49 protein-coding genes, 1 pseudogene and 1 riboswitch (1 of these 51 running past the window's edge) are annotated in these 57671 nt (G+C 72.4%); of the genes and pseudogenes, 20 read left to right on the top strand and 30 right to left on the bottom strand.

The annotated features are described in order from the left end of the window. The 3 genes in view from VKA29_RS32920 to VKA29_RS32910 are tightly spaced (at most 30 nt apart) and all read right to left on the bottom strand, a layout consistent with a single transcriptional unit that may run on beyond the window. On the bottom strand, positions 1-634 hold the 5' portion of the coding sequence (locus VKA29_RS32920; protein ID WP_324789697.1) for a methionine synthase. Its footprint begins 374 nt before the window's first position; only the first 634 of its 1008 coding nucleotides appear in the window; its start codon is at positions 632-634; its stop codon lies off the left edge, out of view. 30 nt (positions 635-664) lie between these two features. Continuing rightward, entirely contained in the window at positions 665-1354 is a 690-nt protein-coding gene (locus VKA29_RS32915) for an SDR family oxidoreductase (RefSeq protein ID WP_324789696.1), read from the bottom strand. A gap of 7 nt (positions 1355-1361) precedes the next feature. After that, entirely contained in the window at positions 1362-1901 is a 540-nt protein-coding gene (locus tag VKA29_RS32910) for a TIGR00730 family Rossman fold protein (protein ID WP_324789695.1), read from the bottom strand. Between the two features lie 50 nt (positions 1902-1951). Here VKA29_RS32910 and VKA29_RS32905 point away from each other — a divergent pair, with 50 nt between their 5' ends. Together VKA29_RS32905 and VKA29_RS32900 are read left to right on the top strand one after the other, a co-directional pair. After that, the gene (locus VKA29_RS32905) at positions 1952-2275 is read left to right on the top strand and encodes a DUF427 domain-containing protein (RefSeq protein ID WP_324789694.1); all 324 of its coding nucleotides are present in this window, start codon (positions 1952-1954) and stop codon (positions 2273-2275) included. Between the two features lie 47 nt (positions 2276-2322). Continuing rightward, complete coding sequence (locus tag VKA29_RS32900; RefSeq protein WP_324789693.1) at positions 2323-3123, top strand: alpha/beta hydrolase; 801 nt, start codon at positions 2323-2325, stop codon at positions 3121-3123. A gap of 898 nt (positions 3124-4021) precedes the next feature. On the opposite strand, the gene VKA29_RS32895 is transcribed toward VKA29_RS32900, so the two are convergent. Continuing rightward, the gene (locus tag VKA29_RS32895; protein ID WP_324789692.1) at positions 4022-4387 is read right to left on the bottom strand and encodes a YybH family protein; all 366 of its coding nucleotides are present in this window, start codon (positions 4385-4387) and stop codon (positions 4022-4024) included. 98 nt (positions 4388-4485) lie between these two features. Here VKA29_RS32895 and VKA29_RS32890 point away from each other — a divergent pair, with 98 nt between their 5' ends. Further along, positions 4486-5370: a LysR family transcriptional regulator gene (locus tag VKA29_RS32890; RefSeq protein WP_324789691.1), complete on the top strand. Its 885-nt coding sequence runs from the start codon at positions 4486-4488 to the stop codon at positions 5368-5370. Between the two features lie 332 nt (positions 5371-5702). Further along, positions 5703-6059: pseudogene (locus VKA29_RS32885) on the top strand (methyltransferase type 11); the annotation flags it as partial. A 49-nt stretch (positions 6060-6108) separates the two neighbouring features. On the opposite strand, the gene mnmA reads toward VKA29_RS32885, so the two are convergent. After that, positions 6109-7233, bottom strand: coding sequence for a tRNA 2-thiouridine(34) synthase MnmA (gene mnmA / locus VKA29_RS32880; RefSeq protein WP_324789690.1), 1125 nt, complete (start codon positions 7231-7233; stop codon positions 6109-6111). 60 nt (positions 7234-7293) lie between these two features. On the opposite strand from mnmA, the gene VKA29_RS32875 reads away from it, so the two are divergent. Then, the gene (locus tag VKA29_RS32875; protein WP_324789689.1) at positions 7294-7956 is read left to right on the top strand and encodes an N-acetylmuramoyl-L-alanine amidase; all 663 of its coding nucleotides are present in this window, start codon (positions 7294-7296) and stop codon (positions 7954-7956) included. 93 nt (positions 7957-8049) lie between these two features. Here VKA29_RS32875 and VKA29_RS32870 read toward each other — a convergent pair whose 3' ends face one another. The 3 genes from VKA29_RS32870 to VKA29_RS32860 form a co-directional block, all read right to left on the bottom strand. Beyond that, a complete protein-coding gene (locus VKA29_RS32870; RefSeq protein WP_324789688.1) occupies positions 8050-9213 on the bottom strand; it encodes a cysteine desulfurase family protein in 1164 nt (387 codons plus the stop codon). A gap of 171 nt (positions 9214-9384) precedes the next feature. Beyond that, on the bottom strand, positions 9385-9666 hold the full coding sequence (locus VKA29_RS32865; RefSeq protein ID WP_324789687.1) for a DUF4190 domain-containing protein: 282 nt from the start codon (positions 9664-9666) through the stop codon (positions 9385-9387). A 65-nt stretch (positions 9667-9731) separates the two neighbouring features. Continuing rightward, a complete protein-coding gene (locus VKA29_RS32860) occupies positions 9732-9896 on the bottom strand; it encodes a hypothetical protein (RefSeq protein ID WP_324789686.1) in 165 nt (54 codons plus the stop codon). A 145-nt stretch (positions 9897-10041) separates the two neighbouring features. On the opposite strand from VKA29_RS32860, the gene VKA29_RS32855 reads away from it, so the two are divergent. Then, the gene (locus VKA29_RS32855) at positions 10042-10668 is read left to right on the top strand and encodes a TetR family transcriptional regulator (RefSeq protein WP_324789685.1); all 627 of its coding nucleotides are present in this window, start codon (positions 10042-10044) and stop codon (positions 10666-10668) included. A gap of 60 nt (positions 10669-10728) precedes the next feature. Here the strand turns inward: VKA29_RS32855 and VKA29_RS32850 are convergent, their stop codons facing one another. Next, positions 10729-11706 (bottom strand): YafY family protein, encoded by a 978-nt coding sequence (locus VKA29_RS32850; protein ID WP_324789684.1) that lies wholly within the window; start codon positions 11704-11706, stop codon positions 10729-10731. Positions 11707-11809: 103 nt separating this feature from the next. Here VKA29_RS32850 and VKA29_RS32845 point away from each other — a divergent pair, with 103 nt between their 5' ends. Next, positions 11810-12394, top strand: coding sequence for a TIGR03086 family metal-binding protein (locus VKA29_RS32845; RefSeq protein ID WP_324789683.1), 585 nt, complete (start codon positions 11810-11812; stop codon positions 12392-12394). Here VKA29_RS32845 and VKA29_RS32840 read toward each other — a convergent pair. From VKA29_RS32840 to VKA29_RS32795, 10 genes are all read right to left on the bottom strand, one after another. Continuing rightward, entirely contained in the window at positions 12381-13241 is an 861-nt protein-coding gene (locus VKA29_RS32840) for a thioesterase family protein (RefSeq protein ID WP_324789682.1), read from the bottom strand. The two genes, VKA29_RS32845 and VKA29_RS32840, sit on opposite strands and share 14 nt — an antisense overlap. A gap of 53 nt (positions 13242-13294) precedes the next feature. Then, positions 13295-13966: a trimeric intracellular cation channel family protein gene (locus tag VKA29_RS32835; protein ID WP_324789681.1), complete on the bottom strand. Its 672-nt coding sequence runs from the start codon at positions 13964-13966 to the stop codon at positions 13295-13297. 80 nt (positions 13967-14046) lie between these two features. Next, the gene (locus VKA29_RS32830) at positions 14047-15342 is read right to left on the bottom strand and encodes a dipeptide ABC transporter ATP-binding protein (protein WP_324789680.1); all 1296 of its coding nucleotides are present in this window, start codon (positions 15340-15342) and stop codon (positions 14047-14049) included. A gap of 14 nt (positions 15343-15356) precedes the next feature. Next, positions 15357-16454, bottom strand: a complete 1098-nt coding sequence (locus VKA29_RS32825; RefSeq protein WP_324789679.1) for an ABC transporter ATP-binding protein — start codon at positions 16452-16454, stop codon at positions 15357-15359. Continuing rightward, positions 16451-17449: an ABC transporter permease gene (locus VKA29_RS32820; RefSeq protein WP_324789678.1), complete on the bottom strand. Its 999-nt coding sequence runs from the start codon at positions 17447-17449 to the stop codon at positions 16451-16453. The genes VKA29_RS32825 and VKA29_RS32820 overlap by 4 nt, the downstream gene beginning before the upstream one ends. Positions 17450-17592: 143 nt before the next feature. Then, positions 17593-19395 carry an ABC transporter substrate-binding protein gene (locus VKA29_RS32815; protein WP_324789677.1) on the bottom strand — a complete coding sequence of 601 codons (1803 nt, stop codon included), beginning with the start codon at positions 19393-19395 and terminating at the stop codon, positions 17593-17595. Positions 19396-19465: 70 nt separating this feature from the next. Further along, positions 19466-20473, bottom strand: coding sequence for an ABC transporter permease (locus VKA29_RS32810; protein WP_324789676.1), 1008 nt, complete (start codon positions 20471-20473; stop codon positions 19466-19468). Positions 20474-20780: 307 nt separating this feature from the next. After that, positions 20781-21575 (bottom strand): enhanced serine sensitivity protein SseB C-terminal domain-containing protein, encoded by a 795-nt coding sequence (locus VKA29_RS32805; protein ID WP_324789675.1) that lies wholly within the window; start codon positions 21573-21575, stop codon positions 20781-20783. 153 nt (positions 21576-21728) lie between these two features. Beyond that, entirely contained in the window at positions 21729-22526 is a 798-nt protein-coding gene (locus VKA29_RS32800; RefSeq protein WP_324789674.1) for an enhanced serine sensitivity protein SseB, read from the bottom strand. A 751-nt stretch (positions 22527-23277) separates the two neighbouring features. Further along, positions 23278-23946: an AAA family ATPase gene (locus tag VKA29_RS32795; protein WP_324789673.1), complete on the bottom strand. Its 669-nt coding sequence runs from the start codon at positions 23944-23946 to the stop codon at positions 23278-23280. Positions 23947-24124: 178 nt separating this feature from the next. Continuing rightward, positions 24125-24258: riboswitch (glycine riboswitch) on the top strand. 150 nt (positions 24259-24408) lie between these two features. Between VKA29_RS32795 and gcvT the strand changes: the two genes are divergently transcribed. From gcvT to VKA29_RS32775, 4 genes are all read left to right on the top strand, one after another. After that, on the top strand, positions 24409-25527 hold the full coding sequence (gene gcvT / locus VKA29_RS32790; protein ID WP_324789672.1) for a glycine cleavage system aminomethyltransferase GcvT: 1119 nt from the start codon (positions 24409-24411) through the stop codon (positions 25525-25527). A 110-nt stretch (positions 25528-25637) separates the two neighbouring features. Further along, complete coding sequence (gcvH, locus tag VKA29_RS32785; protein ID WP_324789671.1) at positions 25638-26015, top strand: glycine cleavage system protein GcvH; 378 nt, start codon at positions 25638-25640, stop codon at positions 26013-26015. A 14-nt stretch (positions 26016-26029) separates the two neighbouring features. Beyond that, positions 26030-27295 (top strand): serine hydroxymethyltransferase, encoded by a 1266-nt coding sequence (glyA, locus tag VKA29_RS32780; RefSeq protein WP_324789670.1) that lies wholly within the window; start codon positions 26030-26032, stop codon positions 27293-27295. Between the two features lie 164 nt (positions 27296-27459). Then, positions 27460-28827: an L-serine ammonia-lyase gene (locus tag VKA29_RS32775; RefSeq protein ID WP_324789669.1), complete on the top strand. Its 1368-nt coding sequence runs from the start codon at positions 27460-27462 to the stop codon at positions 28825-28827. Between the two features lie 98 nt (positions 28828-28925). Here the strand turns inward: VKA29_RS32775 and VKA29_RS32770 are convergent, their stop codons facing one another. Together VKA29_RS32770 and VKA29_RS32765 are read right to left on the bottom strand one after the other, a co-directional pair. Then, positions 28926-32888: a tetratricopeptide repeat protein gene (locus tag VKA29_RS32770; protein WP_324789668.1), complete on the bottom strand. Its 3963-nt coding sequence runs from the start codon at positions 32886-32888 to the stop codon at positions 28926-28928. 85 nt (positions 32889-32973) lie between these two features. Continuing rightward, positions 32974-33330 carry a hypothetical protein gene (locus VKA29_RS32765; protein WP_324789667.1) on the bottom strand — a complete coding sequence of 119 codons (357 nt, stop codon included), beginning with the start codon at positions 33328-33330 and terminating at the stop codon, positions 32974-32976. 257 nt (positions 33331-33587) lie between these two features. Here VKA29_RS32765 and VKA29_RS32760 point away from each other — a divergent pair, with 257 nt between their 5' ends. Then, positions 33588-34145: a glycoside hydrolase family 25 protein gene (locus VKA29_RS32760; protein WP_324789666.1), complete on the top strand. Its 558-nt coding sequence runs from the start codon at positions 33588-33590 to the stop codon at positions 34143-34145. 90 nt (positions 34146-34235) lie between these two features. Further along, positions 34236-34778, top strand: coding sequence for an MOSC domain-containing protein (locus tag VKA29_RS32755; protein ID WP_324789665.1), 543 nt, complete (start codon positions 34236-34238; stop codon positions 34776-34778). Positions 34779-34809: 31 nt separating this feature from the next. Here VKA29_RS32755 and VKA29_RS32750 read toward each other — a convergent pair whose 3' ends face one another. Both VKA29_RS32750 and VKA29_RS32745 read right to left on the bottom strand, forming a co-directional pair. Continuing rightward, positions 34810-35544: an NADPH-dependent F420 reductase gene (locus VKA29_RS32750; RefSeq protein WP_324789664.1), complete on the bottom strand. Its 735-nt coding sequence runs from the start codon at positions 35542-35544 to the stop codon at positions 34810-34812. Between the two features lie 122 nt (positions 35545-35666). Further along, a complete protein-coding gene (locus tag VKA29_RS32745; protein ID WP_324789663.1) occupies positions 35667-35879 on the bottom strand; it encodes an EF-hand domain-containing protein in 213 nt (70 codons plus the stop codon). A gap of 126 nt (positions 35880-36005) precedes the next feature. On the opposite strand from VKA29_RS32745, the gene VKA29_RS32740 reads away from it, so the two are divergent. Further along, complete coding sequence (locus tag VKA29_RS32740; RefSeq protein WP_324789662.1) at positions 36006-36638, top strand: GNAT family N-acetyltransferase; 633 nt, start codon at positions 36006-36008, stop codon at positions 36636-36638. A gap of 111 nt (positions 36639-36749) precedes the next feature. Here VKA29_RS32740 and VKA29_RS32735 read toward each other — a convergent pair whose 3' ends face one another. From VKA29_RS32735 to VKA29_RS32715, 5 genes are all read right to left on the bottom strand, one after another. Continuing rightward, the gene (locus tag VKA29_RS32735; RefSeq protein ID WP_324789661.1) at positions 36750-37934 is read right to left on the bottom strand and encodes a hypothetical protein; all 1185 of its coding nucleotides are present in this window, start codon (positions 37932-37934) and stop codon (positions 36750-36752) included. Next, positions 37934-38713 (bottom strand): polysaccharide deacetylase family protein, encoded by a 780-nt coding sequence (locus tag VKA29_RS32730; RefSeq protein WP_324789660.1) that lies wholly within the window; start codon positions 38711-38713, stop codon positions 37934-37936. Before VKA29_RS32730 ends, VKA29_RS32735 begins: the two co-directional genes overlap by 1 nt. A gap of 76 nt (positions 38714-38789) precedes the next feature. Further along, positions 38790-39293, bottom strand: coding sequence for an ATP-binding protein (locus tag VKA29_RS32725; protein WP_324789659.1), 504 nt, complete (start codon positions 39291-39293; stop codon positions 38790-38792). Between the two features lie 315 nt (positions 39294-39608). Further along, positions 39609-40376 carry an enoyl-CoA hydratase/isomerase family protein gene (locus VKA29_RS32720; RefSeq protein WP_324789658.1) on the bottom strand — a complete coding sequence of 256 codons (768 nt, stop codon included), beginning with the start codon at positions 40374-40376 and terminating at the stop codon, positions 39609-39611. A 240-nt stretch (positions 40377-40616) separates the two neighbouring features. Then, positions 40617-41867, bottom strand: a complete 1251-nt coding sequence (locus tag VKA29_RS32715) for a L,D-transpeptidase (protein WP_324789657.1) — start codon at positions 41865-41867, stop codon at positions 40617-40619. A 434-nt stretch (positions 41868-42301) separates the two neighbouring features. Here VKA29_RS32715 and glgX point away from each other — a divergent pair, with 434 nt between their 5' ends. From glgX to VKA29_RS32700, 3 genes are all read left to right on the top strand, one after another. After that, the gene (gene glgX, locus VKA29_RS32710; RefSeq protein WP_324789656.1) at positions 42302-44545 is read left to right on the top strand and encodes a glycogen debranching protein GlgX; all 2244 of its coding nucleotides are present in this window, start codon (positions 42302-42304) and stop codon (positions 44543-44545) included. Positions 44546-44665: 120 nt separating this feature from the next. After that, positions 44666-46462, top strand: a complete 1797-nt coding sequence (locus VKA29_RS32705; RefSeq protein ID WP_324789655.1) for an ABC transporter ATP-binding protein — start codon at positions 44666-44668, stop codon at positions 46460-46462. After that, positions 46459-48321, top strand: coding sequence for an ABC transporter ATP-binding protein (locus VKA29_RS32700; RefSeq protein ID WP_324789654.1), 1863 nt, complete (start codon positions 46459-46461; stop codon positions 48319-48321). The genes VKA29_RS32705 and VKA29_RS32700 overlap by 4 nt, the downstream gene beginning before the upstream one ends. A gap of 54 nt (positions 48322-48375) precedes the next feature. Here the strand turns inward: VKA29_RS32700 and VKA29_RS32695 are convergent, their stop codons facing one another. After that, a complete protein-coding gene (locus VKA29_RS32695) occupies positions 48376-51258 on the bottom strand; it encodes a SpoIIE family protein phosphatase (RefSeq protein ID WP_324789740.1) in 2883 nt (960 codons plus the stop codon). Positions 51259-51796: 538 nt separating this feature from the next. Between VKA29_RS32695 and VKA29_RS32690 the strand changes: the two genes are divergently transcribed. Both VKA29_RS32690 and VKA29_RS32685 read left to right on the top strand, forming a co-directional pair. After that, positions 51797-53458, top strand: a complete 1662-nt coding sequence (locus VKA29_RS32690; protein ID WP_324789653.1) for a M4 family metallopeptidase — start codon at positions 51797-51799, stop codon at positions 53456-53458. Between the two features lie 78 nt (positions 53459-53536). Further along, complete coding sequence (locus tag VKA29_RS32685) at positions 53537-54058, top strand: DUF1990 domain-containing protein (RefSeq protein WP_324789652.1); 522 nt, start codon at positions 53537-53539, stop codon at positions 54056-54058. Positions 54059-54101: 43 nt separating this feature from the next. On the opposite strand, the gene VKA29_RS32680 is transcribed toward VKA29_RS32685, so the two are convergent. Then, positions 54102-56720, bottom strand: a complete 2619-nt coding sequence (locus VKA29_RS32680) for a glycosyltransferase family 1 protein (RefSeq protein ID WP_324789651.1) — start codon at positions 56718-56720, stop codon at positions 54102-54104. Positions 56721-57011: 291 nt separating this feature from the next. Here VKA29_RS32680 and VKA29_RS32675 point away from each other — a divergent pair. Continuing rightward, a partial coding sequence (locus VKA29_RS32675) for a maltotransferase domain-containing protein (RefSeq protein WP_324789650.1) occupies positions 57012-57671 on the top strand: 660 nt, incomplete at its 3' end.

Genomic DNA, 57671 nt, shown 5'->3' with positions numbered 1-57671 from the left:
GGCCGCCGCCGTGCACCCCCACCAGGTCCCGGAGCGTGGCCTCGACGATCTGCCGGTCGACGGCCCGGTGGGTGCGGTACCCGCTGGCGGTCCTGACCTGCCCGCGCAGCACGGCGGTCAGGGACGGCTCGTCGAGCTGGAGCACGAGGTGCGCGCCGGGCACCCGGCGCCGTACCTCCTGGAGGTGCAGCCGCAGGCCCTCGGCCAGGGATGCGGCCAGGTCGCGGCAGGCGCCCGGGTCGGAGAGCGCGGCCTCGCCGTTCCTCAGCTCCAGCGCGGCGGCCAGCGTCCAGGGGCCGACGGCCTGCACCTTCAGCGGCCCCTGGTAGCCCTGGGTGAACTCCTCCAGCGCGTCGAGGTCCTCGCCGAGCCAGGACCGGGCCCGTTTGGTGTCCCGGCCGGGCCGGTCGCCGATGCGCCACCCGCTGGGCTCCACGCGCGCGTACAACTCGACGAGCATTCCGGCGGTCCGGCCGATCATGTCGGCACCGGGGCCCCGGGCGGGCAGTTCGGGCAGGAACGGGAAGTCCTCGAACGTCCCGGTCGCGGTCTTGGCGGCCTCACGGGCGTCCCCGCCCGGCATGGAGCCGACGCCGGTGGCCGCGCCGAATGTGACCTGGCTGTTTTCACTCACCCGGGAAGCCTACGGAACATCCCCGCCGGTTCACCGCCCCGGGCGCACCGTCAGGTCGTTGACCTCGGCGTCCCGGGGCAGGTCGAGGGCCATCAGGATCGCCGTCGCGACCGACTCCGGGTCGATCCACTTCGAGGGGTCGTACTCCTTGCCCTCCTGCTGGTGGACCTTGGCCTGCATGGGGCTGGCGGTGCGGCCGGGGTAGACCGAGGTGACGCGGACGCCGTTCGCGTGCTCCTCGTGGCGCAGCGCGTCGGCGAGCGCCTTCAGGCCGTGCTTGGAGGCGGCGTACGCGGACCAGTCGGCGTGGGCGGTCAGGCCCGCGCCGGAGTTGACGAAGACGACGTGGCCGCGGGCGGCGCGGAGCTGGGGGAGGAAATGGCGGGTCAGCTCGGCGGGGGCGATCAGGTTGACGTCGAGCTGGTGGCGCCACGCCTTGGGGGTCAGCTCGCCGACCGGGCCGAGGTCGACGACGCCCGCGATGTGCAGCAGGCCGTCCACACGGTCCGGGAGCGACTGGTGGGAGAAGGCCCAGGACAGCCGGTCCGGGTCGGCCAGGTCCCCGACGAGCGTCCGCGCGCCGGGGAAGAGCTGCGCCAGTTCCTTCGCGCGGCCCGCGTCGCGGGCGTGCAGCACGAGGTCGTCCCCGCGCGCGTGCAGGCGGCGGGCGACGGCCGCGCCGATGCCGGAGCCCGCCCCGGTGATCACATGTGTAGCCATGCCCACATCATCGCAGCCCGCCGCTCTCCTCCAGCCAGGCCAGCGCGCGGGCCGGCTCCTCGGCGAAGAACACCAGGTCGGCCAGTGGGCGCGGCAGGAATCCCTCGTCCTCCATGCGCCGGAACTGCTCCTTCAGACCGTCGTAGAAGCCGGCCGTGTTGAGCAGGACGACCGGCTTGTCGGTGTGCCCGTGCTTCTTCAGCTCCAGGATCTCGGTGGCCTCGTCGAGGGTCCCGGTGCCGCCGACCATGATCACCACGGCGTCCGACTTCTCCAGCAGCAGCCGCTTGCGTTCGGCCAGGTCCCGGGCGATGACCATCTCGTCGGCGCCGGTGCGCGCCTTCGCCGCCAGGAAGCCCACCGAGACCCCGCACAGCCTGCCGCCCGCCTCCTGCACGCCGTCGGCGACCACCTTCATCAGCCCGACGTCCGAACCGCCCCACACCAGGGTGTGCCCGCCCTTGCCCAGCAGGGTGGCGAACTCGCGGGCGGGGCGCGTGTAGCGGTCGTGGAGGTCGGCGGCGGAGAGAAAGACGCAGATTCGCATGCGGTCACCGTACGCGGGAAGAACCGGGCGTCCGCGAGCGCTTTTCCGGTATGGCCGAAGGACACAAGATCACCATCGAGCAAGCCGACCTGCACCTGCGCGCGGTGCACGGCGACCAGGTCCTCGCGGAGACCTCACGAGCCCTGGTCCTGAGCGAGACGGGCTGTCCGCCGCGGTACTACATCCCCGCCGAGGACGTCCGCCTCGACCTGCTGACCCCGTCCGACACCCACACCCACTGCCCGTTCAAGGGAACGGCCTCCTACTGGTCGCTGCCCGGCGCGGCGGACCTGGCGTGGGCCTATCCGGACCCCAAGCCGGAGGTGAGCGAGATCAAGGACCACCTCTGCTTCTACGAAGTGGAGGTGTCGTGAGCGGTTGACCGCGATGAATCGCCCGCGGTGCGGCAGTCTCGTCAGTCATGGACAAGAAGACGTTTTCCGGAGACGGCACCCCCATCGCGTACCGGCGGACCGGACGGGGACCCGCGGTGATCCTGGTGAGCGGCGCGATGTCGACGGGCGCCACCGTGGCGCCCCTCGCCCCGTTCCTGGAGGACCGCTTCAGCGTGGTCGTCTACGACCGCCGGGGCCGCGGCGAGAGCGGTGACACGCGGCCCTACGCGGTGGCCCGGGAGCTGGAGGACCTCGCCGCGCTGATCGAGGCGGTCGGCGGGCAGGCCGCGCTGTACGGCATCTCCTCGGGCGGCGCCCTGGTCCTGCGGGCGGCGGCGAGCGGGCTGCCGGTGCGCGCGGCGGCGGTGTACGAGGTGCCGTTCGCCGTGTACGAGGGCGGGGCCGAGGAGCGCGCCGAGTACAACGAACGCCTCACCGAGGCGTTGGCGGAGGGCCGCCGCGGGGACGCGGTCGAGCTGTTCCTCAGGGCCACCGGCCTGGCCGAGGCCATGATCCAGGGCGCCCGCCGCTCCCCCATGTGGCCGGGCATGGAGACACTCGCCCCCAGCCTGGCCTACGACGACGCGGTGATGGGCGACGGGCTGGTCCCCGAGGAACTGCTGGCCTCCATCCCGGTCCCGGTGCTCTCCATCGCGGGCGACGCGAGCCCGGACTGGATGCGCCGGGCCGCCCGTGCGGTCACCGACAACGTGCCGCAGGGCGTGTACCGCGAACTGGCGGGCCAGACCCACATGGTGGACCCGCACGAACTGGGCCCGGTCCTGGCGGAGTTCTTCTCCACGGCCGCACCCGCCGACGGGGATTAGCGCGAGCCTCCGGCCCTTCCGCGCACCGGCCGGCGCGCGCGTCCGGCACCGGCACGGGACACCCGGCTCCGGCAGGGTGTCCCGTGCCGGTGCCGTCAGGCCGGCTGCGGCGGAGGACCGATCGAGGCGGCTGCCGGCTGCGGCCGGTCCGACACCGCGGGACCGCCCGCACGGTCCCGGCCACCGGCGCCGAGACCGCGAGCACCGGCAGGTCGGGCGGCTCCGGCGCGCTGCGGCCGCAAGGGCCTGTCAGGGGGCCACACAGGGCGGAGTCGCCCATCAAGGCCTGCCCGGGTGACGGGCGAGCCGGTGGCCACCGGCCGGTCGGACGGATCTCTTCGGGGAAGGGGAACTGTCCGGCGCCGCGGCGCCATCGGTCGCGGCGGAGCCGCCTCGCACGCGCTCGCGCGCTACTACCGGCAAAAGTACCTTTCCCACCGGCTCGCCGAGACCCGCGGCTGGGGGCGCAGCATCCGCTTCGCCGTCAACCGCGGCCTGGCCCTCGTCCTCACCGGCTACGTCGAGGGCGATGTCATCCGGCACCCGGTGATCTTCGCCCGGCTGCGGGCCCTGGACCTGCCGGTCGGCCACACCGTCACGGTCCTGGAGGCCACCAGCGACACGACCAACTCGTCGCTCCGCGCTCCCTGTTCGCCTGGGCCAAGCGGAACGGGCCGATCTTCCGCAACCCGACCAGCCGGATCAAGGTCGGGCAGTACGAGTACGCCGTGCTGCAACCGCTCGTCCCCGGGCAGGTCGACCGCTCCGTCGCGGCAGCCACCGCCCCGGCGACGCGGCCCGTCCTCGCCCTCGCGGCGGTCCACCGGCACTGAGGGCACCGACCCCTCGGGGCCACGCCCAACAGCCTTCGGTTCCGCGAACTCACGGAGGCGAGGGGTCAGCGGGTGGGTGGGACGAACTCGGGCTGGTCGAGCAGGCGCAGCCAGCTTCCATCAGGCTGGCGCCGGACGACCTGCGCCCGGGCACCGGCCCCGTCCTTCGGCGGGGTCGAGGTGAGGGCGATGTCGCCGCTGATCAGCGTCGGCAGCGGCTGTTCCGGCTCGAAACGGGGACGGTTGGCCAGCACCTTCTCCCACAGCGCACGAATCGCCTCCCGGCCCACCGTCTGGTCGCCGGGCGGGTAGGCCATCACTGCCTCCTCTTCGTAAAGTGCGGCGACCCCGGCCGCGTCACCGGCGTTGGATCGTTCGACGAACAAGCGGGTGATGTCCTCGGGCCGCATGGCCTTCTCGTACTCCGGCATGAATTCCTCCTGACGTCGGGTTTCGACGCTTCCCAGCGTGGCCGCCCACCCACTAGAAGTCCAACGGATGGATTTGCTGGAAGCTAGAATCCACAGTCATGGAACTCAGGCAGCTGGAATACTTCGTCGCGGTCGCCGAGGAGCAGAACTTCACCCGGGCAGCCGAGCGGGTGCACATCAGCCAGTCCGGCGTCAGCGCCCAGATCCGCCAGCTGGAACGGGAACTCGGTGCCGAGCTGTTCGACCGGTCGACCCGCACCGTCACCCTCACCGTCGCGGGAAAGGCCGCGCTCGAACACGCCCGCGCCGCACTTGCCGCCGCTGGGGCGGTCGGCCAGGCGGTGGGTGAGGTGACCGACCTGATCCGGGGGCGGCTCACCGTCGGGATGGTCATCGGCTGCACCCTCACCCCGCTGTTCGACGCCCTCGCCGCGTTCCACCGGGCGTATCCAGGCGTGGAGATCTCGCTGCTGGAGGACAGCTCCGACCGGCTCGTCGAGGGGGTGCGCACCGGCACCGTCGACCTGGCACTCATCGGGGCCGCAACCGCCACCCCCGACGGGCTGGACGCGCTGACCATCATCAGCGAGCGGCTCGTCGCGGCGGTCCCGGCCGGGCACCCCTTGACGAAACAGCGGCGGGTCACCCTGCGCGACCTGATCGCCCACCCGATCGTGTGCATGCCGCCCGGCACCGGCCTGCGCACGGTATTCGACCAGGCCTGCGCCGCACAGAGCCTCCAACCCGCGATCACTCTGCAGGCCAGCGCCGCGGATGCCATTGCCGGCCTCGCCGCGCGCGGGCTCGCCGTCGCCGTCCTCAGCGACTCCATGGCCGCGCGCTACCGCGACCTCACCGTCCGCACCATCGATGATGTCGATACACCCGCATTGCTCGCCCTGATCTGGAAGAACACGCACAGCCCGGGGATGCGTGAGCTGCTCGTGCACAGCCGGAAGGCATTCACCAAGCCCCACCCCTGACATCAGGGCGAGAGACCTGGCGCGAGATCAAGAAGATCGCCAAGTCCAAACCGGCCGAGCACGGCCTGCCGTTTTCGACCTGAGCCTGGCCCGGTACTCACGCAGATCGCTTACTACGGCCAGAGCCGACCCACGCCTCCACGACTTCAGCAGACGCAAGGAGCCCCGACAGGGGTGAGGCCTGCGCACTACGGCGAGGTTGGGTCAGAACGGGCTTCGGTCACCCGGACGAGGTGCCAGGTCCAGGTCCTGTCACTCTCAGTGGTGCCAGGACCTGGGGGACGAACGCGGAACTCGGGGACCATTGCTCACCCGATTCCGGCAGTCCGGCACTGTTCGCCCCGCGCAATCCGGCCGAGTTCCACCGCGCGCTGCGCCCGACCGGGCGGCTGATCCTGGTCCGTCCTACCGGGCGGCACCTGGCCGAGCTGCGCGGCCGGTTGCCTGCGATGGTCGCGATCGACCCGGCCAAGGCCCAGCGCCTGCACCAGGCGCTGGGCCTCTTCTTCGATGCCGTCGTCACCGAACAGGTGGAGTACCCCGCGGCCCTGTCCAGGCTGGATGTGCTGGACCTGGTGGCGATGACGCCGAGCGCACGCCACGTGCGTCGTGCGGACCTGAACGATGCCGGCCCCCTGCCCTATCAGGTCACCGTCTCCGTGCCGGCTACCGCCTATCAGCCTCGGTGACCACGAGCGGGCGCATGCGCCTGTTCCCGGCCTGGCCGGGACGGCGCGGCTAACCGACAGATGCCGTCCGGCGGGTGGTGGCGGCGATGGTCGCGGAGCCGACCACGCGGGTGCCGGCGTAGAGGACGATCGCCTGGCCCGGGGCCACGCCGCGGACCGGGTCGGTGAAGGTGACCTCCAGGCGGCCGTCGACCGGCTCCGCCCGCACCTCGGTCTCGCCGCCGTGGGCGCGCAGTTGGGCGGTGTAGGTGCCGGGGCCGGTGGGGGCCGCTCCGCACCAGCGGGGCCGGATCGCGGTGAGCGCGGAGACGTCCAGGGCCTCGGCCGGGCCGACGGTGACGGTGTTGTTCACGGGCGAGATGTCGAGCACGTAGCGCGGCTTGCCGTCGGGCGCCGGGGTGCCGATGCGCAGGCCCTTGCGCTGGCCGATGGTGAAGCCGTACGCCCCCTCGTGCGTGCCGAGCTTCGCGCCGGACTCGTCGACGATGTCGCCCTCGGCCCTGCCCAGCCGCCGGGCCAGGAAGCCCTGGGTGTCGCCGTCGGCGATGAAGCAGATGTCGTGCGAGTCGGGCTTCTTGGCGACGGCGAGGCCGCGGCGCTCGGCCTCGGCGCGGATCTCGTCCTTGGTGGTGACCGTGTCGCCGAGCGGGAACATCGCGTGGGCGAGCTGCCGGTCGTCGAGCACGCCGAGGACGTACGACTGGTCCTTGGCCAGGTCGGAGGCGCGGTGCAGCTCGCGCGTGCCGTCCTCGTTGAGGATCACCTTGGCGTAGTGGCCGGTGCACACCGCGTCGAAGCCCAGCGCCAGCGCCTTGTCGAGCAGGGCGGCGAACTTGATCTTCTCGTTGCAGCGCAGGCACGGGTTGGGGGTGCGGCCGGCCTCGTACTCGGCGACGAAGTCCTCGACCACGTCCTCGCGGAAGCGGTCGGCGAGGTCCCAGACGTAGAACGGGATGCCGATGACGTCGGCGGCGCGGCGGGCGTCGCGCGAGTCCTCGATGGTGCAGCAGCCCCGCGCGCCGGTGCGGAACGACTGCGGGTTCGCGGAGAGGGCGAGGTGGACGCCCGTCACGTCGTGGCCGGCCTCCGCGGCGCGGGCGGCGGCGACGGCGGAGTCCACTCCGCCGGACATGGCGGCGAGGACGCGGAGGGGGCGCTGCGGGGTGTCAGTCATAGCCCCTCAAGGGTACGGGCCCGCGGGAACCGGAGCCCACGAGTATCCGTTGTGGATCACATGGGGGCAGAGGCGGGGACGGGGAAGAGCGACGGGGACCGGCGGATCGGGCGGCGGGCCCTGCTCGTGGGCGGGGCGGCGGCCGCCGTGGGCACGGTCGCGCTGGCGCGCGAGGAGCTGGCGCACCTGTGGTGGCGGCTGCCGGGAGTGCGCAGGCCGCGGGTCGAGGGCGCGGTGGACTTCCGGGGCGCGCGCTGGGTGGCGGCCTCCCCGGCGAACTTCCGGTGGGCGGACCGGCCGGACGACTACCGCATCGACCGCGTGGTCATCCATGTCACCCAGGGCAGCTACGGCAGCGCGGTGAAGGTGTTCCAGGACCCCGGCCACCAGGCCGCGGCCCACTACATCGTGCGCCGGGACGGCCGGATCACGCAGCTGATCCGCGAACTGGACGTGGCGTTCCACGCGGGCAACCGGGCGTACAACGAACGCAGCGTCGGCATCGAGCACGAGGGCTTCGTGGACCGACCGGAGGACTTCACCGACGCGGTGTACGCCGCCTCGGCCCGCCTGACGGCGGGGGTATGCGGGCGGTACGGCATACCGGTGGACCGGCAGCACGTCATCGGGCATGTGGAGGTGCCCGGCACGGACCACACCGACCCGGGCCCGCACTGGGACTGGGAGCGCTACATGCGCCTCGTGCGGCGCGCGCGGGCCTGATCCGGGGTCACCGTGCCCGGAGCCGCGCGACCGGCCACGAAACGGCGCCGCGGACGGCCGCTGCACAACCACCCGGCACCCGCAGCGGAGCGTTCAGGTCAGGCCCGCCGCGCGGGCGCGTTCCACCGCGGGGCCGATCGCCTTCGCGACCGCCTCGACGTCGGCCTCCGTGGAGGTGTGGCCGAGGGAGAAGCGCAGGGTGCTGCGGGCCAGGGCCGGTTCGGCTCCGGTGGCCAGCAGGACGTGGCTGGGCTGGGCGACGCCCGCGGTGCAGGCGGAGCCCGTGGAGCACTCGATGCCCTGGGCGTCCAGGAGCAGCAGCAGGGAGTCGCCCTCGCAGCCCGGGAAGGTGAAGTGGGCGTTCGCCGGGAGCCGGTCGACCGGGTCGCCGCCGAGGATGGCGTCCGGGACGGCGCCGCGGACGGCTTCGATCAGGCTGTCGCGCAGGGCGCCGATCTCGCGTTCGAACCACTCGCGCCGCTCGGCGGCCAGCCGTCCGGCGACCGCGAAGGAGGCGATCGCGGGGACGTCCAGGGTGCCGGAGCGCACGTGCCGCTCCTGGCCGCCGCCGTGCAGGACGGGCACGGGGCTGTGCTCGCGGCCGAGGAGCAGCGCGCCGATACCGTACGGGCCGCCGATCTTGTGGCCGGAGACCGTCATCGCGGCGAGCCCCGAGGCGGCGAAGTCGACCGGTACCTGGCCGACGGCCTGGACCGCGTCGGCGTGCAGCGGGATGCGGAACTCGCGGGCGACCTCGGCGAGTTCACGGACCGGCAGGACCGTGCCGATCTCGTTGTTCGCCCACATGACGGTGGCCAGGGCCACGTCGGCCGGATCGCGGGCGATCGCCTCGCGCAGGGCCTCGGGGTGGACCCGGCCGTAGGAGTCGACCGGCAGGTACTCGACCTTGGCGCCCTCGTGCTCGCCGAGCCAGTGGACGGCGTCCAGGACGGCGTGGTGCTCGACGGGGCTGCTCAGGATGCGGGTGCGGGCCGGGTCGGCGGCGCGGCGCGACCAGTACAGGCCCTTGACGGCGAGATTGTCGGCCTCGGTGCCGCCGGAGGTGAAGACGACCTCGCTGGGGCGGGCGCCGAGCGCTTCCGCGAGGGTCTCGCGAGCCTCCTCGACCGTGCGGCGGGCCCTGCGGCCGGAGGCGTGCAGGGAGGAGGCGTTGCCCGTGACGCTCAGGTGCGCGGCGAGTGCCTCGACCGCCTCGGGCAGCATCGGGGTGGTCGCGGCGTGGTCGAGGTAAGCCATGATGCCCCGATTCTACGGGGCCCTCCTCACGGGCCGTCGGGCGCGGCAGGCGTGGCGGCGCGGCAGGCGTGGCGGGGCGGCAGGCGTGGCGGGGCGGCAGGGCGGTGCCTTCGGCTGTGCCCCGTCGTCCTCGGGGCGTGCGCCGTGGGCCGTGGCCGGGTCGACCCGGGGTCACAGGCTCCAGGAGACGGTGTTGGAGATCTCCATGGCGATCAGCAGGACGGCCAGGTCGGCCACGCCGAGGGTCAGGCCCAGGTACGCGCGGCCGCGGCGGGTGGTGCCGCGCCAGAGGGCGACGGCCGCGAGCACGATGGCGACGGGGCCGAGGAAGACGTTCAGTACGAGCAGGCCGAGCAGGCCGAGGATGAAGGACGCGACGGCCATGCCGTCGGCGTCGCGGACGGGCGAGCGGGGCTCGGTGCGGCGTGCGGTGGCCGGGGCGGTGAGGTGCATGGTGCTCAGCTCCCTGTGGGTCGGTGCGGACGGGTCGTCGGTGCGGACGGTCGTCGGTGCGGACGTCAGTGGGCCGAGGTCCGGCGCCGGTTGTGGCGCTCACGGACGGCGAAGACGCCGAGCCAGACGGCGATGCCGACGGCCGCGGCGGCGCTGACGGTCAGCGGCGCGTGGGCGACGGTGCCCAGCACGACGCCGAGCAGCATGAACGCGGCGACGAGGAACAGCATGAGATTCGATCCCCCTCCGGGCGTCCCGGGGACGCCACTCGATGACATCTCGGTGAACGGTTGTAGTAACACTTGTTCACTGACTACCGAGTCTAGCGTGTTCCATGCCTTTCAAATTCCGGAGAACAGTTGTTAACTGCATGGCATGAGTCACACCCTCGGCGTCCGGCAGGCCCAGAAGCAGAAGACCCGGCAGGCACTCCTGGACGCGGCGCTCGCCCTGTTGGAGGAGCAGAGCCTGAGCAGCCTGGGCCTGCGTGAGGTCACGCGCGCCGTCGGCGTCGCCCCGACGGCCTTCTACCGCCACTTCCGCTCGACGGCCGATCTGGGCGTGGCCCTGGTCGAGGAGGCGCTGGGCAGCCTGCACCCGATGATCCGGGCGACGGTGTCCGCGGCCGACGACATCGACCAGCGCATCACGCGCGCCGTCGAGTTGATCGCCCGTCATGTCGACACCTACCCCGCGCACGTCCGGTTCATCGCCCGCGAGCGGCACGGCGGGGTCCAGCCGGTGCGGGAGGCGATCCGCGAGCAACTGGAGCGGTTCGCCGAGGAGGTGAAGGCCGAACTGGCCAAGGACCCGCAGTCCGCGGGGTGGAGCGACGACGACCTGCTCATGCTGGCCCATCTGTACGTGGACCAGATGCTGATCACGGCCTCGCTGTTCCTCCAGGCGCTGGAGGCCCCGCCGGAGGAGCGCGAACGGGTGACCCGGCGCGCCACCCGGCAGCTGCGGCTGATCACCGTCGGCCGGGACCACTGGCTGGACTGAGCCCGCCCGGCCTGCCGACCGGGCGAAGCGGCCCCCACGGCGCGCCGCCCACCGGCCCTTTCACGATCCGTCCTCGGCCGCCGGCCGGTACAGCCTCGTGACGGAGGCGGCCGCGGCCGCCAGGTCGTCGCGCACCTCGGGTGGCGAGAGGACCTCCACCTCGTCGCCGTACGGCAGCAGTTGCCGGGCCTCGCGGACGACTCCGTAGGACAGGCGCACGGTGACCCACTCGCCGGTGCCGTCGTCGTCGGGGAGTTCGGCCAGGTGCCCGGTGTTCAGGCGCAGGAACATGTCCAGCCGCTCGCGCCGGACCCGGACGGTGACGTCGAGCCCGCCCGTCCGCTCCTCGACCTGGCGGCGCAACGCCTCCCAGGCGTCGGTGAGTTCGACGCCGGGCCGTCGCCTGACGGGATCGTCGAGGACGGTCGCCGACCGCACCCGGTCGGCCCGGAACAGCCGCGGGCGCGCCCGCCGGTCGGCGACCAGGTACCAGACGCCGGCCTTGGAGACGAGGCCGTAGGGGTCGACGGTGTACGTCCGCGTCTCCCGCTCGCCGCTGTGCCGGTAGCGCAGCCGGAGCCTGCGGTCGGCGAAGACCGCGTCCTGCAGCACCTGGAGGTCGACGGCCCGTCGCGGGCCGCCCTTCCAGCGGGTGGCGTCGACCAGGATGCGGCGGCTGGTCTCCTCCGCGGCCGGGCGGTACGGCGCGGGCAGGGCGGCCATCACCTTGCGCAGCGCCGAGCCGAGGGCCTGGTCCAGGCCGAGCGCCGCGTGCGCGCCCTGCGCGGCCAGGATGAACAGCGCCCGGGACTCGTCGGCGGTCAGTCCCGTGACGTCCGTGCGGAAGCCGGCCAGCAGCTCGATGCCGCCGTGCCGCCCGCGTTCGGCGTAGACGGGTACGCCGGCGGCCGACAGGGCCTCGACGTCGCGGTAGACGGTCCGCACCGACACCTCGAGCCGGTCGGCGAGCTCGCGGGCGGGGACACGGCCGCGGGTCTGCAGGAGCAGCAGGATCGACAGCAGACGGCCGGACTTCACCGGGTCAGGATCCCTCCGCCGGAGATCCCAGGCAAATGTTGACGGAAGATGTCAGGTTATCGGGCGAACCTGGGGTCAGGACCGCAGAACGGAAAGGCCGGCCATGAACGCCATCGACCCCCGCCCCGTCTACACCCGCGCCACCGAGCAGGCCGCGGAGCTGATCAGGACCGTCCGGCCGGAGCAGCTGGCCGCTCCCACACCGTGCGCCGAGTACGACGTGCGGGCCCTGCTCGGTCACGTCGTCGGCGGCACCCTGCGCATGGCGGTGGCCGGCGAGGGCGGCGACGGACTCGCCGTGCACCCGTCCGCCGACGTCGCCGACGACGGCTGGGCGGACGCCTTCGAGGAGGTCCGCGCCCGCGCGCTGCGGGCCTGGGCGGACGACGCCCGGATGCAGGCGCCGGTGCGGGTTCCGTGGGGCGAGGTACCGGGCGCCGCGGCCCTGTCGGGTTACACGATGGAGCTGGTGACGCACATCTGGGACCTGTCCGAGGCGCTCGGCCGCCCGCTCCCGCTGGACCCGGAGCCGGGCGCGTTCGCGCTCTCCGTCGCCCGCCGCGTCCTGGCCGACCCCCGGCGCGACGCGGACGGGCCGTTCGGCTCGGCGCGGCCGGCCCCCGAAGGGGCCGACGCCTACGGCGAACTGGCGGCCTGGCTGGGCCGGACGCCGCTCAGCCGAGTCTGACCCGGGCGAGCTGGCGGGACTGGGCGACCAGCCGGTCCGCGCTGTCCCAGACCTCGGCGTCCTCCTCCAGGAAGCCGCCGGCGAGGTTGCGGGTGGTGATCGCCACGCGCACCGGCCCGGGGGCGGGACGGCAGCGGACGTGGACCGTCAGCTCGACCGTGGGCACCCAGCCGGACAGACCGAGCTCGAACGCGGTGGGCGGCAACGCGTCCACCGCGAGGAGCAGCGAGAGGGGGTCGGGGTCGCGGCCGTCGGCGAGGCCGAACCAGGCCCGCATCTCGCCCTTGCCGGAGGGGGCGCCGAGCGCCCAGCCCAGGGTGGACGGGTCCAGCTTGAGCATCAGGCGGTCGGCGATGGCCGAGCTGCCGGAGACGGGCGCCGGGCCGTCCTCCGGACCGAAGCACTGCTCCATCGGCGGCATCGCGGGCGGCCGGGCGGTCGTGCGGACGTCGTCGGGGAGGGTGCCCAGGTCGCCGTAGGAGGCCAGGACACGGATGCGCTCGACCTCGGCGCCCCCTTCGTCGTACTGCAGCAGCGACGCCTGGCCGGTCGACAGCGTCCGGCCGGTGCGCACCACCTCCGTGCGCACCACCGCCGGGCCCGGCTGGGAGGCGGTCAGGTAGTGCGCGGAGATGGTGAACGGGTCGGAGTGCGGCAGGGCGTCCGCGAGCGCGCGGCCCAGGACGGCCAGCAGGTAGCCGCCGTTCACGGCGTTGATGATCGTCCAGCCGGCGGAGAGGTCGATGTCGTAGACGCCGGGGGCGCGACGGGTCAGCGCGGTGTCCCGGTCGAACTCGCTGTCCCCGATGGTGGCCCGCGCGGCAGGTGCGGAGGCTGCTTCTGGCATGGGTGAACAGTACAACAAGCGGATACTAAGCGGTAGCTTTTCTTCGCGCGGTATCACTGCGCGGCCGGCTCCTCCTCCCGTACCGTCGAGCGCCGGTTCCAGGCACGCGGGGCCCGCCAGTGGAAACGCATCGCGAGCAGCCGCAGCACGAAGGCGGTCACCACCGCCAGCCCGGTGGTGACCGGGGTGACGGCGTCGTAGCGGATGCACAGGGCGACCATGGCCGCGCCGACGATCGCCGGGACCGCGTACAGGTCGCGGTCCCAGCGCAGCAGCGAGGGCACCTCGTTGGCGAGCACGTCCCGCAGCACTCCGCCGCCGACGGCGGTGGCCAGGCCCAGGGCGGCCGAGGAGGTGAGGCCGAGCCCGTAGTCGTACGCCTTCGTCGTCCCGGCGACGCAGAACAGGCCGAGGCCTGCCGCGTCGAAGACGTTGACCGCGAACTGGATGCGCTCCACCTGCGGGTGCAGGAAGAACACCAGGAGGGCCGCGACCAGCGGGGTGATGAAGTACCCGAGGTCGGTGAAGGCGGCCGGCGGCACCGCCCCGATGACCAGGTCCCGGAACAGCCCGCCGCCCAGCGCGGTGACCTCGGCGAGGACGGCGATGCCGAAGACGTCGAAGTTCTTGCGCACGGCCAGCAGCGCGCCGGAGATGGCGAACACGAAGATGCCGACGACGTCGAGCGTGTGCTGGACGGAGGGGCTGAACAGTTGCTGAAGCACCCTTCCATTCTCACCCAGAGACGAACCCCCGCCTTGCAATGCAAGGCGGGGGTTCGTTGAGGGTATGGCTGCCTCGGAGGCTACTTCTTGAGCGGGTCCTGTCCGTCGGTGCCCTCCGCGGCGGCGCCGGAGCCCGCCTCGGTCTCCGCACCGGTCTCCGCGCCGGCCTCCGCACCGGTCTCCGCGCCGGTCTCGGCCTCGGCCGCGGCCTCGGTCTCCGCGACCTCCGCGGCCACCGCGGCCGACGTCGCCGCCGACTCCGCCAGCACCTCGTCGGACACCAGCTCCGCCGCCTCCTTCGCGGCGGTCAGCAGCACGGTGTCCTGCGGGGCCTGGTCCTCGAAGTTCTCCGGGTGGTGGCAGGCCACCTGCTGACCGGGCCTCAGCTCCAGCAGCGGCGGCTCGGTCGTCCGGCAGATCTCCGTCGCCTTCCAGCACCGGGTGTGGAAGCGGCAGCCGCTCGGCGGGGAGATCGGCGACGGCACGTCGCCGCGGAGCAGGATGCGCTCGCTCTTGGAGTTCCTGCGCCTCGGGTCCGGGATCGGCACCGCCGACATCAGCGCCTTGGTGTACGGGTGCATCGGCGCCCGGTACAGCGCGTCCCGGTCGGCCAGCTCGACGATCTTGCCGAGGTACATCACCGCGATCCGGTCCGAGACGTGCCGGACGACCGACAGGTCGTGCGCGATGATCACGTACGTCAGGCCCAGTTCCTCCTGGAGGTCGTCGAGCAGGTTGACGACCTGGGCCTGGATCGACACGTCGAGCGCGGAGACCGGCTCGTCGGCCACGACCAGCTTCGGCTTCAGCGCGAGCGCGCGGGCGATGCCGATGCGCTGGCGCTGACCGCCGGAGAACTCGTGCGGGTAGCGGTTGTAGTGCTCGGGGTTGAGACCGACCACCGACAGCAGCCGCTGGACCTCCTTCTTGATGCCGCCCTCGGGCGTGACGCCCTGGAGCTTGAAGGGGGCGCCGATGATGGTGCCGATGGTGTGGCGCGGGTTCAGCGACGAGTACGGGTCCTGGAAGATCATCTGCACGTCGCGGCGCATCGGGCGCATGCCGCTCACCCCGAGGTGCGTGATGTCCCGGCCCTCGAACTCGATCCGGCCGCCGGTCGGTTCCAGCAGCCGGGTGATCAGCCGGCCCATGGTCGACTTGCCGCAGCCGGACTCGCCCACGACACCGAGCGTCTCGCCGGACTTGACCTCGAAGTCCAGGCCGTCGACCGCGTGCACGGCGCCGACCTGCCGCTGGAGCAGACCCTTCTTGATCGGGAAGTGCTTCTGCAGCCCGGTCACCTTCAGCAGGGTCTCGCCGGGGGCGGCGTTCTCCGCGGTGGCCACGGCGCCTTCGCTCTGCGCAGGGATGCTCACTGCTTTGTCCTCGCTCACAGCTTCGGCGCAATCTCTTCGATCCAGATACGCTCCCGCTGCTCCTTGGTCATGTGGCAGGCGGCCCAGTGCTGGCTGCCGACCTCGGTCAGCTCGGGGCGGACCGTGCGGGTGGTGTTGTCCTTCGGTACGTCCGCGTACGGGCAGCGCGGATGGAAGGCGCAGCCGGACGGCAGGTTGATCAGGGAGGGCGGTGCCCCCTTGACCGGGACCAGCCGGTCCTGCTGCTCACGGTCCAGACGCGGCATCGAGCCGAGCAGGCCCCAGGTGTAGGGGTGGCGGGGCTCGTAGAAGACCTTGTCCGCCGGGCCGCGCTCGACGCAGCGGCCGCCGTACATCACCAGGATGTCGTCGGCCAGTTCGGCGACGACGCCCAGGTCGTGGGTGATGATGATGACCGCGGAGCCGAACTCCTTCTGCAGGTCGCGGATCAGGTCGAGGATCTGCGCCTGGACGGTCACGTCCAGGGCGGTCGTCGGCTCGTCCGCGATCAGCAGCTCGGGGTTGTTGACCAGCGCCATCGCGATCATCGCGCGCTGGCGCATGCCGCCGGAGAACTCGTGCGGGTAGCTGTCCACCCGCTTGTCCGGCTGCGGGATGCCGACCCGGTCGAGCATCTCGATCGCACGGCGCCGGGCGGTCTTCTTGTCGACGTCGTGGTGGATGCGGTACCCCTCCACGATCTGCTGCCCGATCGTGTAGTACGGGTGCAGCGCCGACAGCGGATCCTGGAAGATCATCGCCATCTCGCGGCCGCGCAGCTTGCGCACGTAGTCGGGATCGGCGGACAGCAGTTCGGTGCCGTCCAGCCAGATCTCGCCCGAGATCTGCGCCTTGCGCCTGCCGTACTGGCCGGCGGTGTGCAGGCCCATGATGCCGAGCGAGGTCACCGACTTGCCGGAGCCGGACTCGCCCACGATGCCGAGGGTCTTGCCCTTCTCCAGGTGGAAGCTGAGCCCGTCGACGGACTTGACCAGGCCGTCGTCCGTCGGGAAGTGCACCTTGAGGTCGCGCACCTCCAGGAAGGACGTCGGGGCCGGCGAGGCGGAGGTGGGCTCGCCCACGGCTGCTCCGGTCTTGCTGAGTTCGGTCATGCGAGCCTCACTCGGGGGTCGATCACGGCGTAGAGGATGTCCACCACGAGGTTGGCGATCAGCACCGCGAGGGAAGTGATCAGGGTGACGCCCAGGATGATGGGCAGGTCCTGGTTCTTGATGGCGTCGAGCACCGCACGGCCGAGACCGGGCAGGTTGAACGTCGACTCCGTCAGGATGGCGCCGCCGATGAGGGCGCCGAGGTCCATGCCGAGCATCGTCAGGATCGGCGTCATCGTCGAGCGCATGGCGTGCTTGCGGATGACGACCTGCTCCTTGAGCCCCTTCGCGCGGGCGGTGCGGATGTAGTCCTCGCCGAGGATCTCCAGCATCGTGGCGCGGGTGATCCGGGCGTACATCGCCGCGTACAGGAACGCGAGGGTGATCCAGGGCAGGATCATGCCGCCGAACCAGCCGCCGATGTTCTCGTCGAGCGGCACGTACTGCGCGTCGATCCAGTTCAGGCCGTAGGCGAAGATCGCCAGCGAGAGCATGCCGGTGAAGTAGATGGGCAGGGAGACACCCGACAGCGCGATGACCATCGCGCCGCGGTCCCAGATGGTGCCCCGCTTCAGGGCGGAGAGCACACCCGCCGCGACACCGAAGACCAGCCACAGCACGGCGGCACCGAGCGCGAGACCCAGGGTCACCGGGAAGCGGTCGGTGAGCACCGGCCAGACGGCCTGCTCGCTGCGGAAGGAGTAGCCGAAGCACGGCGCGGCGCACTGGGTCACGTCGCCGCCGCCCGAGTAGGTGCGGCCGACGAAGATGCCCTTGAAGAACTCCCAGACCTGGGAGTAGATGGGATCGCCCAGTCCGAGCTTCTGCCGCACCGCTTCGACGGCGGCCGGGTCGGCCTGCTTGCCCACGAAGCTCGAGGCGATGTCCACGCCCGCCCACTTGGGGACGAGGAAGAAGATGCCGAAGACCACCATGATGATGACCACGAGCATCACTGCGGCGGCGAACAGCCGCCTGATGAGGTAAGCGAGCACAGCTAACGGCCCGCCGCGGACCGCGGGTCACCTGCGGTCTCCCCCACCGCCTTATGAGCGTGGGAGGTGCCCCCAGGTGACCCGCGGTCACGCCGCGCCGGCCTTCACCTGCCTTTCGTGCCGTACGGCGGGTGTGCCGGGGTTTACTTCGCGGACTTCAGGCCGAGGTTGACGAAGTCGTACTGGCCGCTGTAGTTGTCGGACGTGTAGACGTTCGCCAGGTTGTCCGAGCGCCAGTTGATGAACTTCTCGAAGACGAAGGGCAGGTAGTAACCGCCCTCCATGACCTTGTGGTTGATGTCCGAGGAGATCTTGGTCTTGCCGGCGTCGTCCAGCGTGGTGACGTACTGGTCGAACAGGCCGTCGATCGTCTTGTCCTTGATCAGGGCGTAGTTGTTGTTACCGCTCTGCAGGATGTACTTGCTGTCCCACAGCGGCAGACCGAAGCCCTGGACGGTCGGGAAGTCCGGGCCCCAACCCATGATGATGATGCCGTAGTTCTTCTTCTTGACGTTCGACGGGCTGCCGATGATGCCGGCGGTCTGCGAGCCGTCGTACTGGTCGATCTGGGCGTTGATGCCGACCTTCTTCAGCGACGCCTGCAGCGACTGGGCCGTGGCCACCTCGACCGGCTTGTTGTTGCGGACCGCGATGGTGGTGGAGAAGCCGCTCGGCTTGCCGCAGGCCTTCAGCTCTTCCTTGGCCTTGGCGGCGTTGCCGTTCTTGTTGGCGCCGGCGAGCTCGTACGGGTCGTACTTCTGGCCCTCGGCACCCGGGACGGACGGCGGCAGCATGTTGGTGCCGATGTCGCCACCGGCGACCGGGCCACCACGGGCGGTCTGCAGCGACACGTGGTCGGCGCCGTAGATCACGGCCTTGCGGCAGTGGATGTTGTCGAACGGCTTCACGCTCTGCGGGAAGACCGCGTAACGGATGTAGCCGGAGACCGGGTTGTCCAGGTTGGCCTTGTGCTGCTTCAGGGCGGTGGTGCGGCCCTGCGGCGACATGCCGGTCTGGTTGATGTCCAGGTCCAGGTCACCGTTGAGCAGGCGCTGGTCGAGCTGGTTGGCGTCCGAGAAGAACTTGACCGTGATCTTGTCCGGGTACGCCTTGCGGATCGGGTCCGAGGCCTGCTTCCAGTTCTCGTTGCGCACCAGGGTCAGGTCCTTGCCCGGGCTGTACGACGCGAACTTGTACGGGCCGGAGGCGAACGGGCGCAGGCCGTACTTGGACTTGGTGTCCTTGTCCTGGCGGACCGGGGACGCCGACACCAGGCCGAGCACCTCCTCGAAGTCCGAGTTGGCCTTCGGCAGGTGGAAGACGATCGTCTTGTCGTCGGGCGTCTCGATCGCCTTCAGACCCAGCTTGTCCTTGGACGTGTCCTTGTACGGGCCCTTGTACGTGCCCTTCGGGTCCAGGAAGTCCTTCAGGTAGGTCGGACCGCCGGACAGCACGTCCTGCGCCCACACGCGCTCTATGCCGTACTTGACGTCCTTGGACGTGATCGGCTTGCCGTCCTCCCACGTGACGCCGTCACGCAGGTGGTACGTGTAGGTCTTGCCGTCGTCGGTGACCTTGGCGAGGCCGTCCGCGAGGTCCGGGGTCAGCTCGGCGCCGGCCTTGCCCGGCTCCGTCTTGCCCGTGACGAGCTGACGGCTGTAGTAGCGGGCGAAGTTCCACATGAAGCCGTAGTAGCCGCGCGTGGTGTCCCACGAGTCGGCGTCCTGGGCGCCACCGAACTTCAGCGTGCCACCCTTCTTGGCGAGCGACGCCTGGGCGACCTTGTTGTTGGCGGCGTCGAAGCCGGCCGCACCGGTCTCCGACCCACCACCGTTGTTGTTGCTGTCGTCGCCGCCGCCGCACGCTGCCGTGGTCAGCAGCGCGGCGACCGCGGCAGCAGCGGCCAAAGCCTGCTTACGCCGCCCTGAGGTGCGTTGGGTAGTCACGATCTCGGATCCTCCGGATTTGATGAGAGACCCCGTGCAGGTGCCACGGGACGCTTTGCGGTACGGCGGTTCAGCGGGAGCCCTTCGGGTCCAGCGCGTCGCGCACGCCGTCGCCGAAGAGGTTGAAGGCGAGGACGGTGATGAAGATCGCCACGCCCGGGACCACCATGTACATGGGGTCCGACTCGTAGTAGTCGATCGCGCTGGAGAGCATCTGCCCCCACGAGGACGTGGGCGGCTTGACGCCGACGCCCAGGAAGCTGAGGGCCGCCTCGGTGAGGATGTTCGTGGGGATCATCATCGTCGTGTACACGATGATCGGGGCGACCAGGTTGGGCAGCAGCTCCTTGAACAGGATGTAGAACCGCCCCGCGCCCAGCGATCGGGCGGCCTCGACGTACTCGCGCTCGCGCATCGAGAGCGTCTGGCCGCGCACCACGCGTCCGATGTAGGGCCAGCCGAAGAAGCCGATGACCAGGATCATCACGAAGACTCGCACGCTGGAACCGGTCAGGCCCAGCATGTTGCCCGGCATGACGGAGACCAGGGCGATGGTGAACAGCAGCTGCGGGAAGGCCAGCAGGCCGTCCATCACGCGGCTGATCACGGAGTCGACCCAGCCACCGAAGAAGCCGGCCAGGATGCCCAGCACGGTGCCGAGGACGACGGCGACCACCGCGGACAGGAAGCCGACCAGGAGCGAGACCCGGGCGCCGTAGAGGATGCGGGCGAGGATGTCGCGGCCGTTGACCGGCTCGACGCCCAGCAGGTGCTCGCCGCTCATGCCGCCCAGCGAGCCCTTGGGGGTGCCGTAGAGCGGGTCGATCAGGCTCTCGTGGTAGGCGTCCGGGTCCTGACCGAGCAGGCTGGTGATCACCGGTGCGAGCAGGGCGAGCGCGATGAGGACGAGCACGACGACGCCGCCCGTGAGGGCGAGCTTGTCCCGCTTCAGGCGCTCCCAGGCGATCCGGCCCAGGGAGCGCCCCTGTACGGCCTTCGCTCCGGCGCTGGCAACCGCCGCTTCCTCGGCCGCGCTCGGGGCCGCTTCCGCGGTCGGCTCGTGCAATGGTGCCGTCATCTGGCAGGGACCCCTCTCAACCGGCGGTAGCCGGCCCGCACTTGCCGCTGTAGCGGCGTCATCAGTCCGTCGTACACAGGGGCGAAAGCCCCTGGAGCGGGAGTCTTCAACGCTTTGGCGATCTGTTGCCAGACTTGACGGGGAAAGGATGCGTAAACGTGATGCGGGCTGGAGGGTTCCGTTATCCGGACAGTGGGTAGCGAGGGCCGGACAGGGACGGGTGTGGCTATATGGGACACGGGAGGATCTTACGCCGCCATCTACGCGCGAAGAACAGCACCCCCTGCGGGAGGGCTGTGAGGTCGTCTCAGTATGCGCCGTGAGCCGGCGGATAACCGTATCCGGCTGCCGGAGCCTGCGCGGGGGCCACGTGCGCCTCTCGGTCGTAGAAGGGGCGGGCGTTCGCCCGCAGCCACATCGCGACCGGGTCGTGGCCGTCGGACATCGCCACGGTCGACACCGGCAGGCCGTCCGGCACCGCCCCGATGGACTGCTGCATCATCGCCCGCACCGAGTCCACCGCGGGCGGCGAGGTGTCGTACACGTCCAGGCCGATGGCGAGGTACGGCGCCCCGAGCGCGGGCTGCACCCAGGCGCGGCGCAGCGAGCGGACGGCCGGGGTACGGTGGGCGTTCTGCGCGAGCAGCGCGTAGAACTGCGGGATCTCGATCCCGGGCTCGGACAGGCGCAGCGGGCCCGCCGGCTGGCGGTCGAGTCCGGTGGCGATGCGGCGCAGGTCGAGCCAGGGGATGCCGACGCCGCCGCCGGGGGCGTGCGGGTTGAGCCAGAGGCCGTAGTGGTCGGGGTACAGGGTGCGGGCCACGTCGAGCCCGTCGACGACCTCGTAGGATCGGTTCCAGCCACTGGCCGACAGCTCCTGCGCGGAGGTCACGCAGGGGGCGTAGCTGAAGCCGTCGACCTCCATGTTCCCGTACTGGGCGTCGGGGGACCCGGCCTGGCCGTGCCAGAGCAGCATCCAGACCTGGCCGGAGGACGGGGTCGCGAGCGCCCTGAGCAGCGCCTCGTAGGCGTCGTAGCGCCCGGGCGTCACCTGGCGCAGCATGTGCTCGACCTGGCCGGTCGTGGTGCCGCTGGCGCTCACCTGTACCGCCCCTCCTGAAAGTTGCTGCGGATATGAAACCAGCTTAAGCGCCCGGGGGGTCGGGGCTCCGCGACCGGCGGCGAGTACGTGTCCGCCGGGGCCGGCCGCGGGGTGTTCCCCGTCCCTGCGGGCGGGCTGCCCGTGCGGCGGCGGTTACAGGTGATCCCTCGAGTAGAACGGCCGGACCTGGTCGCGCATCCAGACCGCCACCGGGTCGTCGGTCACGTCCAGCAGGACCAGGTTCACCGGCCACCGGGTGGGGACCTTGGCCAGCGCCCGGCCGAGGGCCTCCAGGGGCAGCGCCCTGAAGTCCCCCTCCCACTGGGACAGCTCCACGCCCACGAACATCGCCGGGTCCGCGGTCTCGATCGCGGCCAGGCACCGGCGGGCCGTGGTGACGACGCCGGTGTCGGCGAACTCCGCGGCGGCCGCGGCGAGGAAGTCGACCGGGTCGTCCTGCCAGTCCGGTTCGAAGAGGCGGACCCGGCCGCCGGCACCGGGGCCGTCCAGCGGGGTGCGGCCGGCGCGGCACAGCTCGGCCACCGCGGCCGGCGGGAGCGGGACGCCGACCACGCCGTCCGGGTTCACGGCGATGCCGACCTGCGGCGGCAGGCCGCGGGCGAACTCGACGGCCGGCGCGATGGTGTACGACATGTGGTTGCCGACGACCTGGCGGAACTGCTCCTCCGAGCTGAAGACCGGCACGTACGCCTGCCCGTCGATCTCGAGGGTGGGCAGGTCGAGGGGGCCGCTGTCCGGGCCGCCGCCGTTGGGCAGCGGCACCCATACGAAGCTGCGCCCCAGCACCTCGACGATCCGCCCGCCGGCGGTGGGCACGCCGAGGGAGGCGGAGAGCACCTCCTCCAGCTCGTTGCCGGGCCATCCGCCGTGCGGATGGGGGTGCGCCTGTGCCGGAATGTCCGCGGGGAAGCCCGCCGCCGGGAAGTCCATCTGCCTACCGCCTGCTTGGAACCTGCTGTGGCTGAAAAGGCTAACGGGTAACGCCCGCCCGGCGGTCGGCCCATGAGCCGACGCCGGCTGCGGGCTGTACGACCGGCGTGCCGACGCGGGCCCGCGAGGGCCGGCGGTCCGCTGCCGACGGGTGGTGCGGTGCCAGTGCCAGTGCCGGCCGGTGCCGGTGCCGGCCGGTGCCGGTGCCGGCCGGTGCCGGTGCCGGCCGGTGCCGGTGCCGGTGGGTGCCGGTGCCGGCCGCCCGGGAACCCAAACCGCGCTCGCGCCCCGGCCGGCCGGGGACGGACGGCCCGGCGCCGGCCGGACGCAGGTCGGCATGCCGACGACGGCCGGAGGCCGACCGCCACGCCGACCGCCATGCCGGCGGAGGCCGGACCGGTCGCCTTGCCGGCGAGGCCGGACCCGTCGCCATGCCGGCGGAGGCCGGACCGGCCGGCCACAGCGCCCCGGGGAGGCCGTCGGCCACAGCGCCCGAGCCCGCCCGCAGGACTGCGGGGAGCCGGTGCCGGGCCGGTGGCGGCCAGCGGGGTGCCGCTGCCGACGGCCGGTTCACCGAAGGCTCCGGTGCGGCGATGCCGCCGGGCGGGCCGGGGCGTGACGCCGGGCGGGCGCACGGCAACGCGCGGTGCGGTGGGCGTGCGCACCGCGCCGCGGCGGGTGGCGTCCGGCGGCGGACGCACGCGCCGCGACGGGTGGCCGCGGGCAGTGGGCAACGCGCAATGAGCAATGGTCAGCCGGTGAAGGCGATTCTGCGGAGGACTCCGGAGGCGGGGCGGTCCAGGAGGATCGCCGAGCCGCAGCCGTCGGGCAGATCGCCGCGCTCCACCGCCCGGAGCAGGCGGGCCACGGCCGCGCGGTGCCGGGCGAAGGCGTAGCGGGAGACGCCGCGGCCCCGCTCCCGCTGCCCTTCCAGCGCGGCCTCGGGCGCGACGTCGAGCAGGAGCAGGTGCAGGGTGCCGCCGCGGCGGCGGGCCTCCCGGGAGAGCCAGCCGCGCACCCACGCCTGCGTGCCGCAGTCGTGCACGACGACGCCCTCGCCGGAGCGCAGGGCGCGGCGCAGCCCCGCGTAGTGGGCGAGGCGGACCAGGGGGCGGTAGACGGCGTAGGGCAGGAAGCGCGGCACGCGGCGCTCCCAGCGGTCGCGGGCGTCCTGGGAGTCGATGCGGACGCCCACCACCGCCCGCTCCATCAGAGTGGACTTGCCGCTGCCGGGCAGTCCGGTGACCACGACGACGTCGCGGGAACCGAACAGCAGGGCGTGCGGGCTGCGGCCGGATCGCTCGCGCAGGTCGCGGACGACCGGCGCCGGCCGGGCCGCGTACCGCTCGCGGGCCGGAGCCGCGGGCTGGTCGGGCAGCGCGAGAGCCGAGGTCGTCGCATACGCCGTGGGCCTTGTCACCGTGATCGTCCTCCCTGCGGGGTTCAGAGAGCTTCTCCCCACCGAATGTAAAAAGAAGGTAATCCACACTGTCTCCCGGTTCGGTGCGTTTACGGCCACAGGCCTGTCACAAGTAGCCGCCCGCCCACCATCCGGCGAAGCGTGCGATGATGTGCCCGCCAACTGCATACCGGCCGTTTGAATCCGCGCGGGAGAGTTCCCGGCAGCACGTACGCGTCGCCACGTTTCGCGTCGCCACGTGCGCCTCACCGGGACGCCGAAGGAGCAAGTCCCTCCCTTGAATCTCTCAGGCCCCGTTACCGCGCGGGCGAGGCACATCTGAAAAGCGGGCCGCTGTCGACCAGCGGCTCCACCCAAGGTGCAAGCCGTGATCCCGTCCCTGGTCATGGCGAACCTCTCAGGTTCCGATGACAGATGGGGAGGAACGACCTCGCTGTCATGCCCTGGGGAGACGACCGACCGATGAGCAGTACCGAAATCCGTCACACCGCCCTCGACGCCCTGCATCGCTCGCTCGGCGCGACGATGACCGACTTCGCCGGCTGGGACATGCCGCTTCGCTACGGCTCCGAGCGCGACGAGCACAACGCCGTACGCACCCGGGCGGGCCTGTTCGACCTCTCCCACATGGGCGAGATCGCCGTCACCGGCCCGCAGGCCGCCGCCCTGCTCGACCACGCCCTGGTGGGCGACATCGGCGGCGTGCGGACGGGCCGCGCCCGCTACACCATGATCTGCCGCGAGGACGGCGGCATCCTCGACGACCTGATCGTCTACCGGCTGGCCGAGACCGACTACCTGGTCGTGGCCAACGCCTCCAACGCCCAGGTCGTGCTGGACGCCCTCGTCGAACGCTCCGCCGGCTTCGACGCCGAGGTGCGCGACGACCGGGACGCCTACGCGCTGATCGCCGTCCAGGGCCCCGAGTCCCCCGGCATTCTGAAGTCCCTCACGGACGCCGACCTCGACGGCCTGAAGTACTACGCGGGCCTGCCCGGCACGGTCGCGGGCGTGCCGGCCCTGATCGCCCGCACCGGCTACACCGGTGAGGACGGCTTCGAACTGTTCGTCGCCCCGTCCGACGCGGAGAAGCTGTGGCAGGCGCTGACCGAGGCGGGCGCGCCCGCCGGACTGGTCCCCTGCGGCCTGTCCTGCCGCGACACGCTGCGCCTGGAGGCGGGCATGCCGCTGTACGGGCACGAGCTGAGCACGTCGGTGACGCCGTTCGACGCCGGGCTCGGCCGGGTCGTGAAGTTCGGCAAGGAGGGCGACTTCGTGGGTCGCGCGGCCCTGCGGGAGGCCGCCGACCGGGCCGCCGCCGAGCCGCCGCGCGTCCTCGTCGGCCTGGTCGCCGAGGGCCGCCGCGTCCCGCGCGCCGGGTACCCGGTCGTCGCCGGCGGCGAGGTGATCGGCGAGGTCACCTCCGGCGCCCCCTCCCCCACGCTGGGCAAGCCGATCGCCATGGCGTACGTGGACGCCGCGCACGCGGCGCCGGGCACCCCCGGGGTCGGTGTGGACATCCGGGGCACCCACGAACCGTACGAGGTCGTGGCGCTGCCCTTCTACAAGCGGCAGAAGTGACACCGTCGTAGCCGCGCGCGCGTGACACAGCGCACATCGCGCCTGGTCACGCACGTTCCTCGCAGTCCCCCACTCATCAGCAGTCCCCCGCGTACAGGAGAATTCAGGCCATGAGCAACCCGCAGCAGCTGCGTTACAGCAAGGAGCACGAGTGGCTGTCGGCCGCCGAGGACGGCGTCGCGACGGTCGGCATCACCGAGTTCGCGGCCAACGCGCTCGGCGACGTCGTCTACGCCCAGCTCCCCGAGGTCGGCTCCACGGTGACCGCGGGCGAGTCCTGCGGCGAGCTGGAGTCGACCAAGTCCGTGTCCGACCTGTACTCCCCCGTCACCGGTGAGATCACCGAGGTCAACGAGGACGTCGTCAACGACCCGTCGCTGGTGAACTCGGCCCCCTTCGAGGGCGGCTGGCTGTTCAAGGTGCGTGTCGCCGAGGAGCCGTCCGACCTGCTCTCCGCCGACGAGTACGCCGCCCACACCGCCGGCTGAGGAGTCGTCCCTTCATGTCCGTACTGAACACGCCCCTGCACGAGCTCGACCCGGAGGTCGCCGCCGCGGTCGACGCCGAGCTGCGCCGCCAGCAGTCCACGCTCGAGATGATCGCCTCGGAGAACTTCGCCCCGCTCGCGGTCATGGAGGCGCAGGGCTCGGTCCTCACCAACAAGTACGCCGAGGGCTACCCCGGCCGCCGCTACTACGGCGGCTGCGAGCACGTCGACGTCACCGAGCAGATCGCCATCGACCGGGTCAAGGACCTGTTCGGCGCCGAGTACGCCAACGTCCAGCCGCACTCGGGCGCCTCCGCCAACCAGGCCGCCCTGTTCGCGCTGGCCCAGCCCGGGGACACCATCCTCGGCCTGGACCTCGCGCACGGCGGCCACCTGACCCACGGGATGCGGCTGAACTTCTCCGGCAAGCAGTTCAATGTGGTGGCCTACCACGTGGACCCCGCGACCGGACTGGTCGACATGGCCGAGGTCGAGCGGCTGGCCAAGGAGCACCGGCCCAAGGTGATCATCGCGGGCTGGTCGGCGTACCCGCGGCAGCTGGACTTCGCCGAGTTCCGCCGGATCGCGGACGAGGCCGGCGCGTACCTGTGGGTCGACATGGCCCACTTCGCCGGTCTGGTCGCCGCCGGTCTGCACCCGAACCCGGTGGAGCACGCCGACGTCGTCACCTCCACCACGCACAAGACGCTGGGCGGACCGCGCGGCGGCATCATCCTCGCGAAGAAGGACTTCGCGAAGAAGCTCAACTCCTCCGTCTTCCCGGGCTTCCAGGGCGGTCCCCTGGAGCACGTGATCGCGGCCAAGGCGGTGTCCTTCAAGGTCGCGGCGAGCGAGGAGTTCAAGGAGCGCCAGCGCCGTACGGTGGAGGGCGCGCGGATCCTCGCCGAGCGCCTGACGGCGGCGGACGCCCGCGAGGCCGGGGTGAACGTGCTGTCCGGCGGTACGGACGTGCACCTGATCCTGGTCGACCTGCGCGAGTCCGAGCTGGACGGGCAGCAGGCCGAGGACCGGCTCCACGAGGTCGGCATCACGGTCAACCGCAACGCCGTCCCGAACGACCCGCGCCCGCCGATGGTCACCTCGGGCCTGCGCATCGGCACGCCCGCCCTGGCCACCCGCGGTTTCGGGGCCGAGGACTTCGCCGAGGTGGCGGACGTCATCGCGCAGGCGCTGAAGCCGTCCTACGACGCGGAGGCGCTGAAGGCCCGGGTGACGGCGCTGGCGGACAAGCACCCGCTGTACCCCGGTCTGAACAAGTAGGTCCTTCCGGACGCCTTCCGGGCCCGTCCTTCCGGGCACCCGTCCGGAAGGGTGTCCGGACCCGTGGTTCCGTTCCGCGCGGTGCCCCGCACACTCGTAGCCGAGTGGGGCACCGCGCGAACACCCTCCCGCACCTCCCACAGCCCCGTTCCCGAGGAGTCACCGTGGCCGTCTCGGTCTTCGACCTGTTCTCGATCGGCATCGGCCCGTCCAGCTCCCACACGGTCGGCCCGATGCGCGCAGCCCGCATGTTCGCCCGCCGGCTGCGCAACGAGGGCCTGCTGGAGGCCGTCGCGTCCGTGCGCGGCGAGCTGTACGGCTCCCTGGGCGCGACCGGCCACGGCCACGGCACCCCGAAGGCGGTGCTGCTGGGGCTGGAGGGGGAATCCCCGCGCACGGTGGAGGTGGAGACGGCGGACCAGCGGGTGGCGGACATCAGGGAGTCGGGCCGGCTGCGCCTGCTCGGCGAGCACGAGATCCCGTTCTCCTTCGACAAGGACCTGGTGCTGCACCGCCGCAAGGCGCTGCCGTACCACGCCAACGGCATGATCCTGCGGGCCCGCGACGCCTCCGGCGCCGAACTGCTGTCGAAGACGTACTACTCGGTGGGCGGCGGCTTCGTCGTCGACGAGGACGCGGTGGGCGCGGACCGCATCAAGCTGGACGACACGGTCCTGAAGTACCCCTTCCGCACGGGCGACGAACTGCTGCGCCTGACCGGGGAGACGGGCCTGTCGATCTCCGCGCTGATGCTGGAGAACGAGCGGGCCTGGCGCACGGAGGAGGAGATCCGGACCGGGCTGCTGGAGATCTGGCGGGTGATGCGGGAGTGCGTGTCGCGGGGCATGTCCCGCGAGGGCATCCTGCCGGGCGGCCTGAAGGTGCGCCGCCGCGCCGCCGTCTCGGCCCGCCAACTGCGCGCCGAGGGTGACCCGCTGGCGCACGCGATGGAGTGGATCACGCTCTACGCGATGGCGGTGAACGAGGAGAACGCGGCCGGCGGGCGGGTCGTCACCGCCCCCACCAACGGCGCGGCGGGCATCATCCCCGCGGTCCTGCACTACTACATGAACTTCGTGCCCGGCGCCGACGAGGACGGCGTGGTCCGCTTCCTGCTCGCGGCCGGCGCGATCGGCATGCTCTTCAAGGAGAACGCCTCCATCTCCGGCGCCGAGGTCGGCTGCCAGGGCGAGGTCGGCTCCGCCTGCTCGATGGCGGCGGGCGCGCTGGCGGAGGTGCTCGGCGGATCGCCCGAACAGGTCGAGAACGCCGCGGAGATCGGCATGGAGCACAACCTCGGCCTCACCTGCGACCCGGTCGGCGGCCTGGTCCAGATCCCCTGCATCGAACGCAACGGCATGGCCGCGGTCAAGGCGGTCACGGCCGCCCGGATGGCGATGCGCGGCGACGGCTCGCACAAGGTGTCCCTGGACAAGGTCATCAAGACGATGAAGGACACCGGCGCCGACATGTCGGTGAAGTACAAGGAGACGGCGCGCGGCGGCCTCGCGGTGAACATCATCGAGTGCTAGGGAGGCAGTCCCCGGCCTGCGCGTCCGCTTCTTCCAGCGCTGCCGCGGCCTTCCCCGCCGAGGTGTGGGGTGAGCGGCCCCCGCGTCGCGGCAACCCGTCAAGTCCGCCCGTCGCCATCGCGCTCCGTGCGGAGCGGGTGGCGCAGCTGGGCGGCTTCCCGGTGCCGGCCGGCGTGGTCGAGGAGGTCGGCCTTCACAAGGGTGGCCACCCTGCGCAGGTCGTCCTGGACATCCTCGGACGCGGAAGCGTGCCGGGTGAAAGTGGTGATCGCCTCGTCGACGGCCGTGGTCGCCCGCTCGATGTCGGTGCCGGCGGCGGCGCGGACCGCCGCGAACACGCATTGGGCGCGGGCGTGAGGCATGACGTCTCCGCCACGCGCGGCGAGTGCGCCCAGGGTCGTGACGGCTTCCTCGCTGTGCGCCAACGCGTCGTCGGTGCGGTCCAGCGCCTGTTCCAGGGGCGCCAGGCCGACGAGGATCACCGCCCGCCGGCGGAGCATGCTGTGGAGCATGGTGGGACCGAGGGACGGAAGGCTTCCGTCCCGGGTCGCGGCCAGGAGACGCTCCTGGGCGGTCGCCTCGTCCTGGTAGAGGGCGACGGCCTCCTCGAGCCGGTCCGTCTCGACCAGGGCCGCCACCCTCCGGTTGAGCAGCTCGGTCGCGAGATCCACACTCTGCTCGGGCAGCAGGGCCAGGGCCGGCATGCCGCGTTCGCGGGCGGCGCGCGGCAGAGGATGGTCAGGTTCCGGCTCGGGTGGGGACGGCGGCTTCCGGGCCGGTTCCCCCCGGGCGTCGCTGATGCGCCACCAGCGCTGGGCGTCGGTGACCCGGCCGTGCCGCATCCGGTGGTCGGCCAGGGACCGCATGGCCTCGGCGTGCCCCGCCTCGGCGGCTCGCGCGAAGGAGTTCTCCGCCTCGGCGGGCCGGTCCTGCTCCGCCAGCAACAGGCCCAGCCGGTGGTCGCCGTCGGGATCGCCGGCCTGTGCGGCGGTACGGAACCAGTGCTCGGCCGCCGTGAGGTCCCCGTCGTCCCACAGGGCCGCGCCCAGTGACACCATGGCGTTCGTCGCGCCCGCCTCGGCGCCCCGGCGGAACCAGCGCCGTGCCGTGTCCCGATCCTCCAGTTTCCAGTGCAGGACGCCCAGGTCGTGGCAGCCGGCTGTGACACCGGCGGCGACGGCCCGGGTCCACCAGGACTTCGCGTCCGCCGTCCGCCCGAGTTCCCGGTACAGATGACCGAGGTTGTACATCGCCTCGGGCAGGCCCGCCTCGGCCGCGCGGCGGCAGGGCTCCTCCGCCTCCGCCCTCCGGCCGGCCTTCACCAGCCGCACGGCCTCGTTGAAAGCGTTCACCACCTCGGCGTCGGACTTGGCCGGGGCGGGAGGACGGCCGGCGGCGCCGAGGGCCCGGAGGTTGTGCCTGACCACGTCCAAGGGCGACTCGTACCCGTCGTCGACGAGCACCAGCCGTTCGTAGAGCTCGACGGCCTCGTTCAGGGATGCCACCGCTTCGTCCCGGTCCACCTGCGCGAGTACCGCTCCGTGACTCGCCAGCGCGTGCGCCAGGATGCCCGCGTGCGCGACGCGGTCGGCCCGGAACAGCCTCCTGGCCCGGTTCACGGCCTCCTCGGCCACGGTGACCGCTTCCTCGTCCCGGCCGACGTCGGACAGCCGGCCCGCGTGGTTCAGCAGGGACAGGGCGAGGTCGGCGGTGTGGGCCTGTGGGTTCAGGGCGACCAGGTCGCGGCGGATCCTCACCGCCTGTTCGGCGAAGTGCAGCGCCTCGACGCCGTGCCGGAGCCGGAAGTGCGCGGTGCCGAGATTGGTCAGCGCCCGTGCCAGACCGGGCAGGTGCGCCTGTGGGGCGGCGTCCGTCAACTCCCTGTAAATCGCCACGCTGTCGCTGAGGTTCTTCAGCGCGGCCCGGTCCTGGCCGACCGCCAGCAGGCGGGTGCCGAGCCCGTTGAGCGCGAACGCGAGCCGCGGCGGATCGGCCAAGTCGGTTCCCGCCAGCCCCCGGTAGATCTGAACGGCCTCCCGGGCGGCCGCCAGGGCCTCGGTGCGCCGCCCGGTGTTCTGCAACTGGTTGCCGTAGTTGGCCCAGGCCAGGGCCAGATGGGGGAGGCACTCCCGCTGCCCGTCGTCCACGGCCGCGCGCAGCAGTTCGGTCGCTCGTCGGGTGAAACCGACGGCTTCTCCGTGCCGTCCCAGGTCCGACAGGTAGCCGCCGATGTCCATCGTGCACAGCGCGACCTCGCTCCCGTAGGTCTGCGGGTCGAGTTCGTCGAGCCGGTGCAGGGCGGCCAGAGCCTGGTGGTTGGCGCGGATCGCCTCCTCCTTGCGCCCGGAGTACGCCAGGCGCACACCGAGCCGGGAGTACCAGGACGCGGCGTCCTGCAGTCGGCTCGTGTCGTCCACACGCTCCCGGACCAGCCGGTCGGTCACCGCCGCCGCGCCCACGTCCAGCTCGACCTGGCGTCCCTCGGGCAACCGCATCTCGATGTCGAGCAGCACGTCGGTGTCGACGTATGCGGCCTCGCTGAGCGCGACCAGCGCCGCGCTGCCCGCCCGGACGGCGATGTCCGGTCGTTCTCGGAGCAGCGCGCCCAGCTCCGCGCCCACATGCGGCCAGCGGTCCGCGGCCGATGCGAGCACCACGACCGCGCGGCCGACGCAAGGCGGAACAGGCGCGTCCGGCTCGTCGATGCCGAGCAGGGCGCGCGGCACCGTGGTGGCCCAGGGGTCCGGGTCATAGCCGGAGACCTCGTGGCCGGGCAGCAGCAGGGCGACGAAGTCCTCGGCCAGCCGGTCGGGAAGGAGCGGCTCCAGCACCTGGGCGCGATTCAGCGGCGGATAGCAGAACCGGTGGTCCGTGAGAACCCGGTCGACCGGCGCCAGTCCGAGACGGTCGAGCCGGGCGACCCCACCGTCGTACGAGACCGCACCGCCGAGGACCGCGGCGAACACCGCGCGTGCCATCACCGTCGGCGAGGTGTCGAACTCCTCTCCCTGGAGCCGCGATCCGTACAGCCGACGCCACCCCATGCGCTCACGGTCCAGCAGGTACGCGGCGATGCCCTCGACACTGTCCGGCATCGGGCCGCCGGGATACCTGGCGGTGAGCGCCGCGACGAGGGCGGCCATGTGCAGCGTCAGCACCTGGCCGTAGGCGGGGCCGTCAAGTCCACGCACGGTCTCGGTGACCGGGCCGGTCACCCCCAGCACGGCACCGAACCGGTCGCGGGCGGTTGCGAACGCCCGCGACCGGTCCGGCATGCTGTCGGCGAACCGGCCCAGCGGCAGGTCCGTCACCGCGGCGCCGACCGACCGCAGTTCTCCCCGTAGCGCCGCCCACCACTGCACGGTCCGGCCGATCAGCAGCACCCGCACGGCCGGACCGTCCAGCAGCGGATCACGCAGCAGCTCCACCAGCTCCGGGTGTGCCCAGCGGTCGGCGTAGTCGACGATCACCAGCAGTCCGTGGGCCCCGGCCCGGCCCGGTTCCTCTCCCGGGCGCTCGGCAGTGGCGTGGTGCCGGGCCTGCACCACCTCCCACCCGGCCGCGGCCGACAACTCGGCGAACCGCGCCGCCAGCCGCGTCTTCCCTTCACCGCCGGGGCCGTGGAGCAGGAGAGCGGACAGCGCAGCGGTGCCGGCGTCGCGCCAGTCGGCCAGCGTGGCCAGCTCCTCCTCCCGGCCGCTGAACGGGACGATCCGACTGCGCGCGTCGAGCAGCCGGCTCGGCTGGTCGGCGAACTGACCGGCGTCCACCACCGGTGCGAAGGAGAACCGCTCAAGCCGGTGCGCCGGCGCTGCTCCGGAGACGAAGTCACCTATGAACACACCGGAGTTGGCGAAGCCGCCGTTGGCGGCGTATGCGGCCGCCGTCCGGGCCACCCGCACAGAACCGCCGGGGGCGCCGTCGATGCCTGGTGCGGGCCCCTGGTACCCGGTCACCGCCGTGCCCTCGGACCCGGCCGTGGGCTTCCCGGTGTCGCGCACGGAGGTTTCCGCGCCGCCCTTGGCTCTCCGGCCCCACCAGCGCCTGCCCGGTGCGGTCACGCGGCCCCCATCTTCTTCGCCTTCTCCTTCGACGCCGCGGCCGTCCGGGCCGCCCCTGTCGTCGGTACTCCGACCGCTCGGGAAGTCAGTCGCTGTAGTCGATACCGCTGACGGCTCTGCTGCCGGCTCCGTCCGCCGTCGCCGACCCCGTCCTCACCGCCCTGGCCGACCCGCTGCCTCTTCCCCCCGGACGCCGGATACCCGAGACAGCGATTCCCCCACGCCTCGCGCGCGGCTGCCCCGTCCTCACCGACGTGTCGTCCGTACGGCGGTCCGGAGACTGGAACAGCGCCCACACCAGGGCGACCACGCCGACAGCGGCCTGAACCGTCGCCCCGGCCAGCTGCCCGGCGTCGGGGCCGTTCAACAGCCAGATCAACGGCGTCGAGAGGACGACGACCGCCGCAAGCACGATGACCGTGATCTTCCACCCCTGCGTCATGGCCCCTCCCCCACCCCGGCCACCCCGACCGCCCCGGCACGCACGCAGGGGCGCCACATCCGTTCACACGATGCTATGGCCCGTCATGGCACGCATCAACGCGGTACCGCCGGTTCCGGCCCACCGTGACCTGCCTCGGTGGGGCACTGGATCCTCCGGAGCCGGTTCACCGCGGCCGACACACGGGGCGGGTGGTTGACGGTTCAGCTACGGGGTACAACTCCTGTCCCGCCGACGGAAATTGTGGGAGTCCCCCGATGCTGCGCGGTATCGACGTGAGTGCGTATCAGTCCTCGTCCTTCGACACGGAGGGTCTCGCCTTCGCCTTCGTCAAGGCGACGGAGGGCCGTTCCTACGTCAACCCGAGACTCGCCGCCCAGACGAAGCGGGCCCGGGACGCCGGGCTGGTCGTCGGCTTCTACCACTTCCTGTGGCCCGGCAACCTGCAGGCGCAGGCCGAGTACTTCGTCAGGCACGCCCCCGAGAAGGCGGGCGACATCCTCGCCGTCGACTGGGAGACCACGGGCGACGGCACGCACGCGTCCAACGCGCAGAAGGACTCCTTCATACGCAGGGTGAAGGCGCTGCGGCCGCGTCACCGGGTCCTGCTCTACTGCAACCGGGACTTCTGGCTGAACATCGACACCACGTCGTACGCGGGCGACGGCCTGTGGATCGCCGACTACGTCACCGCGGGCGAGCCGCGCATCAAGGCCAGGTGGCGCTTCCACCAGTACTCCGGCACACCGCACGACAAGGACGTCGCCGCCTTCGCCACGAAGGCCGCCCTGCGGGCGTGGGCGGGCGGCGCGTGACGGGCACCCGGCCCCGCGGGAGCGCACCGGCCCGGCGAGTAGGGTCGTGACCTGCGGCGGACGGCCGCCGCGGGACGGAGGGGAGCCGGCGTGGACGGAACGGTGGGGGCGGTCGGCCGGAACGGGGTGTACTCGTTCACCAAGCCGAACCGGGAGAGCATCACGCTGCTCACCGGGCTCGGGGTCGAAGGGGACGTGCACGCCGGGGAGACGGTCAGGCACCGGTCCCGGATGCGGAAGGACCCATCGCAGCCGAACCTGCGGCAGGTGCACCTGATGCAGGAGGAACTGTTCGACGAGGTCCGCGCGGCCGGGTTCGAGGTTTCGGCCGGGCAGCTCGGGGAGAACGTCACCACCCGCGGGATCGATCTGCTGGGGCTTCCCGCGGGCACCCGGCTGCGCCTCGGGGAGGACGCCGTCGTGGAGGTGACCGGGCTGCGCAATCCGTGCGCGCAGATCGACGGCTTCCAGCGGGGCCTGCTGAAGCAGGTCGTCGAGCGGGGTGCGGACGGGAGCGTCCGGTTCAAGGCCGGGATCATGGGCGTCGTGGCCGCCGGGGGCGTGGTGCGGCCCGGAGACCCGATCACCGTCGAGCTGCCGGACGGGCCGCACCGGCCCCTCCACATCGTGTGAGCCGCGACGGCCCGCCCGGCGGGGCCGTGCCCTACGCGCGGAAGTCGGCCGGGCGTTCCGGGGACGCCTCCGCCAGGCCCTTGGTGACCTCCTCGACGCCGGCCCGCAGGCCGTACACCGGCGTGCCGGGCTGCTGGCGCCAGGAGTCGTCCAGGCCGCCCGCGTCGACGGTGTCGAAGCCGAGTTCGTCGATCAGCGCCCTGACCTTCCGCTTGGCCGCCTCGTCGTCGCCCGCGACCGGGAGCGCCATGCGGTCCGGGTCGCCGGCCGGGCGGGGCCGGTCGAGGATGTCCTGGGCGTACGTGCCGTTGAACGCCTTGATCACCGGGTGTCCGAGGTGGCGTTCCGTCCAGCGGCTCTCGGTGACGCCGTCGTCCACGATCTCCGCGATCCTGCCGTCGCGCTGCGGGTAGTAGTTGCCGGTGTCGATCACGGCGACGCCGTCCGCGGCCTCCTCGAACAGGCCGGACGGCAGGTCCGGGACCGCCTTGAGGGGGATCGTCACGACGACGATCCCGGCTCCGCGCGCCGCCTCCTCGACGCGGACGGGCGTCGCGCCGGTCTCCTCGGCCAGCGCGGCGAGCGTGTGGGGTCCGCGGGAGTTGGCGACGGTGACGTCGTGCCCGAGTGCGGTGAGCCGCCGGGTGAGGTTGCCGCCGATGTTGCCCGCGCCGATGATGCCGATCTTCATACCGGTCGCCCTTCCGGGGGTGATGTGGTGCCCGTGAGCACCACCAACCCTCCCGGAGCGACGGCTATTCCGCACGCGGGGCCGGACCGGCGGCCGGAGGGGCGGCCGGTCGGCGGGCGGCCGCACCGGCGGGTACGACGAAGGGGCCGGTCGACCGCAGCGGCGGCGAGCCGGCCCCTTCCGCGTCCGTGCTCACGTCACTTGTTCAGGTAAGTCCAGAACTCGTCGAACGACAGGACCTTGTCGCCGTTGAGGTCACGGGTCTTGATGATCGCCTCGGCGACCGACTCGGTGACGTTCCAGTCGCCCCCCTGGGCGAGCGCGGTCTTCAGCTCGGCGGCGGTGATGAACCCGTCGCCGTCGGTGTCGATCCGCTGGAACTCCTTGCGCGCCTCTTCGATGTCCGCCACCGATCCACCCCTCTTGTTACGTTTCTCGTGTCTTACCGGCGTTCTGCCGCAGGTCAGACTAACGGGCGCGGTGAGCGCCGGGCGCGGCGACCACCCGGGAGCGGGCGGGGACTGGAGGAGCGGTCGATGGCGGAGACGTTGCGGGACGTGCTGGAGGCGGCGGCGCGGGGTGTCTTCCCGCCGGCGGACGGCCGGACGACGGTCCTGCCGCAGCCCTCGCCCCGCGACGCCGGAGTCATCGCCTTCACCGCGCACTCCGTGGTCTTCACCGACGAGGACCCGCGGTGGGTGCGCCGGGCCCTGCGGGAGACCGACTGCGACGCGCTCGCCGCGACGATGAACGCCCGCTTCCTGACCGCGTTCATGGACCGCACGGGCCGCACGACGGACACCGTCGACGTGCTGACGGTGGGCTCCGCCCTGCCGGGCGGGCCGCCGCTCGCGCTCACCGAGATCGCCGACCCGGACCATCCGCGGGTGGCGGCCTCCCGCCGCCGGCGCGACGACGTCCGGGTGTGGGCGGCGGACGGGGGCGTGCTCGTGCTGGGCCGGGGGGTCGCGGGGCGGCTGGAGGCAGCGGTGGAGGTGGACGAGGGCGTACGGCACCGGGGGCTGGGGCGTGCCCTGGCGACGGCGGCCCGGCATCTGGGCGGGGGCGAGCCGGTGTGGGCGCAGATCGCGGCGGGGAACGCCCGCTCGCTGCGGGCGTTCCAGGCGGCCGGTTACCGTCCCGTGGGCTCGGAGGCGCTGCTGCGGTGACCGCGGCGGTGCTCCGCGGCGGAGTACCGCAGCGCTGATCCACGGCCGTGATCCGCAGCCGGATCAGTGGCCGGATCAGTGGCCGGGTCAGTGGCCGGGTCAGTGGCCGGGTCAGCGGAAGATGCCGGTGTGACCGAGCGAGTAGCGGCCCGGCTGCGGGTACACGGCGAGGCCGTGCGGGCCGCTGCCGACCTTGACGCGGGCCAGCAGGGCGCCGGTGCGGGTGTCGATGGCGTACACCTCGGAGTGGTAGCGGCCGGACAGCCACAGGACCTTGCCGTCGGCGGAGACACCGCCCATGTCGGGGCTGCCGCCGTTCGGCAGGTGCCACTTCCTGGTGACCCGCCGCTGCCGGAAGTCGAAGACGGAGACGGAGCCCTCGCCGCGGTTGGAGACGTACATCTCGCGCGAGTCGCGGCTGACGTACAGGCCGTGGCAGCCCTTGCCGGTGGGCAGGAAGCCGGGCGTCGTGAACTTGTCGCCGTCGAGGACCCACATGCCGTCGGTGGTCATGTCGGCGATGTAGAACTTCCTGCCGTCGGGCGAGACCTTGACGTCCTGCGGCATCGCGCCGTGGTGCGGGAGCCGCTGCTGCCCGACCACCTTCATCTTCGCCGTGTCGACCTTGAGCAGTTCGCCGCTGAACTCGCAGGAGACGATGAAGTAGCGGCCGTCGAGGGAGAAGTCGGCGTGGTTGACGCCGTAGCAGCTGACCGGGACGGTCTTGACGCGTTTCATGGTGTGCGCGTCGCGGAAGACCAGTTCGCGGTCGAGGGAGGCCATGACGACGGCGTAGCGGCCGTCGGGGGTGAAGTAGAGGTTGTACGGGTCGTGCACGTCGACCGTGCGGCCGGCCTTGCCGGTCCTGGGGTCGATCGGGGTGAGGGTGTTGCCCTTGTCGTTGTTGACCCACAGCGTCTTCAGGTCCCAGGACGGCACGACGTGCTGGGGCTGGGCGCCGACGTGGATCGTCTCGATCACCCGGTAGGTCTTCGGGTCGATGACGGAGACGGTGTCGGAGTTGGTGTTGGGGACGTAGACGCGGGACGGGAAGTCCCGGACCGCCGGGGAGAGCCGGTTCGGGCGGTCGGCCGCGTACACGTCGTGCGGGTCGAGGACGGGCGGCATGCCGGGCAGGCCCTGGACCGTCGCCGCCTTCGGCGGGGCGGGCCGGACGGCGGCGCTGCTGCGGGCGGCGGCCTCCTCGGCACGGGGGCGGGCGGGGCCGCCGCAGGCGGCGAGGGCGGCGAGCGCGGCGGCGGCGAGGAGGGCGCGCCGGGCGAGGGTGCGGTGCATCAGCTGAACAGCTCCGTGGTGGTCACCGCGGCCAGACCGCGGCGGTCGAGTTCGTCCAGTAGGGCGGGGAGCGCGGCGACGGTGTCCGGGTGGCCGAAGTGCAGGCTCACCACCGATCCGTTGCGGATCTCGCCGAGGACCTTGCGGGTGACGGCGTCGGGTCCGGGCCGGGTGTAGTCCAGGGAGTCGACGTCGTACGACAGCACGTGCGGGTAGCCCGCCTCGCGGGCCAGGCGCAGGACGAGCGGGGAGGCGCGGGGCGCGCGCGAGGGACGGAACCAGGTGCCGATGGAGCCGGTGAGTCGCCTCAGCCGGTCGGCGCAGGCGGTGATCTCGGCACGGGCGTCGGCCTGCGCCATGGTGTTGACGGCCAGGTGGCGCTGGGTGTGGTTGCCGAGGTCGTGGCCGCCGTCGAGGACGCGGCGGGCGAGGGAGGGGTGCTCGTCGAGCCAGCTGCCGACGGCGAGGACGGTGACGCGGGCGCCGTGCCGCTCGGCCTCGGTGAGCAGGGCGCGGGCGAGGGCGGGGTCGCCCTGGCCGTGGAAGGTGAGGGCGACGCGGGGTCGGGTGCGGGGGCCGTGGGTGAGCTGGGCGGGCCGGCCCGGGTAGTGACGCGGGCCGGGGGCCGGGGGGCGGGTGGAGCGGCGGGCGGTGGGGGCGGCGGCGGTGGGGGCGGGATGGGCGGCTGCGCCGGCGGCGGAGCATCCGGCGGCGAGCACGCCACCGGCGACGAGCCCGGCGCCGGTCCGCAGCGCGGTGCGACGATCGGTCGTGGTCACCGCACCATTTAAGGCGGATCGGACACGAAAAACGCTGATTAGTCCGATTGGCGTCCGGCGCGGGTCGCACCGGGGATCACCGGTCCGCCACCCTCATCTCGAACCACGTCGTCTTGCCCCGCGGCAGCAGGTCGACCCCCCAGCGGTCGGAGAGTTCGTCGACGAGGAACAGGCCCCGGCCGCTGATGTCCATCTCCTGGACGGGCAGCAGACAGGGCAGGCCGCGGGACGGGTCGCGGACCTCGATGCGGATCCAGCCCCGGCGGCGGCGCATCCGCAGACCGAAGACGCGGGCGCCGGTGTGACGCACGGCGTTGCCGACGAGTTCGGAGACGAGCAGGACGACGTCCTCCGCCATCCGGGGGGTGAGGCCCCAGTGGCGCAGGACCACGACCTGGGCGAGGCGGCGGGCGGTCGCCGCGGACTCCGGGCGGGACGGCAGCGGGACGTCCGCGTCGGTCGGATCGCCGTACAGCTCCAGCGCCTCGAGTCCCTGTTCGTCCTCCACCGCGGGCGACCACCGCCCTGCGGTCGCACGGCCTTGTCCCCGCGGCTGTCCGATGCCCTCCAGCCCCGCCATGGCCCCATGATGGCCGTCCGCAACGGCCCCCGGGGCCGTTCCCGAGGAATACACCCCCCGGAACGACTCGCCCGGAGCAGGTCCTCCGACCTGCGCCGCGGGCGGTCCGGAGTCGCCCGCAGCCTGTCCGGCCTGCGGTGACTGCTCCCCTGGAGACAATCGACGGTCCCCCCTCGACAAGGCGGACTTATGGGCGCGTTAAGGCTCCCATAAACCGTCTTGCCGAGGGGCCCGGATGAGACATCTCGTCAATTGCAAGGGTCTGTGGGCAGTTTCACATGGTTCGCCGCCCACGGACCAGCGGTCCCGGCGGCCTCAGAGGAACTTGGCCTTGCCCGGCCCCTCCTCCACGAAGCTGCGCATCCCGCGCTCGCGGTCCTCGGTGGCGAACAGGCCCGCGAACCAGTTCCGTTCGACCGCGAGCCCGGTCTCGATGTCCGTCTCCAGTCCGGTGTCGACCGACTCCTTGGCGGCGCGCAGCGCGAGCGCGGGCCCCTGCGCGAGCTTCGCGGCCCACGCGTGCGCCTCGGTGTAGACGTCGGCGGCCGGCACGACGCGGTCCACCAGACCGAGCGTCAGCGCCTCGTCCGCCTTGACCATGCGGCCCGTGAAGATCAGGTCCTTGGCCTTGGAGGGGCCGATCAGGCGGGCCAGACGCTGGGTGCCGCCGGCGCCCGGGATCAGGCCGAGCAGGATCTCCGGCTGGCCGAGCTTGGCGTTGTCGGCGGAGATCCGGTAGTCGGCGCACAGGGCGAGTTCGCAGCCGCCGCCCAGCGCGTATCCCGTCACGGCCGCCACCACCGGCTTGGGGATGCGGGCCACCGCCGTGAACGACTCCTGCAGGGCGCGGGAGCGCAGGACCATCGCGGTGTGGTCCATGGCCTGCATCTCCTTGATGTCCGCGCCGGCGGCGAACACCTTCTCCCCGCCGTAGAGCACCACGGCGCGCACGTCGTCCCTGCGGGACGCCTCCTCGGCGAGCTCCTTCAGCCTGTCCTGCGTGGCGACGTCCAGCGCGTTCATCGGGGGGCGGTCCAGGCGCAGCGTGCCGACGCCCTCGGCGACTTCGAGATTCACGGTCATGCAGGCAGGTTAACGGGGACTAACGGCACGTGCCCGGGTGCGGTCGGTCACAGCCGGCCGGGGGTCTGGGGGTTGCCCCCGGACAGACACAGCGCGGGGACCAACGGCACGTGCCCGGGTGCGGTCGGTCACAGCCGGCAACACGGCACCGGCACCGGCACCGGCACCGGCACCGGCGACAACGGCAACGGCCCTGGTGCCGTGTTTCGCACCGGGGCCGGGCCGTGGGTCGGGGGACGCCTACTGCGTCCACTTCTCCCAGGACATGTTCCAGCCGTTCAGGCCGTTGTCGGGGGCGACCGTGTCGTCGTCGGAGTTCTTCACGACGACCACGTCGCCGATGATCGAGTGGTCGAAGAACCACCCGGCCGGCAGCTTGCGGTCGTAGCCGCCGCGCACGTCCTGCAGGCCGACGCAGCCGTGGCTGGCGTTGTAGTTGCCGAAGGCGTCGGAGGCCCAGTAGTTGCCGTGGACGAAGGTGCCGGAGGTGGTCAGCCGCATCGCGTCGGGCACGTCCGCGATGTCGTACTCACCGCCGTAGCCGACCGTGTCGCCGTTCATGCGGGTCACCCGGAGCTTCTCGCTGATGACCATCTGGCCGTTCCAGGTGTCGTAGCCGGGCTTGCCGGTGGTGACGGGGATGGTCTTGACGACCTTGCCGTCCTGCATGACCTTCATGGTGTGCTTCTCGGCGTCGACCACGGAGACCTGGTTGCGGCCGATGGTGAAGGAGACCGTCTTGGCCTGGCTGCCGTAGACGCCCGGCCGGCCCTCGACGCCGTCGAGGTTGAGCCGGACGGTGACCTTGGTGCCCTCCGCCCAGTACTTCTCGGGACGGAAGTCGAGGCGGTCGTTGCCGAACCAGTGGCCCTGGACGTCCACGGCCGGCTCGGTCTTGATGCTGATGGCCTTCTCGACGTCCTCCGGGTGCGTGATGCCCCGGGTGAAGCGGACGGAGAACGGCATCCCGACGCCGACGGTGGAGCCGTCCTCGGGAGTGAAGTAGCCGACGAAGGTGTTCGGCGGCGTCAGCGTGGTGAAGCTGGAGTCCTCGGCGGCCTCGCGCCCCGCGGAGTCCTTGGCGACCGCGTGCACGGTGTACTTGGTGGACGCGGCCAGGTGCGTCGACGGCGTCCAGGCCGTGCCGCCGGCGGTCAACCTGCCCGGTATCTCGGTGCCCTTGGAGTCCTTGACCTGGACCTGGGTCAGCTTGCCCTTGCCGACGCTGACCTTGAGGGCGCCGCTGGTGTCGACGGACTTCGCACCGTCCTCGGGGGCGATGGACACCACGGCCTCGGACTGCTTGCTCACGGCCTGGCCGGAGTCCTTGCCCTTCGCGCCGCCGGAGCCGGGCCCGGCGCCGGAGTCCGAGTCGCCCCCGCCACACGCGGTGACGGTCACCAGCAGCGCCCCGAGTATCAGCGCCGTCAGTCCTTTTCCGCCCCGCCCGCGCGCGTCAACCGACGCCCCCGATATCGGCCGCACGTTCACGTTCTCTCCCCTCGCCGGGCCTGGTCAGGCCCGCACCCCTGCGCGTCCCCCGCGCTCATTGGCGCATATTAACCGCCCAATTTCGGGGTACGAACGGGCAGAAGGTCACCATTGCGTCGCAACATCGGGCGCGTCCGCACGGCCCGGAGCCCGCCCGGAGCCGGCGCACCGGAGCGCGCCGCCCGCTTTCCACTGTTTCCACCCCACGCCCCGCGCGCGCCCGGTACGTGCCTCACGCGCTGCCCGACGACGGGCCCGCCCTGGGGAAACGTGAGTGCGAGCCACGCTCTGGGCAGAACAGTGGGGAGGACGACGCGAGGGGGTGTGGCGGCCGTCGCTGAGCCGCAGCGGCGCGCCACGGGGACCGCCGGGGCCGGTGCCGCCGCCGTACGCCCTTCCGGGTGTCGTTCCACGAGCCGTGGGAGGCTGACAAGGTGTCCAGCGCAGCCGAGCAGGAGGCGGTGGCCGGGGAACGCGCCGGCGGGGAGGCGCGTCCGGCCGTCGTGATCGACGGCGTGCGGCGGCAGGTGCCGGGCGTGCCGGTGTGGCCGGGCGCGCCGATGCCGCTGGGGGCCCGGTTCCTGGTCGGGCCGGAGGGGGTGGCGGGCACCAACTTCGCGCTGTGGGCGGGCGGGGCGGAGGCGGTGGAGCTGTGCCTGTTCGACGGCCGCGGCAAGGAGAGCCGGGTCCGCCTGACCGAGCTGACGCACGAGATCTGGCACGGCTTCGTGCCGGGCGTCATGCCCGGGCAGCGGTACGGCTACCGGGTGCACGGCCGCTGGGACCCGTGGACCGGCGCCCGCTGGAACCCGGCGAAGCTGCTCCTCGACCCGTACGCCCGCGCGGTGGACGGCGACTTCACGCTGCCGCCCGAGGTGTACGGGCACGTGCGCGACTGGCCCGAGCAGCACGTCGCGGACACCGTGCGCGACGACCGGGACTCGGCGCCCCACGTCCCCAAGGGCGTCGTGGTGCACGATGACGACGACTGGTCGGACGACCGCGGTCCCCGGACGCCGTGGGCGGACTCGGTGATCTACGAGGTGCACGTGCGCGGCTTCACCAAGCTGCACCCGGGCATCCCGGAGGAACTGCGCGGCACCTACGCGGGTCTGGCGCACCCGGCGGCCGTCGAGCACCTGGTGAGGCTCGGCGTGACGGCCGTGGAGCTGCTTCCGGTGCACCAGTTCGCGCACGAGGACCACCTGCTGCGGCGCGGCCTGCGCAACTACTGGGGCTACAACTCCATCGGCTACTTCGCCCCGCACGCCGGGTACGCCGCCTCCGGCACCACCGGTCAGCAGGTGGGCGAGTTCAAGCGGATGGTGCGCGCCCTGCACGCGGCCGGCATCGAGGTGATCCTCGACGTGGTCTACAACCACACCGCCGAGGCGAACGAGTACGGCCCCACACTGTCCCTCAAGGGCATCGACAACCGCGGCTACTACCGCCTGCAGCCGGACGCCCGGCGCTACGCCGACTACACCGGCTGCGGCAACACCCTGCACGTCGTCCAGCCGCACGTGCTGCGCCTGATCACCGACTCGCTGCGCTACTGGGTGACCGAGATGGGCGTGGACGGCTTCCGCTTCGACCTGGCGGCCGCGCTGGCCCGCTCCATGCACGACGTCGACATGCTCTCGCCGTTCCTCGCCGTCATCGCGCAGGACCCGGTGCTGCGGCGGGTGAAGCTGATCGCCGAGCCGTGGGACGTCGGCTCCGGCGGCTACCAGGTGGGCGCTTTCCCGCCGCTGTGGACGGAGTGGAACGACCGGTACCGGGGCGCCGTACGGGACTTCTGGCGCGGCGCCCTGCCGGACGTGCGGGACCTCGGCTACCGGCTGTCGGGCTCCAGCGACCTGTACGCCTGGGGCGGCCGCAGGCCGTACGCGTCGGTCAACTTCGTCACCGCGCACGACGGTTTCACCCTGCGGGACCTGGTGTCGTACGAACGCAAGCACAACGAGGCGAACGGCGAGGGCAACCGGGACGGCACCGACGACAACCGGTCGTGGAACTGCGGCGCGGAGGGCGAGACCGGCGACGAGGGGATACGGGCGCTGCGGCGGCGGCAGCTGCGCAACCTGCTGACCACGCTGCTGCTGTCGACGGGCGTGCCGATGCTGGTGGCGGGCGACGAGCTGGGGCGCACCCAGCGCGGCAACAACAACGCCTACTGCCAGGACGACGAGACGAGCTGGGTCGACTGGGGGCTGCTGGAGGATCCGGGCTGGCGGGCGCTGTGCGAGCTGACCTCCCGGCTGATCGGGCTGCGCCACCGGCATCCGGTGCTGCGCCGCCGGGCGTTCTTCTCCGGCCGCGCCCACTCCGCGGACGGGCTGCGCGACCTGGCCTGGTTCACCTCGCGGGGCACGGAGATGACGGAAGGGGACTGGTACGCGCCCGCCGCCACGCTCGGCATGTACCTCTCCGGGCGGGACATCCCGGGCCGCGACGAGCGGGGCGCGCCGATCGTCGACGACAGCTTCCTCGCCGTGCTGCACGCCGGGGACCGCCCGGTGAGCTTCGTGCTGCCCGGACCACCGTGGGCGGAGCGTTACCGGGTGGTCGTCGACACCTCGCTGGAGGAGCAGGCGGGAACGCCGGGCGTGACCCATTCGGCGGGCACGGCGATCACGGTGCCGGAGCGGTCGGTGCTGCTGCTGCGGGTGGAGTGACGGCCGCACCGGCAACCGCGTACGACCCCTCGAACACCCAGGTCGTAGGACCCGCGACCGATCCCGGTCCGGCCAAAACTCGGTGGGCGTCGTCAGTGGCGATCCGTAGGCTCACTGCTGATGCCCACGACACCTGCCACCCCAGTGGACCGGTCCGCCGTCCGAAGCCTGCTGCGCCTGTGGCCGTACGTACGGCCCGTGCGGGTGCGGCTGTTCACCGCCGCGTTCGTCGCGGTGCTCGCCTCCTGCACCGGGCTGGTGATCCCACTGGTGCTGAAATGGCTGGTGGACGGGCCGGTCGCCGACCGGGACCCGGCCGGGGTGTGGCTCGGCGCGCTGTACGTGCTGCTGCTCGGCGTGGCGGAGGCGCTGCTGTTCGGGATGCGGCGCTGGCTGGTGGCGCGGCCGCTGTCGCACGTCGAGGCGGAGATGCGGGCGGACCTGTACCGGCACCTGCAGCGGCTGCCGGTGGCCTTCCACGACCGGTGGCCGTCCGGGCAGTTGCTGTCGCGGGGCACCACCGACCTGATGCTGCTGCGCATGTTCCTCGCCTTTCCGCTGACGTTCCTTCTGGTCAACGGGGTGACGATCGTCGTCGGCGTGACCATCATGCTGTTGCAGGACTGGACGCTGGGCCTGGTGATCCTGGGGCCGGCGGTGCCCGTCGTCGTCACCTGCGTGATCTTCGAGAAGCGGTACTCCGACGCGGCGCGGCTCGCCCAGGACCAGGCCGGCGACCTGACGACGGTCGTCGAGGAGAGCGTGCTCGGCATCCGGATCGTCAAGGGGTTCGGACGCCACCGCAGCCAGGCGCGTGCGTTCCGGGAGCTGTCGCGCACGCTGCGCGGGACGGAGCTGCGCAAGGCCCGGCTGCTCGCCACCATCTGGGGCGTCATCGTGACGCTGCCGGAGGTGGCGATCGGGGCGGCCCTCGTGCTGGGGTGCGTGCAGGTGGCCGACGGCGAGCTGTCCGCGGGCACGCTGGTCGCCTTCCTGTCCACGGCGCTCGCCCTGCGGTGGCCGGTGGACTCCATCGGGTTCCTGCTGGCGATGAGTCAGGAGGCGGCCACCGCCACGGAGCGGTACTTCGAAGTGCGGGACGCCGAACCGGAACCGCAGCCGGACGCCGCCGCGGCCTCCGCCGCTGCCTCTGCCGGCACGGGCGGCAGCGGGCTGCGCTTCCACGGCGTGCGGTTCTGCTACCCCGACGCGCCGGACGGCTCCCCGCCCGTCCTGGACCGGGTCGACCTGCACGTCCGTCCCGGCGAGTCGATGGCGCTCGTCGGGGCCACCGGCAGCGGGAAGACCACGCTCACCGCGCTCGTCCCCCGGCTGCACGAGGTGACGGAGGGCCGGATCACCCTCGACGGCGTGGACATCGCCGCGATGCCCCGTGAGCGGCTGCGTTCCCTGGTCGCCGTCGCCTTCGAGGAGCCCACCCTGTTCTCCGCGAGCGTGGCGGAGAACGTGCTGATGGGGGCCGGTGACGCGGCCGGCGGGGCCGAGCTGGAGCGGGCGCTGTCCGTCGCCCAGGCCGACTTCGCGCACGGGCTCCCGCAGGGCACCGGGACCCAGGTCGGCGAGCAGGGCCTGAGCCTGTCCGGCGGGCAGCGGCAGCGGCTGGCGCTGGCCCGGGCGGTCGTCGGCAGGCCCCGGTTCCTGGTCCTGGACGATCCGCTGTCCGCCCTGGACGTGCACACCGAGGCGCTGGTCGAGGCCGCGCTGCGGGACGTCCTGGCGGACACCACCGCCCTGATCGTGGCGCACCGCCCGTCCACCGTGCTGCTCGCCGACCGGGTCGCGCTGCTGTCCGGCGGCCGGGTCGCCGCCGTCGGCACCCACCAGGAACTGCTGCGCACCAACGCCGAGTACGCCCACCTCATGTCCGGCACCGGGGAAGCGGAGGACGAGCGATGACGGCCCCCACCACGACCGTCGCGACGGCGGACGACGAGCCCGGCGGGCCGCCGCCCGGCGCCGCCGCCGGCGACCCCTTCGACCGCGACACCCTGCCCACTCCCCCGGGCGCCACCGCCGCGCTGCTGCGCTCCCTGCTCGCCCCGCTGCGGGCCCGCGTCGCCGTCACCACGCTCCTGCTGCTGCTCCAGCAGGCGGCCGTCCAGGCGGGCCCGCTGCTGGTGGCGTACGCCATCGACAGCGCCGTACCGGCGCTGCGCGGCCACGACCGCGGTCCGCTGGTCGCGGTGGGCGTGGCCTACCTGCTGTGCGCGGTCGCCTCCGGGGTCCTGCAGTACGCGTTCATCAACGCCTCGGCCCGCGTCAACCAGGACGTGCTGCTCGACCTGCGCGGCCGGATCTTCCGGCACGCGCAGGCCCTCAGCGTCGACTTCCACGAGCGCTACACCTCGGGCCGGCTGATCTCCCGGTCCACCACGGACGTGGAGTCGCTGCGCGAACTGCTCGACGAGGGCCTGCAGGAACTGGTCATGATCGTGCTGTCGTCGGTCTACATCTCGGCGATGCTGCTGTGGCTGGACCTGGGCCTGGGGGCGGTGGCGGTGGCGTCGGCCGTGCCGCTGTACGTGCTGGTGCGGGTCTACCGGCGGCGGGCGGGCGAGGTGTACCGGGTGCGCTCCACCGCCATCGCGTCCGTCATCGTGAAGTTCGTCGAGACCATGAACGGCATCCGGCCGGTGCGCGCCTTCCGCCGGGAGGACGCCAACGACGCCGCCTTCCGGGTGCTCAACCGGCGCCACGAACGCACCAACGGCGACGCGCTGCTGGAGATGGCCCGCTATGTCGTCGGCTCCCGGCTGATCGCCAACACGGCCGTCGCGCTGATCGTGCTGTGGGGCGCCTACCGGGTGGCGGGCAGCTCGCTCGAACTCGGTGTGCTGGCGGCGGCGGTGCTGTACCTGCGGCGGCTGTACGACCCCATCGACCGGCTGGGCATGTTCCTCAACTCCTGGCAGTCGGCGGCGGCCTCGCTGGAGAAGATCGCCGGGCTGCTCGCGCAGACGCCGAGCGTGCCGGAGCCGTCGGCTCCGGTGGGGCTGCCGCCGCTCGCCGGCGAACAGCCGGGGCGGGAGGTGGTCTTCGACGGCGTCCGCTTCGGCTACCGGACCGGCGGCGAGGTGCTGCCCCGCTTCGACCTCACCGTCCCGGCCGGGCAGACGGTCGCGGTGGTCGGCTCGACCGGCGCGGGCAAGTCGACGCTGGCCAAGCTGCTCGCCCGGTTCTACGACCCGTCCGGCGGGCGGGTCCTGCTGGACGGCGTCGACCTGCGCGACCTGGCCGTGCCGGAACTGCGGCGCGGGGTCGTGATGGTGACGCAGGAGGCGTTCCTGTTCTCCGGCACGGTCGCCGAGAACATCGCCATCGGGCGTCCGGACGCGAGCCGCGAGCAGATCGAGCGGGCCGCGAAGGCGATCGGCGCGCACGACTTCATCGAGGCGCTGCCCGACGGCTACGACACGGACGTCCGCAAGCGGGGCGGCCGCATCTCCGCGGGGCAGCGCCAACTCGTCGCCTTCGCAAGGGCGTTGCTCGCCGACCCGGCCGTGCTCATCCTCGACGAGGCGACCAGCTCGCTCGACATCCCGGGCGAACGGGCGGTGCAGCGCGCGATGGCGACGGTGCTTCAGGGGCGTACCGCGGTGGTCATCGCGCACCGGCTGTCGACCGTGGAGATCGCGGACCGGGTGCTGGTGATGGAGCACGGCCGCATCGTCGAGGACGGCACCCCGGACGAACTCATCCGGGGCACGGGCCGGTTCGCGGACCTGCACCGGGCGTGGCGGGACAGCCTGGCGTGACGGGCCGGGCCCGGTGTGTTCGGTGCGCACCAGGGCTGCCGCCGTCAGGGGTGCTCAGGCCGCTCGGGCGGGCGCCAGCGGCTGCTCCGTCCAGATGACCTTTCCCCGCGACGTGTACCGGGTGCCCCACCGCTGGACGAGCTGGGCGACCAGGAACAGCCCGCGGCCGCCCTCGTCGGTGGCCGCCGCCCGGCGCGGGTGCGGAGAGGTGTTGCTGCCGTCGGAGACCTCGCAGATCAGCGTGCGGTCGCGCAGCAGACGCAGCGAGACGGGTTCGCTGCCGTGCCGGAGCGCGTTGGTCAACAGCTCGCTGACCGTGAGCTCGGTGGAGAAGAGCAGCTCGTCGAGGCCCCAGCGGGCCAGTTGCTCGGTGACCTCCGCGCGCACCCGTGAGACCTCGGCCGGGTCGGCGGCCAGCTCCCAGGTGGCGACGTGGTCGTCGTCCACCGTCCGGGTACGGGCGACGAGGAGCGCGACGTCGTCGGCGGGGTGATCCGGAGTCCGGGGCAACAGGGAGTCCAGCGTCCGGCAGGTGTGCTCGGGTGTTCCCCCGGACCGGGCGAGAACGCCGCGGAGTCTGTCCATCCCGAGGCCGACGTCCCGGTGGCCGAGGTGTTCGACCAGCCCGTCGGTGTAGAGGACGAGCAGGCTGCCCTCGGGGATCTCCAGCTCGGCGGTTTCGAAGGGGTGGCCGCTCACTCCCAGCGGCGGCCCACCGGGCAGGTCCGGATACTCGACGGTGCCGTCGGGCCGTACCAGCGCGGGCGGCGGATGACCGGCCCGCGCCACGGTGCAGCGGCCCGCGACGGGGTCGTAGACGGCGTAGAGACAGCTCGCGCCGGTGATGTCCCCGTCACCGGTCTCCGCCTGCTCCTGGTCGGCGTCGAGCCGGGCGACGAGGTCGTCGAGCTGGGCGAGGACCTCCTCGGCGGGGAGATCGAGGGCCGAGAAGTTGTGGACCGCGGTGCGCAGCCTGCCCATGGTGGCGGCGGCGTGCAGTCCGTGGCCGACCACGTCCCCGACCACCAGTGCCACCCGTGCGCCGGACAACGGGATCACGTCGAACCAGTCGCCCCCGGCCCCCGAACGCGCCGGCAGGTAGCGGTGGGACACCTCGACCGCGCGCTGCGCGGGGAGGCCGCGCGGCAGCAGGCTGCGCTGGAGCGCCAGCGCCACCTTGTGCTCGCGGGTGAAACGGCGGGCGTTGTCGATGCTCAGCGCGGCGCGGCCGACCAGTTCCTCGGCCAGCAGCAGATCGTCCTCGGAGAACGGCTCCTGGAGCCGGGAGCGGTAGAAGCTGACCACTCCCAGAAGCACGCCCCGGGCCCGCATCGGCACGGTGATGAGCGAGTGGATGCCGGCCTCCAGGATCCGCTCGCCCCGCGCCGGGTCCTGGAGGTGCCAGCCATGGGCCGTCGCGAGCTCCGGTTCCAGGACCGGACTCTCGATCGCCAGACATCTGGCCTGGGGAGTGAACGGCCCGTAGGCGATCAGTTCACCGGCCGCGTGCAGCGGGGAGTCCTCGCGCACACCGGTGAGCGCGACGCGGCGCAGCGCACCGTCCACCCGGACCGGTTCCTCACCGGCCGGCACGGCCTCCGGCACGTCGACGGCGGTGAAGTCGGCGAACCGGGGGATGGCCACCTCGGCCAGTTCCTCGGCGGTCCGTACCACGTCCAGCGTGGTGCCGACGCACGCGGAGGCGTCGTACAGCAGGCCCAGGCGCTGCCGGGCCTGCAGGGCCAGCGTGCCCATCAGCGGCTCACCGACGGCGACCAGCCACTCGTCGCGTCGCGCGTCGCCCTGCCCGTCGCCCTGCCCGTCGCCCTGCCCGGTGCCCGGTCGGGGCCCGGGCTCCGGGGCGGGAGGCAGGGGGCGGGCCAGGGGGCGGGGCAGCAGCCGTCGCGGCGACGGGCGCGGCGCGGCGTGGTTCACGAGCGGGGGCGGGAGGGCCGAGGGAGCGGTGCCCGGGAGGGCCGAGGGAGCGGTGCCCGGGAGGGCCGAGGGAGCGGTGCCCGCGGCCGTCAGCACGGCGAGGTCCTGCCGGAGACCGGAGGGAAGGGCCGCCTCGACGGCGATTCCCGTGACGCCGGACGGAGCCGTCACCGGCCGGCTGCGCAGCACGGCCGTGCGTCCGTGGGGCAGCCGCACCTCCACGAGGCCGGTGCGGCCGGAGGAGATCAACTCGGTCGCGGCGGCCTGGAGGAAGAGCCGGTCGTGGCGGTCGAGCAACTCGTCGGGGACGGTGGGCATGCCGCCCGGACCACCGTTCCCCGGCGGATGGGCGGCCCGGAACGCCTGGAGCAGGGCCCGCTCGCGGGAGGAGACCTGCTCCAGCAGCCGCTGCTCGATGGCACGGGCCGCCTCGAGTGCCGAGGTGAGCATGGCGGGGTGGGTGTCGGCCCGCGCGCTGGTCAGGTCGAGTGCGCCGACGACGTGACCGCTCAGCGGGTCGCGCACCGGTGCGCCCGCGCAGACCAGCTCCGTCAGGTCGTCACCGTAGTGCTCGCGGCCGTAGATGAAGACGGGCCGCCGGGTCACCAGGACGGTACCGATGCCGTTGTTCCCGATCACCTCCTCGGGGACGCTGAAGCCCGGCGCGAGCTGCATCGCGTCGAGGCGCCCGAGCAGCGTGTGCTCGCCCGCCCTCCGGTCGAGCAGCCGGGCGCGTTCGTCACCGAGGAAGACGGTCGTCCGCAGGCCCGACAGCTGAGTCTCCAGTGCCTCCAGCACGGGCCGGGCGGCCTCCGCCAGGTTCCGCGCGTCGCCCAGATCCCGCTGGTAGGGGAGGTCTCCCTGGGGCCTCCCGGCGAGGCCCCGGGAGTGGCACCTGCGCCAGGCGGCCAGGACCGGATCACGCACGGACGGCCCCACGGGCTCGCCCGCCCGCAGTTGTTCGTAAGCCTTGCCGAGGGCGACGACGTCGTCCCACTTCATCGACACTTTGGCACATCCTCAGCCGACCCTCCGTACCCCTCAGTCTCTGCCATGAAGAGGGAAAAGCAAGACATATCCCCTCGGAGGCTTCCACTCCCGCCCGGAGCACTCCGCGAGGGACCGGCCCCGGGGTGACGGGCCGGGATGACGGGCCGGGGTGACGGGCACGGCGGGCGTCCGGCGCCTTCGCACACCCACCCCAAGTGTTCGTATAGCGAACATGAACATCCGGACAACGAACGGTTTCCGGCCAAGTTCCTGACGCGTCCCTGGCGAAAATTGCCCCACATCCACCCCGGGCGACACACCCGCACCCCACCCCCCGATCGCTTCCTCCAGGGGCGGCGGCCGGGCGCCGTGGAGCCCGTTCACACTCCCGCAACATTTATCGAGCCGAAGCTTTTCGGCCAACATCACTTGAGGGTCCTGACATGTACGCGTCCTTGATGTCACCCTCTCTCACAACGCCGCACAACTTCACGACAACTCGGCCGGGCGCCCCACCCCGTGCCGACCTCCCCCACTCCAAGGAGCTTGTGTGACCTCCCTCTACGCGCGTCGCAAGCGTTCCACCCTTGCCATCGCGACCGCTGTCGCCGCCGGCGCCCTGCTCACCACCGGTCTGACCACCGGTACGGCCGCCGCCCAGACCCCGGCGGAGTCCACGGCCAAGGCCCCGCTCGCCGCCGCCCCGGTCCAGCTCTCCGCGGCCGCGCGCACCTCCCTCATCCAGCAGCAGCAGAAGGCCGCGCCCGAGACCGCGCAGCTCATAGGCCTCGGCGCCAAGGAGAAGCTGGTCGTCAGGGACGTCGTGAAGGACGCCGACGGCGCGGTCCACACCCGCTACGAGCGCACCTACGCCGGCCTGCCGGTGCTCGGCGGCGACCTGGTGGTCCACCAGTCGGCCACCGGCGCCACGAAGGGCGTCACCAAGGCGGTCAAGGCGACCATCAAGGTGGCCTCCGTCAAGCCGCAGATCACCGTGGCCAAGGCCGAGAAGCAGGCGCTGACCGCCGCGAAGGCCGCCGGCTCCGCGAAGACCTCCGCCGACTCCGCGCGCAAGGTCATCTGGGCCGGCGACGGCAAGCCGACCCTGGCCTACGAGACGGTCGTCGGCGGCCTGCAGGACGACGGCACCCCCAACGAGCTGCACGTCATCACCGACGCCGCCACCGGCAAGAAGCTCTACGAGTACCAGGGCGTCGAGACCGGCACCGGCAAGACCCTCTACTCGGGCACCGTCACCCTCAACACCACGCTGTCGGGCTCGACGTACCAGCTGTACGACACCACGCGCGGCGGCCACAAGGTCTACAACAAGGCCCACTCCAGCACCACCGGCACGGGCACCCTGTTCACCGACGCGGACGACATCTGGGGCACCGGCGTCGCCTCCAGCTCCACCACCGACCAGACCGCCGCCGCCGACGCCGCCTACGGCGCCCAGGTCACCTGGGACTTCTACAAGAACACCTTCGGCCGCAGCGGCATCAAGAACAACGGCGTGGCCGCCTACTCCCGCGTCCACTACGGCAACGCGTACGTCAACGCGTTCTGGGACGACAGCTGCTTCTGCATGACCTACGGCGACGGCTCGGGCAACACCCACCCGCTGACCTCGCTGGACGTGGCCGGCCACGAGATGAGCCACGGCGTCACCTCCAACACCGCGGGCCTCAACTACAGCGGCGAGTCCGGCGGCCTGAACGAGGCCACCTCCGACATCTTCGGCACCGGCGTGGAGTTCTACGCCGCCAACTCCAACGACGTCGGCGACTACCTCATCGGCGAGGAGATCAACATCAACGGGGACGGCTCCCCGCTGCGCTACATGGACAAGCCCAGCAAGGACGGCGCCTCGGCGGACTACTGGTCCTCCACCGTCGGCAGCAAGGACGTCCACTACTCCTCCGGCGTCGCGAACCACTTCTTCTACCTCCTCTCGGAGGGCAGCGGTTCGAAGACCATCAACGGCGTGAGCTACAACTCGCCGACGTACAACGGCTCCACGGTCACCGGCATCGGCCGCGCCAAGGCGCTGCAGATCTGGTACAAGGCGCTGACGACGTACATGACGTCGACGACGAAGTACTCCGGCGCCCGCTCGGCGACCCTGAGCGCCGCGTCCGCCCTGTACGGCTCCGGCAGCGCCGAGTACAACGCGGTGGCGGCGGCCTGGTCCGCGGTCAACGTCAACTAGTCCCAGCAGTACCAGGGTGATCGACGGGCGGTACCCGGGAGTCAGTCCCTCCCGGGTACCGCCCTACCCTTGTCTGCTGTGTCTTCTGCGGATCCGAAGGACTTCACCTACGACGACGTCGGCGCGACCCGGCGCGACGGCTTCTGCCCCCCGGGCTTCCACCACCTGCGGGTGCGCACCCGCCTCGGTGAGGGCGAGGAGGTCTTCCGCCGGGCGGCACAGGCGGTGCTGACCTGGGAGATGCACCGCTCGATGGGCGTGGGCATCGACGCCGCCGCCGACCGGGCCGCGCCCGGCGTGCACGTCACCGTCACCCTCGCCGGAGTGATCAAGGCGCCGTGCCGCGTGGCGTGGACGGTCGAGGAGCCCCGCCGGGCCGGCTGGGCCTACGGCACGCTGGCCGGGCATCCGGAGTGCGGCGAGGAGGCCTTCGTGGTGGACCGCACCGGCGACGGCACCGTCTGGCTGACGGTGACCGCCTTCAGCCGCCCGGCCAAGTGGTACGCCAAGGCCGGCGGCCCGGCCACCCGGGGCCTTCAGCACGCCTACGCCCACCGCTGCGGCAAGGTCCTGCGGAAGCTGAGCGCAGGCGTCGAGTGAGGCGGGCGGCAAGGGCGGGCGAGGCTCGCCCGCCCTTGCGCGGTCAGCGGAACAGCACCCCCGCCCCGGCCACCGTCTCCTCCGACGGCACCGCCAGCAGGCCGAGTTCGGCGGCGGAGGCGAGCAGGCGGTGGGTGGGCAGGATGCGGACGGTGTAGCCGTACGGGCCGGTGCGGTCCAGGGAGAGCGGGCCCTCGTAGATCCAGCGGCCCTCCGGGTCCTGGCTGCCCGCCGGTTTCAGCGGCACCGACGCGGCGTCGGTGATGCGGTCCTGGGAGTCGACCCGGCCGGAGACGGCCTGGACCTCGACGTCGTCCGGGGAGAGCTCGCCGAGGCGCACCCGGACCCGGAGCCCGAGCGTGGTGCCGAGCTGCGCGGTGGCCGTGGCGGCCGACGCCTCCACGTGGTCCACCGCCACCCCGTGCCAGGCGCCCCGCACCCGCGCCTTCCAGACGGCCAGCTCACGCGCGGCGTCCGCGGTCATCGCGCGGTGGGCGTGGGCGGCCGGGGTGTAGAGGCGCTCGACGTACTCCCGCACCATGCGGCCGGCCAGCACCTTCGGGCCGAGCAGCGTGAGGGTCTGGCGGACCATCTCGATCCAGCGGTCGGGCAGACCGTTCCGCCCGCGCTCGTAGAAACGCGGGGCGACCCGCTGCTCCAGCAGGTCGTACAGCGCGGCGGCCTCTATGTCGTCGCGCCGGTCGGCGTCCATGGCGACGCCGTCGGCGGTCGGGATCGCCCAGCCGAAGTCGGGCTGGAACCACTCGTCCCACCAGCCGTCCAGCACCGAGAGGTTGAGGCAGCCGTTCAGCGCGGCCTTCATCCCGGAGGTGCCGCAGGCCTCCAGGGGGCGCAGCGGGTTGTTCAGCCAGACGTCGCAGCCGGGGTACAGCTTCTGCGCCATCGCCATGCCGTAGTCGGGCAGGAAGACGATGCGGTGGCGCACCCGCGGGTCGTCGGCGAACCGGACCAGTTCCTGCACCAGCCGCTTGCCGCCGTCGTCCGCCGGGTGCGCCTTGCCCGCGACCACGATCTGGACCGGCCGCTCGGGGTGCAGCAGCAGTTCCGTCAGCCGGTCGCGGTCCCGGAGCATCAGCGTCAGCCGCTTGTACGACGGGACCCGGCGCGCGAAGCCGATGGTCAGGACTTCCGGGTCGAGCACCCCGTCGATCCAGCCCAGCTCGGCCGTGCCCGCGCCGCGCTGCCGCCAGGAGGCGCGCAGCCGCTCGCGCACCTCCTCCACCAGTTGCTCGCGCAGGCTGCGGCGCAGCTCCCACACGTCCTGGTCGGGGATGTCCGCGACCGAGTCCCAGCGGTCCGAGGCGCCGACGGTCAGCGCGTCCTCGGCGCGCTGGGCGCCGATCTGCCGGGCGCCGAGCCGGAAGACCTCCGGGGCGACCCACGTGGGGGCGTGGACGCCGTTGGTCACGGAGGTGATCGGCACGTCCTCCGGGTCGAACCCCGGCCACAGTCCGGCGAACATCTCCCGGCTGACCTGGCCGTGCAGCAGGGACACGCCGTTGGCGCGCTGGGCCAGGCGCAGGCCCATCACGGCCATGTTGAACAGGTTGGGTTCGCCGCCGGGGTAGGTCTCCGTGCCGAGGGCGAGGATGCGGTCCACGTCGATGCGCGGCAGTTCGGCGTCGGGCGCGAAGTGGCGGGCGACGAGTTCCCGGTCGAAGCGGTCGATGCCGGCCGGGACCGGGGTGTGCGTGGTGAAGACGGTGCCCGCCCGCACCGCCTCCAGCGCCGAGTCGAAGTCCAGCCCCTCGGCACACAGTTCCGCGATGCGCTCCAGACCGAGGAACCCGGCGTGGCCCTCGTTGGTGTGGAAGACCTCCGGCTCGGGGTGGCCGGTGATCCGGCAGTACGCGCGTACCGCCCGCACCCCTCCTATGCCGAGCAGCATCTCCTGCAGCAGCCGGTGCTCGCTGCCGCCGCCGTAGAGCCGGTCGGTGACGCCGCGCTCGCCGAGGTCGTTCTCCTCGACGTCCGAGTCCAGCATCAGCAGCGGCACCCGGCCCACCTGGGCCAGCCAGATCCGGGCGTGCATCCGCTTGCCGCCGGGCAGCGCGAGGCCGACCTGGGCGGGGGCGCCGTCGGTGTCACTGAGCTGGACGACGGGCAGCTCGTTGGGGTCGAGCACCGGGTACTGCTCCTGCTGCCAGCCGTCGCGGGACAGGCTCTGGCGGAAGTAGCCGTGCCGGTAGAGCAGGCCGACTCCGATGAGCGGCACGCCGAGGTCGCTGGCCGCCTTCAGGTGGTCGCCGGCCAGGATGCCGAGGCCGCCGGAGTACTGGGGCAGGGCCGCCGTGACGCCGAACTCGGGCGAGAAGTAGGCCACGGCGGCGGGCAGCGCGCCGGGCCGGGACTGGTACCAGCGGTCGCCGGTCAGGTAGTCGTGGAGGTCGTCGGTCACGGCGGTCAGCCGGCGCAGGAAGCGGCGGTCCTGGGCCAGCTCCGCGAGCCGTGCGGGCGGCACGCTCCCCAGCAGCCGCACCGGGTCGCCGCCCGAGGCGGCCCAGCTCTCGGGGTCGACCGACTGGAACAGCTCACGCGTCTCCGCGTGCCAGGACCAGCGCAGGTTCCGCGCGAGATCGCTGAGTGGCAGAAGAGGTTCGGGCAGGACGGGTCGGACGGTGAATCGACGGATCGCCTTCACTGGCCACCTCGGTCAGGCGTGCGGAGGGGGGACGCACGCCGGTGTGCGTCCCGTCGTCAATCCCGACGGTATCCGGGGAAGCGGCTTTGTCACCACGGCACACCCGGCGACGAGGTGAACCCTCTCCGTGCGCGGGCATACGCGTGAGTAGTTAACAAAGTGCCGGATTGCCCACTCGCATAGGGTGGGAAGGCTCCTCCGGTACGTCCCTGGATCGCCACAGGGACAACACGCAGGACCCACCTCCCCACAGTCATCCGCCCACCAACGTTGACGCGGACAGGAGCGGTCATGCCCGCCAAGCACCACTCGTCTCCACCCCCGACGCACAGCGCCCGCACAGCCCCTGTACGCCCGCCCGCCGCCGGAGCGCCGGCCGTGGAGCCACCCTCCGCCCGGGCCGCCTCCGGCGTCGGGCGCATCCCCGTCCTCGACGTCCGCCCGATCGTCCAGCACGGGCGCAGGCCGGCCAAGGCCGTGACCGGCGAGTCGTTCGAGATCTCGGCGACCGTGTTCCGCGAGGGCCACGACGCGGTCGCCGCGAACGTGGTCCTGACCGATCCGGAGGGCCGTCCGGGCCCGTGGACGCCGATGCGGGAACTGGCGCCCGGCACCGACCGCTGGGGCGCCATGGTCACGCCCGGCGCCGCGGGCCGCTGGACCTACCACGTGGAGGCCTGGGGGGACCCGGTCACCACCTGGCGCCACCACGCCCAGATCAAGATCCCGGCCGGGATGGACACCGAACTGGTCCTGGAGGAGGGCGCTCGGCTGTACGAGCGTGCGGCCGCCGGCGTCCCCGAGGGCGAGGGCGGCCGCGAGGTGCTGCGCGCCGCCGTCGGCGCCCTGCGTGACGACAGCCGCCCGCCCGCGTCCCGGCTGGCGGCGGCGTTGACGCCGGAGGTGGACGCGGTGCTGGCCCGGCATCCGCTGCGGGAGCTGGTCACCGCC

Source organism: Streptomyces sp. H51 (assembly GCF_035656535.1).
In the GTDB taxonomy this organism is placed as follows: domain Bacteria; phylum Actinomycetota; class Actinomycetes; order Streptomycetales; family Streptomycetaceae; genus Streptomyces.
Note: the sequence above shows the minus strand (reverse complement) of the source record. Positions and strands in the feature narration are given on the sequence as shown.

Bases quoted from the DNA above. Each gene is read 5' to 3' on its own strand.
- VKA29_RS32800 (WP_324789674.1), bottom strand. From the start codon at position 22,526: ATGGACTTCCCGGCGGCGGGCTTCCCCGCGGACATTCCGGCACAGGCG.
- VKA29_RS32720 (WP_324789658.1), bottom strand. From the start codon at position 40,376: ATGACCGTGAATCTCGAAGTCGCCGAGGGCGTCGGCACGCTGCGCCTG.
- VKA29_RS32895 (WP_324789692.1), bottom strand. From the start codon at position 4,387: ATGCCGGAGTACGAGAAGGCCATGCGGCCCGAGGACATCACCCGCTTG.
- VKA29_RS32855 (WP_324789685.1), top strand. From the start codon at position 10,042: ATGAGTCACACCCTCGGCGTCCGGCAGGCCCAGAAGCAGAAGACCCGG.
- VKA29_RS32860 (WP_324789686.1), bottom strand. From the start codon at position 9,896: ATGCTGTTCCTCGTCGCCGCGTTCATGCTGCTCGGCGTCGTGCTGGGC.
- VKA29_RS32910 (WP_324789695.1), bottom strand. From the start codon at position 1,901: ATGCGAATCTGCGTCTTTCTCTCCGCCGCCGACCTCCACGACCGCTAC.
- VKA29_RS32765 (WP_324789667.1), bottom strand. From the start codon at position 33,330: ATGACGCAGGGGTGGAAGATCACGGTCATCGTGCTTGCGGCGGTCGTC.
- gcvT (WP_324789672.1), top strand. From the start codon at position 24,409: ATGAGCAGTACCGAAATCCGTCACACCGCCCTCGACGCCCTGCATCGC.
- VKA29_RS32705 (WP_324789655.1), top strand. From the start codon at position 44,666: ATGCCCACGACACCTGCCACCCCAGTGGACCGGTCCGCCGTCCGAAGC.
- mnmA (WP_324789690.1), bottom strand. From the start codon at position 7,233: ATGACTGACACCCCGCAGCGCCCCCTCCGCGTCCTCGCCGCCATGTCC.
- VKA29_RS32725 (WP_324789659.1), bottom strand. From the start codon at position 39,293: ATGGCGGGGCTGGAGGGCATCGGACAGCCGCGGGGACAAGGCCGTGCG.
- VKA29_RS32875 (WP_324789689.1), top strand. From the start codon at position 7,294: ATGGGGGCAGAGGCGGGGACGGGGAAGAGCGACGGGGACCGGCGGATC.
- VKA29_RS32870 (WP_324789688.1), bottom strand. From the start codon at position 9,213: ATGGCTTACCTCGACCACGCCGCGACCACCCCGATGCTGCCCGAGGCG.
- VKA29_RS32890 (WP_324789691.1), top strand. From the start codon at position 4,486: ATGGAACTCAGGCAGCTGGAATACTTCGTCGCGGTCGCCGAGGAGCAG.
- VKA29_RS32845 (WP_324789683.1), top strand. From the start codon at position 11,810: ATGAACGCCATCGACCCCCGCCCCGTCTACACCCGCGCCACCGAGCAG.
- VKA29_RS32915 (WP_324789696.1), bottom strand. From the start codon at position 1,354: ATGGCTACACATGTGATCACCGGGGCGGGCTCCGGCATCGGCGCGGCC.
- VKA29_RS32740 (WP_324789662.1), top strand. From the start codon at position 36,006: ATGGCGGAGACGTTGCGGGACGTGCTGGAGGCGGCGGCGCGGGGTGTC.
- gcvH (WP_324789671.1), top strand. From the start codon at position 25,638: ATGAGCAACCCGCAGCAGCTGCGTTACAGCAAGGAGCACGAGTGGCTG.
- VKA29_RS32905 (WP_324789694.1), top strand. From the start codon at position 1,952: ATGGCCGAAGGACACAAGATCACCATCGAGCAAGCCGACCTGCACCTG.
- VKA29_RS32700 (WP_324789654.1), top strand. From the start codon at position 46,459: ATGACGGCCCCCACCACGACCGTCGCGACGGCGGACGACGAGCCCGGC.
- glyA (WP_324789670.1), top strand. From the start codon at position 26,030: ATGTCCGTACTGAACACGCCCCTGCACGAGCTCGACCCGGAGGTCGCC.
- VKA29_RS32865 (WP_324789687.1), bottom strand. From the start codon at position 9,666: ATGCACCTCACCGCCCCGGCCACCGCACGCCGCACCGAGCCCCGCTCG.
- VKA29_RS32810 (WP_324789676.1), bottom strand. From the start codon at position 20,473: ATGACGGCACCATTGCACGAGCCGACCGCGGAAGCGGCCCCGAGCGCG.
- VKA29_RS32760 (WP_324789666.1), top strand. From the start codon at position 33,588: ATGCTGCGCGGTATCGACGTGAGTGCGTATCAGTCCTCGTCCTTCGAC.
- VKA29_RS32840 (WP_324789682.1), bottom strand. From the start codon at position 13,241: ATGCCAGAAGCAGCCTCCGCACCTGCCGCGCGGGCCACCATCGGGGAC.
- VKA29_RS32695 (WP_324789740.1), bottom strand. From the start codon at position 51,258: ATGAAGTGGGACGACGTCGTCGCCCTCGGCAAGGCTTACGAACAACTG.
- VKA29_RS32735 (WP_324789661.1), bottom strand. From the start codon at position 37,934: ATGCACCGCACCCTCGCCCGGCGCGCCCTCCTCGCCGCCGCCGCGCTC.
- VKA29_RS32900 (WP_324789693.1), top strand. From the start codon at position 2,323: ATGGACAAGAAGACGTTTTCCGGAGACGGCACCCCCATCGCGTACCGG.
- VKA29_RS32825 (WP_324789679.1), bottom strand. From the start codon at position 16,454: ATGACCGAACTCAGCAAGACCGGAGCAGCCGTGGGCGAGCCCACCTCC.